Below are 57,671 nucleotides of genomic sequence, written 5' to 3'. Positions count from 1 at the left end.
ACAGGTAACCGGTGAATGAAATACGATTGCTGTTGAAGTTCGGACTTACGGTTGCCGTACATTTGTTCGTGCCCTTCACCATACGGATCGTCACATTGGCGGAGACTGCAACACCTTGTACCATCATACTGAATGTAACATTTCCTTTCTTATCTGTTTTCATTTCTATATTCGAAGCATTCCCGTCGACCGTGATCCCCCCGATTCCGTTCGGACCGGCAGCTGCGGTATTGAAAGCCAACTGGATAGTAGCACGGTCGCCTTTCATGGAAACGAAGTTCGTACTCGGAGTCACATAGACGAATTGTCCACGCTTAAACTCTACGCGTTCGGCTTCCAACACAAAGTCTTTCTCATTCAGCGCTTGTACGCCTTGTTCGAACAAAGCCATCTGTTCTGCAGCCTCGGCGGCTTTTCTTGCTTCTTTCTCGGCTTTTTTGGCAGCCTTATCAGCTGCTTTATCCTGCTGTGCCATCATCGTTCCTGCACTAAAAAGCAGGACAGCCAATAACAATAATACTCTTTTCATATTTCTCATTCTTTTAGTTGAAACCTAATTAATCCATTTTCATATAGTAGACAAACAAGATAGTAAAAAGTTCAATTCAAACTCTTTCTTTTCATGTTTTTAACATGATTCCACAGGAAGAACCAAGCTGTTACGGCTGCGACAAAATCAGAGAAAGGCGCAGCATACCAGACTCCGTCCAATCCCCAAAAGTGCGAGAACAGCAACATCGCCGGTATCAGGAACAACACTTGCCGGCTCAAACTCAAAAACATAGCTTTCCAGGCCACTCCGATACTCTGGAAGAACTGGCTGATCGATATCTGCGAACCTACGACAACAAACACCAGCAAACTGATCCGCAGACCGTTTGCCGTGACATCCAACAAAGCCGGATCGTTCGTAAAGGCACGGGCTATCAGTTCCGGGAATGCCACACTGCAAAAACAACCGATTCCCATGATAATGGTAGAGGTTATGATCACCAGCCGCAATGTTTCCTGAACGCGCTGATATTTCTTTGCCCCGAAGTTAAAACCGACAATCGGCTGCATTCCTTGCGCGATTCCGATAATCAGCATCACCAAGAGCATCCCGACACTGGTGATAATGCCGTTTGCCCCCAACGCCAAATCTCCTCCGTGTCGTTTGAGCGCATAGTTCTGGATCACCACCACCAAACTTCCTGCCAACTGCATGGCAAAAGGCGAAATGCCGATCGTCAGGATATTCCAAACCACATGCTTTTCCAGTTTGAGCGTACCTTTCCGGAAACGGACTATACTGTCTTTCTGGATAAAATGGTTCATCACAAAAAGAGTACAGAGCAACATCGAGATGATCGTCGCAATGGCCGCCCCTTTAATACCCATGTCCAGCCAAAAGATAAATATAGGATCGAGTATCACATTGGTTACCGCTCCGATCAGCATGGTGAACATCGCTTTTTTCGGATATCCCGAAGCACGCATAACTGCATTGAACCCGAAGCTAAGCGAAGTCAGGAGCGTCCCCGGGACTACGATATTCAGATAATCCCTTGCATACGGGATCGTCTGTTCACTTCCTCCGAAAGCGAGCAGCAAATCGTCCATCCAGATCATGCAGGGGACCACCGTAACGAGCGTTATGATGAACGTCAGGGTCAATGCATTTCCCAAAACTTTCTCCGCCATGTCATTTGCCTTTCGTCCCAAATGGATGGACACACGAGTCGCGGCACCTGCCCCGACAAGCATTCCGAACGCCTGGAGGAATAACAGGATAGGGAATGTCAGCGTCAGTCCGGCCATCGCCAGCGGACCGACTCCCTGCCCGATAAAGATACGGTCGACAATATTATAAAGAGCATTCACCATCGTACCGATCACCGCCGGTATCGCATAATGCAACAACAATCGGCCGATCTTCTCATGCTCCAGCCGCCACGTTATTTCGTTTGCCATATTTATACCTTTTAATCTTAAATAAAACTACTGTTCCTTCTGATGAAAATTTATTTTCACCGGCAGGAAAATTTATTTTCACCGGGAGAAAATTTATTTTCATCAGCATGAAAACTTTTTCTCATGTTGATAAAAGAGACAAGTTCCGCTACCGTCCGAAGCTCTTTCCTGCCACCTTCGGGCAAAGCCACGGCCAGCTCATGCGGTCCCTTGCAAGAGATATTCAACTGCCCTTCCTTTACAGACGAAGGACGGTAGCCATTACGCATAAGGGCATTTCCGACCCAATAAGCAGTCAAAGGCTCACCTTCCACACCGACAGGCGACGTGGGGGCTTCCGTATTCAACTTCCCGGTAGCCGGATCGAAAACGATTCCTTCCTTGCTGAAAAAAGATTCGAAGGCCCCGCTCATAATCAAGTCTTCAGGAGTTCCGCAAGCCATCGGGCGCCCTTTCTCCTGCAACCACAGACAATCGCCCATCTGAATAGCTAAATCCAGGTCGTGGGTGGAGAGTAAAATCGCCTTCTCTTGCTCGACAGCCAGGCGATGCAGCAAAACCATCGTCTCGATACGGCTGGTCACATCCAGAAAGGCTGTTGGTTCGTCCAGCAGAATAATCGGGCACTGTTGGGCGAGCGCCTTGGCGATCATAGCCTTCTGACGTTCACCGTCGCTCAGCTCCGAAACATAGTTTTGGGCTTTATGGGCGATTCCGGCAGCTTCGAGCGATTGCTCGATGATAGCACGATCCGCCTTCTTCAACTGTCCGAAAAAGCCAGTATAAGGATGTCTTCCCAACGAAACCAACTCATAGACCGTGATTCCTCCCGCATTCGTTTTTTCCGTCAGTACAACACCTACAGTCAAGGAAAAGTTCGCCTGAGAATAACCGGAGAGCGGTTTTCCCATCAAACGTATCTCCCCGCCGAGCGGAGGCTGGAAACCGCAAAGCGTACGGAGCAGCGTCGATTTGCCGGCACCGTTCAGTCCCAACAAACAGGTCACTTCGCCGGAGACGAGTTGCAGGTTCAAATCGTCATGGACAACTTTCCGCTTGCCGCCTTTCAGCAGGTAACCGATGCCGAGCCCTATTGTTTCTATTGCAGCTATTTTTGTCATACGCCTATCAGTCAAAGTATTGGATATTCTTCCGATTCACAATCACATAAATAATCACCGGAGCGCCAAGCATCGGAGTCACGGCATTCAGCGGCAGAATGTTATGAGTGCCCGGCAGCACCATCAGCAAATTGCAAAGCAACGCCATGCAAGAACCGGTCAGCAGCGTAACGGGAACCAGCATCTTATGATTAGAAGAACCTAACATCAAACGCGCGACATGCGGGACTGCCAGCCCGATAAAGGAGATCGGACCGCAAAAGGCAGTCGTAGTCGCAGTAAGCAGGCCCGTACACAACAGGATCAGGATGCGCGTCCACTTGATCTTGATCCCTAAATTGGCGGCATACATTTCTCCCAAGAGCAATGCATTCAGAGGTTTTATCAAAAGAATGGCCAATAGTAACCCGACACAAGTGAAACCGGCCAAATAGGGCAACTGTTGCAAAGACACTCCGGAGAAGTTTCCCAATCCCCACATCACAAATGCATGAACCTTGTCTGTCGAAGCATAATAATTCAGGACCGAAATCAATGACGAGGCGAGATAGCCGATCATGATACCGATGATCAGCAGCATAACGTTATTCTTCACCTTTGCCGAAAAGTAAATAATCAATCCTAAAATACAAGCCGCGCCACTAAAGGCAGCCAGGATAACCGCCAGATAGCCACTGATCGGCAAATCGGTTACCGTACTCAACGTACCACCGAAATAGAGCATGATAGCGGCAACACCCAGATTGGCCCCGTCACTGATTCCGAGGATAGAAGGACCGGCAAGCGGATTCCTGAACAATGTCTGTAGCAACAATCCGCTAACAGCCAGCGAAGCACCAGCCAACAAAGCCGTCACGGCCTGGGGAAAACGGCTCTGCAGCACAATATTTTGCCACGCAAGCCGCTCAGTCCCTTCTCCCAGCAATATATTCACCACACTTTCTACCGGTATCGAGACGGCACCATAAACCAACCCGCCGGCAAACAGCAACAACAGGAAAACCAACAAAAGCGGATAAAAAATAAAGGCTTGCTTTTTCATGCCTGCAAAGATAATGCTTTTAGAAAAAATTCTTTACCTTAGCCCCATAAACAAATAACGGCTAATATCATATACTATGAGAAGAACCATCATATCATTCATCTTGCTTGTAGGATTCTGCACCGGAATATATCCGATCTATTTCAAACATATAGGCATACGGGAAGGGCTGTCGCAACTTTCCGTCATGGCAATCTACCAGGACAATTTAGGCAGAATGTGGTTCGGGACGGAAGAAGGCATCAGCATATACGACGGCGTCCGGACTACGGTCTACAAACCTTCCGAATATCATCGCGGGGATACTAACCCGACAGGCAATTGGACACGCTCCATCGCCGGCGACAAAGATGGAAATGTTTTCTTCGAATCCGACTATGCTTTGATCCGTTATGACATCCGGACACAGAAATTCTCACGCCTCCGAGAATCCGCCGTACACAGCGTCGCCTCCATCAACGGAACGATATGGGTGGGCATAGCCGACTCCGTCTTCACCTGGAATTCCGATAAAAACAAACTCGATTTCGTCACAAAGCTGGAGAGCCGGTATCAACATGCGACTTGTTTCCGGGAAGATTCCAAAGGCCGGTACTGGATCGGCACTACAGACGGCTTGTTCAGGATGAATGAAGACAAATCGCTCACTTGCCAAATCGTTGGCGAAGACATTTACAGCCTGTTTGAAGATTCCAAACGTAACCTTTGGATATCCATCCGCATGAACGGCTTGTACAAAAGAGACGCACACGGCAATTTCACCCGCTACCGTTATGACCCATCGAATCCCAACAATATTTCAAGCAACCAGGTACGGGATTTTGCGGAAGACAATTTCGGGAACATCTGGATCGGGACCTTCACCGGATTGAATAAATACAATCCGACCAGTAACCGGTTCGAAGTTTATACCCGTACCCCTTTGCCCGGCAGCATGACCCATTCGTCCGTTTTCCCTCTTTACAAAGACAGGCAAGGAACGATCTGGCTGGGGACCTATTATGGCGGGGTTAACTATTTCAACCCGGAGACGGACCTTTTCACGGTCTACGCCTCCAACAACGCCCGAAACGATTGCCTGAACGATCCTTTCGTCGGCAAAATGGTAGAAGACAAAGACAACAACATCTGGATCTGTACCGAAGGCGGCGGATTGAACTTCTTCGACCGGAAAACGAAAAAGTTCACCTACTTCATGGCTGATGAGAACCGCAACTCCATTGCTCACAATAACCTGAAGGCAATCGCCTACAGCCCGGAACGCAACAAACTGTATATCGGAACCCACACCGGAGGGCTCTCAATCTACGACATCAAGAATAAGAAGTTTAAGAATCCCTATTTCGAAGACCCGTCATACGCGGTTATTGCCGGTGACCGGATCAACCACATGAAAATATACAAGAACGTACTGATCTGTACCGGCCCTAAAGGAATCTTCAAAATGGATCTGGAAACGGAAAAGGTCTCATCGTTATTCAAAAGTGGCAAATACTACGGCAATACCTGTTTCTTAGTCGATTCCAAAGGGTATATGTGGCTGTCTTACGGTAAAGGTGTTTGGAGGATTAACATCGAAGACGAAAAGGACCAGATGCTGTTTCCTTCCGGAGAAAACGGACTGGGAAAATTTCCCATATCTCAAATAATCGAGGATAAAAAGGGACGGATCTTTCTCGGGACCCGAGGATCCGGGTTGTTCTGCTATGACGAGAAAAACAAACAGTTCACCGGATACACGACAGAGAACAGCTTTATCGCCAGCGATTATTGTTACGAACTCGCTTTATCCACACAGAACCAACTCGTCATAACCGGCGACAAAGGCATCACCTTCTTCGATCCGGATCAAAACCTGTTCAAGGTTGTGGAGCTTGGAACAGCCCTTCCCCTTACAGACATAAACATCGGTTGCGGGATTCTGGTCTGCAAGAACGGGGAAATATTCGTCGGGAGCAGCAACGGCATGGCAACCTTCTTCGAACAACAGTTGTTCAATTCCTCCAAAGATTATCAACTGTATTTTTCAGACCTGTTTATCAACAACGAGCCCGTTCTTCCGGGCGATCCCAGCAAGGCCTTGACCGCTGCCCTTCCCTATACCCGGAAAATAGAACTGGCCTACAATCAGAATAACCTGATTTTCACCTTTACGTCAAACAACTATGTCAATACGCTGAAAAAGGCGTCTTATGAATACATGCTGGAAGGATTCGACAAGAAATGGATTCCCTGCAAGAACAATAATATCTTCTACACCAACTTGAATCCCGGAAAATACACGCTTATCGTCCGGGAAATTCAATACGATCCGAATCTTGAACAACCGCGTACCATCAAGATGGACATACAGATTCACTCTCCCTGGTATGCTTCCCAATTGGCCTATCTCCTTTACTTCCTCTTGATCGTCAGCATACTGTACAGCATTTACCGTTTCAAGAAATCGCAATACATGTTGCAAACTTCACTGGAAATAGAACGAAAAGAAAAAGAGGCGATCGAGGAACTGAACCAAGCCAAACTACAGTTCTTCTCCAACATCTCTCATGAGTTCAGGACACCGTTGACACTGATCATATCCCAGATCGAACTCTTACTGCAAAGCAGTTCTTTGTCTCCTTCCGTATACAACAAACTGCTGAAAGTGTACAAGAACACCTATCATATGCGGAACCTGATCAGCGAATTGCTGGATTTCCGCAAGTTGGAACAAGGCCACATGAAACTGAAAGTGTACGAACAAGACATCGTCCCGTTCCTGAAGGAGATTTACCTGTCTTTTTACGAATATGCATCCGGCCGTTCCATCACTTACAACTTTACGGCTCCGCAAGAGAAAGTTTTATGCAGTTTCGATCCGAAACAAATGCAAAAGGTTTTCTACAACCTGCTGTCCAATGCGTTCAAATACACCAAACCGAATGCGACCATTGAAATGATTCTGGAAAATAAAGAAAACGAAGTTGTCATTAAGGTTATCGACAACGGCATCGGAATCAACAAAGAAGATATAGACAAGGTGTTCGACCGCTTCTATCAGGCCGAAAACGGCTTTTCGAATATCACCAAGACGCCCAGCACAGGGATCGGGCTTTCTTTGACCAAAAGTATTATCGAATTGCACCACGGAACGATACAAGTGGAAAGCACTCCCGGCTACGGCAGCATTTTCATTGTCTGCCTTCAGAAAGGCAGCACGCATTTTTCCGTGGAAGAACAAGCCCGGAAGCAGCCGGAGCAAACGGAAAGCCTGATTCCCGACACGATCGCCTTTACCGATCATTTGGAAGAATTTTCCGAAACCGAGCAAAAAGAGGTGCTGGTCGAAGGAGACGATTCTCCCCGTACGATCCTGCTGGTCGAAGACAATGAAGAATTGCTCCAGATATTAGCGTCCCTGTTCTCGCCTGCCTACCGCGTACTGTTGGCGCGTAACGGCAAAGAAGGACTGGAAAAGGCACGCGCAGAACGGCCGGACATCATCGTGAGCGATGTCATGATGCCCGAAATGTCAGGTACGGAGATGTGCTTGAAGATAAAAAATGATTTTGACGTATGCCACATTCCGGTCGTCCTGCTGACGGCACTCACTTCCGCCGAGCAAAACATCGAAGGATTGCAACGGGGCGCCGATGACTATATCAACAAACCATTCAACGCAAAGGTACTGGTGGCACGTTGCAATAACCTGGTCCGCAACCGTATTATCCTGCAAAATAAATTCAGCCGGCAGAAAGATTTCGATGCACAATCGCTGGCTAGTAACCCGATCGACCAGAAATTTCTGGACACGGTCAACTCGATCATCGAAAAGAACCTGGATAACATCGACTTCGACATGAATATGATGGCCCGTGAACTGGGACTCAGCCGCAGTTCGTTGTATGCCAAATTCAAGGCACTGACAGGCATGACGCCAAACGACTTCGTCCTCAGCTGCAAACTGAAGCGGGCTGCAACCATGTTGACGGACAATCCCGACCTGCAGATAGCCGACATCTCCGAACGGCTGGGCTTCGGTTCTCCGCGTTATTTCACCCGTTGTTTCAAAGCCCAGTTCGAAATCACACCGGCAGAATACAGGAAAAGGACAGAAAAAAAGACTTCCGCAGACGCCGATTGACGGCTGCGGAAGTCTTCCTTCGACCACTGTTGCTGTGGTCCCGAAACGATTCAATTCATCACTTAAACACCTGAATCATCGGACGGCCGATCCAAACCTGCGGTTGCTTCAGCCCGAAGATATAAGCGATTGTCGAAGCGCAGTCGAACTGCATCATACTTTCCTGAAATTCATATCCTTTCTTGATCCCCTTGCCGGCAATGATGAAGGCCGTCTCCATTTCTTCCATCGTCTTGCCGCCATGTCCCTTTTTGATACCGCCATGATCGGCCGTAACGATAAAGATAGTCTCATCCAGCATACCGGCGTCTTTGACAGCCTGAATGATCTGGCCGATATAGCCGTCAAGTTCTTTCAGCTTTTCATAATAAGCCGGCGTGTCATGGCCTTCAGCATGACCGACATGGTCGGGTTCGTCAAAAACGATATTCACCAATGCCGGGTGGGCACGCTTGATATATTCGACCGCACACTTAGCTGTTGCCGGATTCTGCGGCTTATCCGTGATGTTTACATCGTAGCTCAACGCCAATGTATCGCATACATACCGGATTCCGGCCCATTCGCAGATACAGCCGATTTCGGCTTTCGGGTCGGATTCGCGGAGCAAACTGAATACAGTCGGGAAAATACCATTCTTATTCACCACACGGGAAGGCAGGTCCGGGGTTTGCGATCCCCATTCCGTATAACCGTGAAGCTCCGGTCCCGCTCCCATATACATGGAAGCCCAGTTCACGGCACTGGAAGATGGAAGGACAGAGCGTTTTTTCAACGTATAAGACCCTTCGGCCATGAGTTTCTTCACATTCGGCATCTCGGCCTTCTCCACGCTATAAGCGCCCCAACCGTCCAGGCCGATCAAAACGACATGCTTGGCTTTCCACTTGGCAGCCATCGAAGCATCGGCAAACAACATCAGAAATGCCAACGCAAAAATCAATTTTCCTGTTTTCATACTATTATAATTAAGTACGCAAAGATAGTTTATGTATATGACATTCAGGCACGGATTAAAGGCCTTTCTCAATATCCCGTTTACGTTTTAAGGCTTCCAGATAGTAATAATCGGCATAGTTCAGCGGGACGTCTATTTCCGAATTGTGAGGAATGCTGCCTACGGAATGCATCAGCAGGAAGTTTCCGTTCGTGCCCAAAGCAGCCCGGTAGGCCGGAGAAGAAAGCGAAACCAGGATACTGTCGGCATACGCCTTATAGCCGGCCGCATCCGGCACATCCATCGTACTGATCTCATAAAGGGCGGAAGCGATACAGGAAGCTGCCGAGGCATCGCGCGGTTCGTCGGGAATGTTCGGGGCCGACATATCCCAGTAAGGGATCAAATCATCCGGCATATTCTTCAAATTCTTCATCATATTGAAGGTCTTCAAGGCTTGATCCAGATATTTACGATCTTTCGTCTCACGATAGCAGATCGTATAACCGTAGATGGCCCATGCCTGTCCGCGACTCCAGATAGACTCATCGGCATACCCCTGTGCCGTCTGACGATGGCGCACTTTGCCATCCTTGACACTGTAGTCGATCACATGATAGCAACTGCCGTCCGGACGGAAATGCTCCTGCATGGTACGGTCGGCATGCGACAGTGCTATTTTATAGAAAGAAGAGTCGCCGGACAAACGCGTAGCTTCGAACATCAGTTCCAGGTTCATCATGTTGTCAATGATAACCGGACATTCCCAACCCCGCTCGGACTGCCATCCGCGTTCCACATCCCACGACTGGATGATCCCGGCTGCCGGACGAAAACGGGTAGACAACGACTTGGCTGCCTGCACCATCACATCCTTATAAGAAGGCGTTCCGGCCAACCGCAGTCCGTTTCCGAAACTGCAATTCACAATAAACCCGATATCATGATGCCAGGTCAGATTCTTGGCTTCCTCTATGGCATCCGTATATTTGGCAGCCAACGGCAGCAACGTGCTGTCGCCCGTCAGTTCATACAAATACCAGACCGATCCGGGGAAAAAGCCGCTCCGCCAATCCGCATAACCGCAATAGTAGACAGAGCTGTCCGTCTTAAGTGTCACCGGGTTCAAACATTTTCCACTCGCTTCGATCACATCAATCTCATTCCCTATTTGTGCACGGGCAAAATCGATATTCTCGTCGATAAAACTTTTTCCCTCTGTTTTAGGGGCATCCGCGCAAGAGAGCAGAAAGGCCGAAAAAGCAAACGCAATCCAATTTTTCATCATGTCTTTTCTATTTTATTGTTGTTATTGTATAAGTATAAGAGCCGGAAAGCGACTGCTTATTGGCGTTCAACGATATCCGGAAGAGCTGCCCGCCCCAGACATTCGACAGGCGGGGATCGTCTAACCGAACCGTCTCGACAACCGGCGTAAAGGTACTCTTATCATACGTCATCCGGACTTTCTCGCCGTTCACCTCAACCGTGACTATTCCCGGAACCGAGACATCTACTTTTCCCCAAGTGAGGAAATTGACCTGATTCGGTTTGTCCGCCTTGCTCAAAGAAAACGAATCTTCTATTTTCAGCGAGTTCTTTCCTATCTGGTACGAACGGATCCATTTTTTCACATTCGCCTCAGCCGGATAAGCCGTTGCTATATTAGCAGAGAAACACATCCGTTTCGGATCAAACCGCGCATCCGTAGCCTTATATTCCGAACCGAACCGCTCCGGTACGCCGTTAATCATAGGCAGGTTATGATAGTTGCTCTGCATCGTCCAGATAGAATAGCGTTCGGAGCTGAATGTCTGTCGGGTATACGTCCCGACTCCGGCATCGATAAAGACAGGCGTCGTATTTAAGTAGAGGGAGAAGGTTCCTACATCGTTATGATTATGGCTTTCATTATTATACCCGCCTTTAGCGGCCACGAAAAAGCCGTTCTTGTTGGTCATATAGCAGAACTCGGTTTCGGGATACCAAGAATAGGCGGGGACTTCATAAGCCACATCCGTTCCTGCCATCTCTTTGCTATAGAGTAAAGTCTGGAAAAGACGGAATATGTCTCCCGTCGGAGCAACATCCTTTGCTGAAAGGCTTTTGAGAAAAGCCGCGTAGCCCATCATGACCTGACTTCCGGTCGCTTTCCCATACCGGAAAATAAGATCGGCATCTCCTCCTCCTTTGGCAGAAGCATCAGCAAAATTCACAACCCATCCATTTCCAACATAAGAACGGGCAATATATTCGCCCATATTCTTTATAATCGGCTGGTCGAACACAGAGACAGTGCCACCTGTCCCGTCGTACAACATCTGAAGATAATCATACATCTTCCCTGCAGCATGCCCCCAATAGGAAGGCCCTTCCTCGCAAGCGCCGTCTGCATGCGTATAATTAATGAAATGGTCCACAGAAGTCATCGTCCGGTAGACCGCCTCAGCCAATTTGTCCCGGTCATTTTCGAGCAGGAAGAAACATTGCAGCACATTGAAGTTGCACCACGGATTCCAGTTATTCACCAATCCGCCGGGTTTCAAGTTGAACGCCATCCACCAGAAATGATCTTCATTCATATAAGTATCGAGGATACGGCTCTGCAATTCATGTCGCAGCCTTTTTGAAATCAAAGGATTTACTTTATCAAAAGACGGTTTCAGGTAATAATAGATCCAAGCCAACTGGGAGGCCAGATTTCCAGCCCCCAAATCAATCACATGTTCTTCATAGCTCGGGAAACACCCTCCGACCTTCTGCAGTCCCAAATGGGCGGACAGTGACCAAGTCGTCATTTCGCAACTTGCAAAAACCCCGTTGATAATCTGATCGACGAACCGTCCATTCCCTTCCGCCATCTCAGCCATAAACAAACTGCTCAATGCCGTATTATTCTTATTGAACGGACTTTCCATAATCGTCCGGTTACCACTTCGCCCGAATTCCAGATAATCGGTTGCTTTTACCACTTTCCATTCATAGTCCAGATAAGCCTCCCCTTTCCGGATATATTCCTCTTTATAATTACCCAGGAATGCGTTCCAAGCGGACCGATCGGAATAATTGGGATAAGGGACCCATTTCTGCCCCATTACCAAAGCAGATTTTACTTTCTCGAAATTAGCTTCATTCTGCAACAAATTGCGTTTTTCATACGCATGCAGGTGTGCGACTGTCCAAAGCAACAAGCACACGGTTGTGATAAATCGTTGTGTTTTCATAGGTATTACTTTTCAATATCGCAAAAATAAAAGTTTCCCCCGGTAAAAAAGCGTCCTATTTTTCCAATTCATGTGCACAGATTGTCCAAACACAAAAAAACAAGAAGTTCACCCATAAAAGAAGGCTTTGGTTCCCAGTCTCACAACCTTCCACAAAGCCTTCCGATAAAATTTATGTTGAAACTATAATGCCAAATCAATTAATTAATCCAACCCGTGTTCTGGATTAAATTATCATTTCTTTCACATTCAGTCGTAGGGATCGGCCATACATAAATATGATCACCAGCCCAAGAATACGGATTGACAATCGTACCCCATATTTCTTTAGAACCATTACCAGCCTTGCACCAGTCACCCATCGTCTTCCAACGTATTTCGTCATAGAGATTGACACCTTCCAACGGCAACTCCCAACGGCGTTCGTTGCGGATACGAGTACGCATATTATCTTGGCTACTTACAAAAGTCGGTTTACTCGGATCTGTTGTCTGCAACAATGCTATCCCAGCTCTTTGACGGACCATATTTACCAAATCGACAGCTTCCTGTTTGAAACCTTGTTCATTGATTGCTTCAGCTAACATCAAAACAACATCAGCATAACGGATCAACGGATAATCCGTTGGGCAATATTCGCGATTCGGAGTTTCAGAAGCTCCCTCTGCTACAAATTTACGATACAAATAATAGAAGTAGGTCTGAGAGTCCGTTCTCAAATCAAAAGGTACAGCCTCATCTGATTGAGTGGTCGGCCAACGCAGCGTATACGTATATTCATTTGAACCAATAGCACCTCTATATTCTGAATATGGAGTAATAACAGTCGCTAACAAACGTGGGTCACGGCTTTCATACGCTTTTCGTAAACGGGCTTCATTACCAGAAGGTATATATTTGGATATATCGGCCCCGTTTGCAATTGCCTGTTTAAATCCTATACGTAATTTATCCTTTATTTCATTTGGATACGTTTCCCATTCTCCAACTGTATCACGTAAGAAGAAGGCAACTCTCTCAAGCGGAGTCATTTCGTTATATCCCGGCAAAAAGTCATTCCAATTAAATGGCGTTCCATCAGCACATTCAAATGATTCTACCCAATGAACACTCGGCAAATAACTGTTCCAACAAGAACCGAAAGAGACACGGGAACCTAACCAAAACTCGGTTTTTCCACCGTAACCGTTAACTCCAATATTCTGCTCTGAAAAAATCATTTCATCACAATCTTCATTCGCTTCTTTAAATAATTGTTTGTATTCACCTTGAAACAACGCAAATCCTAATTCTCCGACTTTACGCAACGCTTTTTCTGCATTAGGATAATCTTTCATCCACATATACGTCTGCCCCATCAATGCATAAGCGGCCCCTTTTGTGACACGACCATAGTTAGGATCACCGCCCACATATTTGTTAGGCAAATTGGTACTGTTGACACAATCATTCAGATCGGAAAGTATTACTTCCCATACTTTGTCGACCGTTTCACGTGCATTCGTACATTCACTATCTTCCACCGGTTTCAAATAGACAGGAACCCCTTGAAATACACGATTCAAGCGAAAATAATAATAAGCACGGAGAAATTTGGATTCAGCCATCAGGCGGTCTTTTTTCGCTTCGTCGATCGGAGCACCTGGTAAATTAAAAATGGCATCATTTGCCCGATGGATACCTTCGTATAACTGTTTCCATGTATCAGAGAACAAACTGTTACTGGCTGTAATCGTACCATTCAACAACGCCTGAGGATCACGAGCCTGCCCGGCAAACCCCATTGCATCCTGAGTAAACATTTCATGTGCAACTTTGGCCTCACGCAAAGTTGCGTAAATACCGTTTACGCCCATGTCGCACATCGTTTCGTTGCCCCACATGGTTTCTGACCCGACCTTGTCATAGGGATTTGTATCCAACAAATCAGGTTTACAAGCTGTCATAGCAGAAGCGACAGCCGCAATAACTAATATATTATTAACTATTTTCATGTTTTCTTTGATTAGAATGTTACGTTAATACCTCCCGCAAATTGACGCAATGACGGATAATTGGTTTTAGCTCCCATTTCCGGATCTTGTCCCGGGAAGGAAGTGATAGTAAACAAGTTTTCACCCGATACATAAACTCGTACCCTCTCTGCAAATATTTTAGAAACAATATTTGCCGGCAATGTGTAACCGATTGTCAAGTTTTTCAATTTCATATAAGATCCATTGTACAAATAGAAATTACTTGTCTGACGGCTCTGCTTGTTACTCTCATCAACCAAACGGGGGAAATAAGCATTCAAATTGGTTCTTGGATCACTCGGATTTGTCGGATCATAAAAATAGTGGTCATTAGCAACTCGCTCAGAAACCGCACATCCATTTCTGATGGAGACACTGTTATATGGATCTTCTTCCCAATAGAGTTCGAAGCCACCATTACCAGCCCACAACATACTCAAGTCAAATCCTTTCCAACCGGCACTGATGTTGATACCATATCCAAACTTAGGCATGGCAGAAGAACCTTGGAATGTATAATCGTATGAACTACCGTATATTCCGTCACCATTAACATCTGCATAAATCAAATCTCCGTAATTAATTTTCGTCGGTCCAATGCCATTGTTCGGTTGGAACTGATAACCTGCGTCCATCATTGACTGTAACCATTTCATGTCTTGTTCCGTACGAATCATGCCGTCTTTCGGACCACCATTGATATTAACGGAACCATCACTATTGAAATGAGAACCATTACCTGAATAAGTATTTAATGTATAATATTCCTTGATTGAATGACCTTCAACAATACGTCCGTTATCTTTAGACACCGAAACTTCACCGATATTGGATTGCCATACTTTTTTACCGTCTTTTTCTATCCAACCAGTCTTATATTCGCCCAAATACTTGGTGACTTCATTATGATTGTAAGAAAAATTTGCCGATACGGCATAGTCCAACTCCCCGATTTTATCTTTCCAACCTAACGTCATTTCTACACCACGGTTAGTCACTTCCGCGGTATTCATAGTCGGAGGAGTTTTAATCCCCATTGTTAAGTGCAAGTTGGGAGTTGTCAAGATACCATCCGTCACTTTGTTATAAACATCGATTTCTGCTGTCAAACGATTGTTCAGGAAGCTGGCATCAAGACCAAAATTGGTAACAGTCGTACCTTCCCACTCCAAACGAGTATTACCTATTCGGTTCTGAGCCAACCCTGTCATTTGTTTTCCACCAAAAGAATAATTATAGGTTGCATAAGTAGCTTGGTAACCATAATAATCCTGATATCCGTCTTTGTCAGTAATGCGATTGTTACCGATCTGTCCCCAAGAAGCACGAATTTTCAAGTTACTCAACCAATCGATATTTTTCATAAAATCTTCTTCCGAAATACGCCAAGCAGCAGAGAAAGAGGGGAAAATACCCCATCGTGAGTCAGTATTAAAACGAGAAGAGCCGTCATACCGGAAGTTTGCCTCAAACAAATATTTAGACTTATAAGCATAGTTGAGACGACCAAACACAGAACGCAAAGCTTCGTCTTTTGCCGTACCGGAACTTTTTATCATCTCCGTTGCGCCATCAGGAACATTGATACTCGGATCAATCAATCCCTTCTTTTCCTGTTTGTGTTCATATTGTTTGTAATAATATTCATTATAACCAAGCATCACATTCAAATCGTGATCTCCCTTGAATGTTTTGTCATAACGAAGGATATTTTCCAACGTATATGTCTCTTCTGCATACGATTTCCAAGTCGTACTCATCTGATCGGGAGTCGTAGCAGTCGAACCGATACTACCATCGCTGAACTTATACCGTGCTACAGGAGAAGTATGGGAGTTATATTCATCAAAACGACGACCATAATTAAAATTAAAATCCCAGCTCAAACCTTCCATAAACTTGATCTTCGAATACATAGTCGTATTGAAACGAGAAGAACGGTCCTGACCATCCCTACTTTTCAAATACATCCACATATTGTTAGCTGTAGCACTTTCTTCCGCTGCTTCAGGATATCCTAATTTGCCGTCATACATACCAATCAAACCTGGTGTTGTTTGGCGAATAAAGTTTAACATACCCGTATCGTCAAAGTTTCCCTGATCCTTATCATTCATGATTGCATATGTACGAGTTCCCAATATCAACCATTTTGTCACATTCGCCTCAACATTGGCACGCATAGTGTAACGTTTCACCCCTGTATTTTCAACCAAACCGGGATTATCCATATAACCAGCAGACAACAGAAATGCGACCTTTTCACTGCCTCCGTTGACAGATACGACATGATCTTGAACTAAATTGTTCTGATACATTTCCTCGTTCCAGTTCGTATTCGGATAAGCCAGCCAGTTCGGTACGCCATTTGCAGTCAACCCGTTCGGATCTGCATTAGCAGCTTCCCAGGCACTGATTGTCGATTGAGAGAAGATATCCCTACTGCTATCCCCCGTAATATTATGATTCATCTCATTGATGATACGCATATGTTTCGGATAATCCGAGACAAAATCCAACAAATTAGAGGGTTGAGCTACAGAAAAAGTACCGGAATAGGTCACACGTATTTTTTCCCGATTACCTTTCTTTGTCGTAATCAAAATAACGCCATTGGCAGCACGTGAACCATAGATAGCTGCAGAGGCAGCATCCTTTAATACAGAAATAGATTCAATATCTTGTGGGTTAACAGCATCCATTGAAGCTTCCATTCCATCTACTAAAACCAATGGACTGGCGTTATTTAACGTACCTGTACCACGAACACGAATCGTCGCTCCATCATCGGTCGGATTACCTTTACTTTGCATAACTTGCAAACCGGCAGACAAACCACCCAAAGCAGAAGAAACATTTGTAATAGGACGATTGGCTGCCTGTTCCGAAAAATCGACAGAAGAAACAGCACCTGTTAAATTCACTTTTTTCTGCGTGCCATAACCGACGACTACAACCTCGTCTAATGCCTGAAAATCTTCAACAAGTTTAATTGTAAATGATTTTTGGTTGTTTATCGGAATTTGTTGTTCCTTATATCCGATAAAAGAAACAACTAAAATAGAATTAGGTGCGACTTCCAAAGAAAAATTACCGTCCATATCGGTAATAGTTCCGTTGGTTGTTCCTTTTTCCACCACATTGGCACCAGCAATAGGTCCAAGCTGATCTTCTACTACACCTTTAATAGTGTGTTTATTCTGTTGTAGCTGCGCTACAACAGAATTAGGTTCTGCAGAACCTAACGTATCGATTGAGGGATTAGCGGAAGCCATCCCGATTGATGCTAAGAACATGGAAGTTCCTAAGAACATCGCTCTCGATACATAAAAGCGTTTGAAATCTTTTGTCATAATAACACTAGATTTGATTAGTAATTTTGATTAGTAAATTCGATTTATAATTCATTTTATTATCATTTTTGTGCTTACCTGTTCAATATCACCATAGTTCTTCAAGAACTAAGGCTTACCGGCATTTATTATGATCCGATATTGTCAAGTTATGAATTCGTTTACGATAGCTTTTGAGGTAGTTTATGGTACATTTTGTATTAGATTTGTCTATAATTTCTTACTTTTTTAAGACATCATCAATATAATCATATTGATAAATCTGTTTTTTGTGGTCCACAGTGGCAAATTATAAATATCAACCAACAATGACATCGTTTTTCAGTATCAATATGCATGCGTGCAAATACCCGAACATGAATTCTAAATAAATATGTTGCTCATTAAGCCCCTCTTATATGTTATACAAAATACAATAGGATTTAATGCACTGATATGCAAACATTTAATATATTGCTAAAAACTCGCTGTTGGAAAATTAGTGCATATCAAATGGATAAAATTATACATCCATGCCCATTTTTAACATCTAAATTTGCAGCATTCTGATTGCAGTTCTTGAAGGACTCAGATCAAAATGCACTTAGGTGGAAAACACAATAGAAAAGCACAATGTGACAATTTAGAAAAACGAGAATTATTATCATTTTATTAATTAATCTGGTGTTATTATGACAAAAGATTTTAAACGCTTTTATGTATCGAGAGCGATGTTCCTGGGAGCAACCATGTTCTTGGCATCAATCGGGATCGCTACAGCAAATCCTTCAACCGATGCTTTAGGTTCTGCAGAGCCTAATCCTGTTGTCGCTTCGCCACAACAGAATAAACACGTTATTAAAGGTGTGGTAGAAGATCAGTTTGGACCTATTGCAGGCGCAAATGTGGTGGAAAAAGGGACAACCAATGGAACTATTACCGATATGGACGGTAATTTTTCTCTTGAAGTCGCGCCTAATTCTATTTTAGTTGTTTCTTATATCGGATACAAAGAACAACAAATTCCGGTGAATAACCAGAAAAACATTACTATCAAACTTGCCGAAGACTCTCAAGCATTGGAAGAAGTCGTAGTCGTCGGTTATGGTACGCAGAAAAAAGTCAACCTCTCCGGTTCCGTCACTTCCGTTAATGTCAGTGAAATGGCAGAAAGCCGTCCGTTGACAAATATCTCAACAGCATTGGCCGGTACTGCCCCCGGTGTACAGATCACATCCAGCAACAATATTCCGTCCAATAATGGAGATGCGGATATCAAGGTGCGTGGTCAGGGTACATTGAACAACTCTTCGCCTCTGGTCATTATCGACGGCGTGGAAGGCAGCCTGAACAGTGTCAGCCCGCAAGATGTCGAGACAGTCAGCGTATTGAAGGATGCGGCGTCATCTGCAATCTATGGTTCGCGTGCCGCCAACGGTGTCATCCTGATTACGACCAAATCCGGTAAGTCCGGCAAGATGAAATTGGATTATACGGGTTACGTGTCTTTCCAGACATTGGACAAACCCTATGATGTCATATCCAACTATGCCGATTACATGGAATATCTGAATGAAGGTATGACGAACAGTAATAAGCCGGCCCCCTTCTCTCAGAATGTGATCAATCTATGGCGTGAAAAATCGAAAGATCCGAACGGATTGAACGAATATGGTATGCCTAACTATCTGGCTTACCCGAACAGTGACATTTTTGATGTTTACGAAACGGGAGTTTCCCATCAACATAACCTGTCTGCTTCCGGCGGTACGGAAAAGATTACCTATTATACCTCTTTCAATTATTTGAACAATCCGGGTATCCTTGAAAATTGCGGCTACGAACGCTTCAGTCTTCGTGCGAATATCGATTCTCAAGTCAAAGACTGGTTGAAACTGGGAGTAAACCTAAGTGGATATACCGCAAATACGACCCCTGTAAGTGAAAATATCAATGATATCTATACTTATGGCCTGACCGGCGGAAATCCGGGTATCGCATATTTGGACGATCAAAACCGGTTAGGTATCAATGCAAACGCGGAAGATGATCCTCAAAATGCGGCGAACAATCCTTACAATCGTCTGAGAAATACGACCGGTAATATCCAAATGAATACATTGAAAACCCGTTTGTATGCCATTCTGACACCATTGAAAGGCTTGACGATCCAAGGTTCTTATACTTATGATTATTATGATAAGTTTAAAGAAAGCAAACCTAATTTTGTTCCGCTGTACAACTTCCAGACGAACACTTTGTATACGGACGGAGTAGGCCAAACCAGCATTTATAATTACAATGAAAAGACTTTCAGAAACTTTATGGATGCGACCGCGCGATATGAACGCAACTTTTTTGATGATCGCCTAAGCACGAGCCTCATGGTCGGCGCCAGCCAGGAACAGTATAAACGGCAATATTTCAGTGCGACACGCAAAGACCTTATCGATCCTTCATTGGGCGTGATCGACGGTGCAATCGGCGAATCTTCTTCGACCGGCAATATTACGGAATGGGCCATGCGTTCTTATTTCGGACGTCTGAATTTAGGATGGGACGACAAATACCTGTTTGAAGCGAACTTACGTGCAGATGGTTCTTCGCGTTTTCTGGCTGACAACCGGTGGGGCTATTTCCCGTCTTTTTCTGCTGCATGGCGTATCTCGGAAGAAGAATTCATGAAAAACATCAGTTGGCTGGATAACCTGAAGGTCCGTGCATCATACGGTTCGCTGGGTAACAACACGTTGGGTTCCAACCGCGACAACGATGGCAACTACACCTCGCAATCCTTGTATGCACAAACGAACTATGTCCTGGCTCGTGCCGTGGCAATGGGATTGTCGCAGACAGCTATCGCGAATGCTGCTTTAACATGGGAAACCACTCATATAACAAACGTCGGTCTCGACTATAACGTTTTTGGGAACCGCCTGTCCGGTAGTATCGAATTCTTCAACAAGAAAACAGACGGCATCTTGATCGACCTCCCTGCCCCGATGGTACATGGTAATGCAACCATCCCTAAGCAGAACGCAGCGCAAGTAACCAATAAAGGTCTCGAATTCTCGGCAAACTGGAGCGACAAAGCCGGAAAGGATTTCTCTTACAATGTCGGATTCAACTTTACTTATATCAAAAATAATGTGGATAAGTTCAAAGGAGACGATCCTTCTTACAGTGGTGCAAGGATGTTAAAGGAAGGCCTTCCCATCTGGTCGTTGTATGTTCGCGAAATAGATCGCATTGTTCAGACAGATGAAGATTTGGCTCTGGTACAGTCCATGCTGGACAATCCGGATGTGAAAGGTAAAGTCGTATTCCCATACGGTACTCCGCAAAAGGGCGATATCCTTTACAAGGATTTGAATGGCGACGGTCTGATAAATGATGACGACCGCGTTGTTGTCGGTAATGGTAGTAACCCGACCTTCACCTATGGTATGAACTTAGGATTCAACTGGAAAGGCATCGACTTCTCAGCTCTGCTTCAGGGACAGGCCGGCATCAAAGATGTATATTTGAGCGCTTTGTATAAAACGACAGTCCGCCTGGGTTATCAGTTGAACGCCGATGTTATCGAAGGGCGCTGGTACGAAGGCCGTACGGATGCCAAATATCCTCGCCTGTTGGACTACAGCGATACACGTAATGAACAGTATTCAGATTTCTGGGTAGCAAGCAAAGCTTTTCTGAAAATCCGTAACATCACGTTGGGATATACATTGCCTTCGGCATGGACAAAGGTTGCCTATATGGACAGAGTCAGAATCTACGGTAGTTTGGAAAACTTCTTTACATTCACCAAATGGAAAGGATATGATCCTGAAGTAAGTGGCATTGCATATCCGACAATGCGTCAGGCAGTAATCGGTATCAATGTAACATTCTAAACATGTTTGTTGAATTTATAAACAGAATTACAAGATGAAAAAATATATTATGCCTTTTTTAGCAGCACTTTTAGCATTGACAAGCTGCTACGACTTAGACAGGGCTCCTTACGATCAGTTGAGTTCTTCTACCTTTTGGCAAACAGAAGACCAATGCAAGTCCGGGTTGATGGGAGTCTATGCATCCTTGAAAAACACCGACTTATATGGCAAGATGTTCATGATCGACGTGAATTCGGATGTTGCCGTCGGTTATGACCAGTATGAAGCCCTTCAGTTGGGCACCTGTACGCCACGTACAGGTTTCCTGAACGGCAAATGGCAGAACGGCTACAATGCCGTCCAGCGTGCCAATCTGGCCATCCGCAGTATCGGCGAAGCTCCTATTGCAGAAGATGTAAAGAACAAAATGTTGGGGGAAGCCCGTTTCTTACGTGCATTGATCTATTTCCATCTGATGGATTATTTCGGAGGACTTCCCTTGTATGACGAGACTACAAATCTGGAACAGGATTTCAACAACTTGATGAAACCCAGAAGTTCGGCTGAAGAAACACGGGCATTCATTATCAGCGACCTGGAAAAGGCGCTGAATTCAGGATTGCCAGACAAATGGGACGACGCCAACTATGGCCGTGTAACATTGACCGCAGTCCAGGCTTTGCTCGGCAAGGTGTATCTTTATAACAAGGACTACGAAAAGGCTATTGAAAATCTTGAAAAGTCAACAAACGGACATGAACTGTACAGCAATTTCGCCGATTTGTTCAACCTGACCGGCCATACAAGCTCCGAGATGATTTTCTCCATTATCAATCTGGGCGGTACAGGCAACGACTACGGTATGCCCTTGTGTTTCTATGCCGGGACACGTAATTCTTACGGTAGCTGCTGGAACAATACATTGCCATCCGTCAATCTGGTAGACATGTATGAATACAAAGACGGACGTCCGTTTGACTGGGATGAATTGTTCCCCGGTTATACGACAGACAATCAAGTTCGTGAACGAGTACTCAGATGCACAGTCGATGATGCAGGTGCTGAAATTCTGGACAGACCGGCTGAAGCGGACAAAATATTGGAAATGTGGAACCAGCGCGATCCACGTCTGATGGCTACGGTTATCGCCCCTTATACAACCTATCTGGGTTGGAACCGTAACCAGGAACGACTGATGACGTTCATCTTCGCCAAGAACCCAAAAGGCGATGTTGTGGCAGTAAATGAGAATAACGGCTTCATGCGTAATAACAGAGGGGGTTGGGAAACCTATTTCTGGAGAAAATTCGTTCCGGAAGGAGACTGGAACGGAGCGATTACAAACCGTGCGCATACACCTGTCAACTTTCCGATCATCCGTTTGGCAGATGTCTATCTGCTGTTAGCCGAATGTTACAACGAAACAGGAAACCAGTCGAAAGCCGTCGAATATATCAACAAAGTCCGTACCCGTGCCGGTGTCGCTTTGTTGAACAGCGGCCCTTCTTACCTGGCAGCAAACAGCAAGGATGAAGTGTTCCAGCGTATTTTCCGTGAAAGAGCCTACGAATTGGCAGGTGAAGGCATTCGCGACAGCGATTTGCGCCGTTGGAGATTATCCCATCTTTTATTGAATCGTGAAGAATACGGTATCACCGGCAAACGCCTGTTGACTCGCGTATTCCGTGAAAACCGCGATTATCTGTGGCCGATTCCTGCTACTGAAATCGAAATAAACAACTCTTTAGAACAAAATCCTAACTGGTAATAGTTTTTAAGGTTTTCAAAAGTTACTTTTGTGAAGGGTCCAGGCCCTTCCGAAAGTAACTTTGTTTTTTATATAATCTAATATCATTTTAAGAGTTATGTATATACGCAATCTTATTTTGACAGGCTTGGCCGTTACGGCATCTATAAATGTCTGGTCACAACAGAAAACGAATCATGACAGAAAAAACGTTTTGTTTATCGTTTGCGATGATCTTCGTCCGGAGTTAGGCTGTTACGGTCAAAAACAGATCAAGTCTCCGAATATCGACAGTTGGGCGGCACAAAGCGTATTGTTTAACCGGGCAGAAACAACATTCCGGAACGCGCCCTGGCTAACTGGTCTGAGTTGAGGGCCTATAGCGGAATCCCGGAACAGGGGCCGTTGGATGAGGCGACTGCCAAACTCATGATACACGGCTACTATGCCTCAGTCTCTTTCGTAGACGCACAGATCGTGGAGTTTGTCGATTTGTATCCGACCATGTGCGATGCTGCCGGAATCGAACAACCGGCGCAGTTGGAAGGGACCTGCCTGCTTCCTCTGTTAAAATCACCGGACGCGAAAACAAAACTTTTGAAGAACAGGGGCGCTAATTATAATAGATAGCATTTCGACTTCCTTTCCGTCACTCTCAACCCCTAACACGTAAAAAAGGGGACAAGGATATCGGACAGCATGTGTATGTGTGTGTCAAATATCCCTTTCCCCTTTTCAGTTATCTCTTATTAAAACAGCCCGGCGGCCATTACTTCACCGTCCAGACCACTTTGTCATTTACAGGATTCTTCTTTTGGGTGGAACGGGCTTCTATCGTGTTTTCGCCTTCTTGCAGAGAGACTGCTTTCCATTCGAATGTCGCATATTCATCCGGCTTCTGCCGACCGAGGCTTTTTCCGTTTACGAACAATTCGACTTCGGGTTGGTTGGAGAAGATCATGATATCCGTTACGGCCAGTGAACGATCGCGATGGCGGCGGTTCGCGATGTAAACGAACGGTTCCTCCGTATTCCAGTTTGCCTTATAGAAATAGAACGCATCTTTTTTCACCTTGCGGTCGAAAGTCACCAGACCTTTGTCGTTGATGCCGGGACGATCACCTTCCACACGATGGGCGGCGCCGAAATCAAACAGGTTCCAGATGAAAGAGCCCCAGACGAACGGACGTTCCGCCATTGCTTTCCAGTTGCCGATATGATAATAAGTCTGGTAGTTTTCCGGATGCCACCAACCGGAGGCGATCCCCCGTTTCACAGAGTCCTGTTGGTGGTAGATGCTCGCCCCCGCTCCATATTCGCTGATGGCGATCTTATATTCCGGGTGTGCCTTGTGATTGGCGTCCAGCCATTTTCCCATATCGGACGGTGAACCGCCATACCAACCGAAATACTGGTTCCAGGCAATCACATCGGTTACTTTACTTATCTCATCGTCGTAAGAAAGGAAACTGGCTGAAGTCGTCAGGCGGGTCGGGTCTTCCTTATGGGCCAGTTCGTTCAGTTCCTCTATATATTCGGTCGGGTTGTCACCGATGGTCTTCAACTCGTTGAACAGTCCCCAGAAACAGATCGACGGATGGTTGTAGTGCTGACGGATCAATTCGATCAACTGCTCTTTTCCGTTCTCGCGGAAAGAGGGTTGGTTGATATAGCCCCTATCCTGGTATCCGCCCGGTCCTATCTGCGGTATCTCGGCCCAGGTGACAATACCGTATTTATCCATCAGGTCGTAAAAGTAGGTCGCCTGCGGATAATGAGCCAGACGAACGGCATTAGCTCCCATCTCGGCCATGATGGCGGCATCTTCATCGTGGTGCATTTTATAAAGCGCATTTCCTCTTTCCGCCCGATCCTGGTGGCGGCATACGCCTTTCAGTTTCAGATGTTCGCCATTCAGGAAGAAACCTTCTTCGGCATCCACATGATAATAGCGCAAACCCAACGGCTGCACGATTCGGTCTATCATCTCGCTTTCGGAGAAAAGGGATATCTCGACCTTATACATAAACGGGTCTTTGCGGCCGTTCCACAGATGGGGGTTCCGGATTGTCAGATCCATTCCGGTCGTGGCCCAGTCGCCGGCTTCTACCGTGACATTCATATCTTGCTGTTGGACAAGCTTGTCGCCCTCCCAGACCTTAATGTCCACTTTTACGGGTTGCGCCGTCGCGCTGCCGTTAGAGACAAGCACTTTCGCCCGCACATCGGCCTGTTCTTTCGTTACCTTATTCTGGATCAGATAGACACCGGGAGAAGCATAGTCGGTGAGCGAGATATTGACAGGATCCGTTACGATCAGGTTCACATCCCGGTAGATACCTCCGTAGAAGTTGAAATCGCCGACCAACGGCATGACATCCTGTTGCAAAGCGTTATTGACCTTCACCAAGATCCGGTTGTCGGCATCATATTTCACCTTATCCGTGATCTCGAATACAAACGCGCCATATCCGCCACGGTGCTCACCGATATGGACATCGTTAATGAAAACATTCGTAACCGTATTGACTCCTTCGAAACGCAGGAAGAGGCGTTTGCCTTTCCATTCGGGTTTTACAAACAGCGTTTTGGTATAGTTGCCCATTCCGCGATAGTAATCCTGTTTACCCGAAAGTGCATCACCGCTATTCCAGGTATGGGGCAGGTTCACCCGTTCTTCACTTTTAAACTGTACTTGATGGGAAAAGCGGAACATCCAGTTCTCGTTCAACAGGATTTCCTTACGTGCAGCAAAGACAGAAGTGCTGATAAAAAGGAGCAGCAGACTCAAGATAGTGTGTTTCATGCTTACATATTTCTTTATTTACGGTTCAAAAGTAAGCAATGAAAGGCAAAGAGAAGTGCACTATTTGTCTAATTGGAGGGATAGAATTGTCCAAAACAAAAAAATTATGACTTATGATTTATTTGAAACCCATAAATCATAAGTCATAAGTCATAAATCTCTACATCGCCTGTTCGCCGCCACCGCTATTGCCTTCTCCACCGCTCTTGGTATCATCATTGCTGATGCCACGGCGGACTTTCTTGATCTGACCCTTCATCGTTCCGAAACGATAAGAGAGACTCAAACGGAATTCACGGGCATGACGATAAGTCGTAGAACGATCCACGAATCCTTCGCCTGTCGTAGTCGACTCCATCTTCATCGTCTTCCAGAACGGGTTCTGTGCACCCAAAGTAACGGAGAGTTTCTTTTTCAGGAAATCCTTGCTGACATTCAAACCGGTAAAATAGAAAGGAGACTGTTTGCCCTGCAACTGTACCCACGGGCTGAAATAACCACCATGCAGATTGATACGGAAGTCTTTCGGCAGGTTAAACTGTGCTCCGGCAAAAACTCGGGCAGCCACACCATCCTTCGTCAGACCCAACGCTTTTTTGCTGTTGATATTCGTATAGTCCATTCCGCCGTTCATATAGATACGGAACAGGGGAACCGGATTCCAGCTGCCATACAGGAACAGTCCGACCTGCTGGCGTTTTCCCAGGTTCCCATACGTGCTATAAGAAGCTCCGTTATATTGGGAGAGCGGATCGGATTCCGGGAAGTTGACTATTATCGTATACCTTTCAATCGCATTGTTCACGAACGTATAGCTCACACTTGCATTAATGCTGAACTTCTGTGCGAACTTGCTGAAGTTGAAGTTCACATTGTTACTCTTTTCAGAATCCAGATTCGGATTACCTTGCGAGATACGCTGCGGGTCGATATTGTTCAAATACGGGTTCAGATACCAGATACCCGGACGCTGGATACGCATGTTGTATCCCAAACGCAACTGCGAAGACATATCCAACTGATAGGTCAATGTCGCATTCGGGACAACATCGAAATAATGTGTCTTGAAGTTCTCTTCCGGCGCCTTGGCAAACTCAGCGTTCAAGCTGGTCCCTTCTGCGCGGACCCCTGCTTTGGCTCCTAATTTACCGAACTTGACCAGATATCCCAAATAAGCGGAATAAATGTGCTGGGTATGGCGGAAATCGCTATTACGTTGCGAAATATCCTGCCAGACATTCAATGAATCCATCACCTGTTCCAGTGTATTACTCTTGCTCTGGCGGTTTATATATTTCACGCCGGCTTCCAACGTCTGATCTTTAAACAGAGGTGTCGTATAATCGACCTGCGCCGTATGTTCCGTCGTGGAAGCATCATTGATATTCCAGTTCGGATAACGATAAGCCTGGCTATAATCGCCTACCAGGTCTTCAAGCCGGGAATGTCCTTCATTGTCGTTGGGCGATTGGCTGAAACGATAAGACAACGTCAGCAATTCATCCTTCTTGCTGGTCGAATGCTGGAAATCGACATTGACATCCGTAGAGCCGAATGTTCCTTTCGAATCCGAATAGCGTTTATAAGAATACATCGTTGTCGGCTCTCCGTCTGCCAGTTCGGTCCGATTGACCTTATCGGCAAAGAGCTCGGAGAGGTTGTTCGATTTTCCCCGGAACAGGTTGACACCCACGCTCAATAAGTTCAGCGTATCGATTTCATAGCTCCCTTCCAAATAACCGTATTGGAACGGGCCTTTGTTTTTGCTGCGTCCATGTTCGTTCAACAAGGAAGACGGACGGGTAAAAGTCTGCTCGCCCTGCTGGTATTGCACTTCCTGCTCATCGCGCATCGAATAGGTATCATTCCAAGGGGAATTACGACGGTTATAACCGTAGTTGGCCGTCACGCCGAACTTCCCTGCCTTCATCGAGACATAGCCGCCGCCACCGAAGCTACCCAGTGTGCTGGCATCGGCACGAACCGTTCCCGTATATCCTTGCAGCGCATTCTTGGTTGTAATGATATTGATAATACCTCCCACGCCTTCGGCATCATATTTGGATCCCGGATCGGTAATGACCTCGATATTCTTGATCGAACTGGCCGGCATGCTTTTCAACACATCGGAAGCATTGCTACCACTCAACAAATTGGAAGGTTTGCCATTCATGTAGATTTTATAATTGGACGATCCTTTCAACTGGATCTTGTCTTCGCCGTCTACCGTGACCATCGGGACCTTGCGGAACATTTCCAACGCATTGCTGGTTTTGGCCTCCGGGTCGTCTTCCAGGTTATAAGTCAGCTTATCGACCTCCATCTTGACCAATGGCTTTTGAGCGGTTACGGTCACTTCCTTCAACTGCTGGGTATCGTCGTTCATGAACAATTTGCCAAAATCCAACACTTTCTTGTTTTCTGACAATGTAAAAGTTTTTTGGACAGTAACTTTCCCTAAAGATTCCATTGTCATCACATATTTGCCCGGCTTGTTCATTGTCGACGTGAACTTGCCATCATCATCACAAGCCAACAATTTCACCGGAGTCTGTGGCGCGGAAGCCGACGCGATTCTCAATGTGGCATAAGGTACGGACTCATTGGATAAAGAGTCGACTACTTGTCCTTTAATAGTAAAGGCAGCTGACCCACCTCCGGTTTGCGCAAACACTGACGCAGACACAAATAGTATCAGCATTAAGTAGAGCAGTTTTTCTTTCATTAAATTTGAGAATTTAGAATTATCGATTATACATTCACATAAAATAATTGCAAATGTAATCTTATCTACGAGTCATTCGTAACTTTGCTGTTTAAAGAATTGTAAAAGTTCTATTTTTATGTTCTGTTTTTATGTATTTCACTTATTTTTGTAGATACCAATCATAAAAAAAACAAGCTTATGAGAAAATTATCATTCATTTTCGCCACATTGCTGCTCGCTGCCACGATGCATGCGCAGGAGTTGAAAACCATTAAGTTAAACACTCCCGACAAAAACAGAGGCAGCGCTGTCATGAAAGCATTATCCGACCGCCACTCCGACCGGGAATATGCGGCCAAGGAACTCAGCCTGCAGGACCTGTCGGATTTGTTATGGGCGGCGAACGGGATCAACCGGCCGGATGGAAAACGGACGGCCCCTTCTGCCCTGAACAAACAGGATATCGATATTTATGTAATCATGAAAGAAGGCGCTTACCTGTATGATGCCAAAGCCAACAACCTGCAGCCCGTTGCAAAAGGAGACCACCGGGGTGCTGTTGCCGGTGGCCAGGATTTTGTCAAATCGGCTCCGGCCTGCCTGGTGCTCGTTTCCGACCTTTCGCGTTTCGGCAACGTGGCCGACCATACCAAACTGATGGCGGCTGTCGATGCCGGTATCGTTTGCCAAAACATCAATGTTTTTTGTGCATCCGCCGGCCTGGCGACCGTTCCCCGTGCCTCGATGGATCAAGCTGCTTTAAAACAAATCCTGAAATTAACGGACAACCAACTGCCGATCATGAACAATCCTGTTGGATATCCCCGTAAATAAAAAGCCTCTTATCGTTTAGAAGCCACTATTGATTATCAGCCACCTCAACAAGCTGATAATCAATATTTGTTATTTTCCGTAAATAACCCAATGGATCTGAAAGAATAAAGCATAGGGTTAGGCAGGCTAAAGCTATGGGTTAGGCAGGCTAAAGCATAGCTTTATAATCCGTCTGACGCCCTGATAAATAATTGATCGTTATATTACAGGAAAAGCAGCTTTTTCATATATTTGTACATCCTTAATATTTAAAGACCTAAACACAAAATCAAAAAAAGAATGAAAGCACTTCATTGGCTATTTTATTTAGGGTGCATCTGTACCCTTTTCACGGCTTGCCAAGACAAGGACGAGCCGATAGACACACCCGAAGACAGCGACCGTGAACTCTTTGCCGGAGAAAACCGGACCATTATTTTGCAGCAACAAACCAAAGGATTTCATTCGCCCGAATATGTCTGCAAAATAAAAGCGGAAGACGGCACAGTATTTACCCGGAAAGGACTGCATGTGCGGCTGGACGGCCAATCCATCCTGACGCTCCATACGGGATTGAAAAAAGGCGTCTACCGACTCCTCGCCCTGGAGTTTCCGGATCTTGGCGAGACCTCGTCGGACACGACATGGGTTGAATTCGGACTGGGTTGCCGCATCGACATATCCGCTGCAGGCGACGTGAAGGTTATCGACCATTACAACTCTTCTCTCAATTTCTCCGGAAGCGGGACCCAGGAGGACCCTTATATCATCTCCAGCTACAGCCACCTGAAGACACTCCGGAACATCATCAACGACCAACGGCAGAACGAAACAATCACCACTCACACCTATTTCCGCCAAACAGTCGACATCGACATGGACAGAGCCTCGTGGGACAGCGACCACGACCAGGGCTGGAATCCTATCGGCAACCAGCCGAGCACGCCGTATCGCGGAGTCTATGACGGTGCGGGATATTCCATCAAGAATCTTTGGTGTGTCCGCCCCTATACATCGGGGATCGGGCTGTTCGGTTTTGTGGAACACGCCTGCATCAAAAATGTCAAGATGGTCAATCCGAAGATGGAAGGCATCTATGCCGTAGGCAGCATTGTCGGCGGCAGCATCACGGCGGGCGACCGGGCAGACACGACATTCATCGCTTCTTGTTCGACGTCCCAAGGATATGTCAAAGGCTGCAAGGGCAGCGTGGGCAACGGCGGGCTGATCGGCGTCACAGACATGAAGAGCGTACTGTTGATGGACAACTGCGTCAACGAGAGCACGCCGGTGAGCGGAGACTACGCGGTAGGCGGGCTGTTGGGAGCCGGTTCCTTATATTCCTACACGAACGTCCAGCAAAGCGAAAACCACGCATCAATCAGCTCCAGGCATACTGGGGCGGGCGGCCTGGTCGGTTCCGTAGACTCGCTCTCCGTCCTGGCCTGCACCAACACCGGGAACATCTCCGGATCAAGCGACTACGACCCTTCCGACAAAGCCTCCGGAGGATTCGGCACGGGAGGTATCGCAGGCGGAACGGGTATCTCGTTCATATACGCATCCATCAATAAAGGAGACATAAAAGGGCACACCGGCGTGGGCGGAATCATCGGCAGCACCCGTATCGGTTCGGACGAACTGCTCTTCAACAACGCATTGGTCAAGGGCTGCTCCAACACCGGTGCCATAGAAGGCGAGACGGCCGTAGGCGGCATCTGCGGCGAATCGCAATTCGGTGGTTACCTGGTCTACAACACCGGCCGCATATCTGCCTTTGCTTCCGATGCATACGTAGGAGGCATTGTCGGCAACACCTCTATCGCCGTGACGCACAATGTCCTCAACCAAGGAGCCGTGACAGCGCCGTCCAGCCATTGCGCCGGAGGCATCATCGGCAAAACGACATGGGGAGCCATCTTTGCCTGCCAGAATTATGGCGACTTGAACGTATCGGCACACTATGCAGGCGGAGTTGTCGGCTTGGCAGGCAACTACACCATGATAAACTATTGCAGCAACATGGCGAGAATCCACAATTCAGGCAAAGGCCCGACCGGTGGCATCATCGGCGAGATAGGCGATCCGAGGGAATGGTCTGCTCTGGATATCGTCAGTTGTGTCTTAGGCAGCGTGGAATGCGTGTTGGGTATCGCCGGGCCGATGATAGCCGTATCGGGAGCCGTTTTTAAAGAGGCCGAAGCCGGAGCAGCTCATATCATGAAAGAGATCACGCATGTGTTGCATCTCGGAGAGACGGGGCTCGACTTCGCCCTGATTGCCACCGAGACTTCGATCTGGCTTTACGGATTCTACGAGATGGCAACCGAAAAAGAGCTCGAACTGATGAAAAGCTCCTTGACGGCAAAAACGACAGAAATCACCGACAAAGTGAAGCAAGCCATGAGCGACATACGCAACGGCTACGTCTGGTCGAGCAGCATCATGGCGGACGGGCTGACCACGGATGTCTCCAAGCAGCAATTGCAGCACATGAACCAAGTGTTGGCGTTCTACGAGGCTTCGGATGAAAACAACGCCATCGTCAACTACAACATCAACCATAAGCGCGAGGAACGTTACGAAGAGATTGAAAAGTCAAGAAAACTTCAAGAGATCATACAAAAGAGCATTACGGGAGCCTGCTGCATAGTAGGGGCTGTCATCGGGATTGCGGCCATACCTTTCGATGCCGGGTCTACGGCGGCCTTGGTACTGGCTTCCATAGGAGGGGTCGTCACCTCCATCGGTGGCATAAACGCCATTGTCGAAGGGGCGACAGACTATCAAAACAATGCGGTTGTCGTTTCCCAATGCCTCAACATCGGCGAGATAAAGGTTGACAAGGTCGACAAGGTGGGCGGTATATTGGGACATGCCCAGCAGTTCTGCGAAATCGACGACTGCGTCAACGTCGGCCCGTTCAAAGGCGAGCAATCGCTTACGAACGGCGGTGTGGTCGGGAGAGCCGATTCACGTTCGGTCATCAACAATTGCTTGAACGTCGGCGCGAACTGGTTCGCGGTTGTTCCCAGCCAAGGGAATGTCGTCTCGCTGAAAAACTCCTACTATTACGGCCCGGAAGACTATAAACAGTCGCAAATAGGAAAGATAATTTCACTGGACGAGTTGTGCGACACAGAGTCTTTTCAGGAATGGAGCTTCAGCGGGCCGTACGCAAAATGGTATGTGGAAAACAGCAAGGGGTATTTCCCGATACCCTACCACTCCGAGATGGAAGAGGCTGTGGAAGAATAAGAATAAAACGAATGTAGCACTTAAAAAATCATACAATCAGATGAAAGTGAAAAAAGCATCGATCGTCGGCTTTTTGCTCGCCCTTCTGTTGATGGCCGGCAATAGCTGTAGTGACGACAATCCATACCTGTCGAACGAGAATGGTTCGGTACTGGAAACGACAAAAGATTTCAAGTTGAGTTCGTTTCCTTTGGAACGCCATATATGGGAGATTCCGGAAACGACCACACTGATCACGATACAACTCCGTTCGCATACGGATTTCACGGTAATAGAGTTTGACGCGACCGTGAGCATCAAGGACGAGAAACTCTGGCTGTGCATCCGGATTCCCAAGGACGTCCACATCCCGGACAGCGACTACGACGTGTGGGGTATCCTGGCTGACGGAAAAAAGTTAGGCGCCCGGCTGGTCGCCACGTTTAAGAACGAAATGCTCCATTCCGTCATGTCAACAACCGTCGAGTATGGTTTGGCGGAGGGAGACGGAACAGCCGAAAATCCATATATAATCAACACGGCGGATGATTTCAATACATTTGCGTTCGGACTATACAAAGACTCCCTCACCCACGGAGCCAATCTCTACTTCAAGCAGGGGGCCGATTTCACCGCTCCTCCCCTGAGCGAAGAATACACCGGCCGGAATTATACAGGCTATTCCTTTGCCGGGACATACGACGGAAACGGACATAAAATCATACTCAACTACACGGGTTCCAACTCCGAGAGGGACCAGAACATCGGGTTGTTCAAAGTCCTATGTAACGGAGCGACCATCAAGAACCTGACCATCTATGCCGGCATGAGAGGCATCTTGAAAAACGGAGGCGCGGTAGCCGGCAAAGCAGAAGGGAACGTCATCCTGGAGAACGTGCAGGTAAGCGGCAACTTCAATGATTGCGGAGACAATATCGGCGGATTCATCGGATACTGCCTTCGTAACCTGACCGCGAAGAAATGCAGAATCTATGCGACCGTAAACGGGGCTTCTTCGATCGGCGGACTGGTCGGCTGCTACGAGAACGGCTCCTTAAAGGTGGAGGACTTCACGAACCTGATGCCGGGTGCGGAGACAGGCGTAATCGGCCTCATAGCCTCCGGCAGCAATGTCGGCGGCATCGTAGGAGCGGTGAACAGCGGAAACGTCAATTTCAGCGACATCACGCTCCTCCACTCCATTCCCCAATCAGACATAGATGTCAAAGTCATCTACAGCCAAGGGGGTAATTCGGGTGGATTGGCCGGCAAAATGAATCTTAGCGGAAGCTCCAAAATCACCAACGTGCAAGTGGCGGCGTCGATACGCAGCGCCGGCAACAACGTTGGCGGACTGATAGGCGCTTACACCGCCAACCAAGAGCTGACCTTAAACGACTGCGAGTTCAACTCCTATTTGAGAGGCAACGAAAACGTAGGCGGATTCATCGGAACGGCCTCCGACGGGACCATCAACATAGATGGGACCCAGACCCAGATCGCCAAGACCTACAACGGAGGCTACATGTCTATCGAAGCCAATAGAAACGCAGGCGGGATGATCGGCAACGCAGCGTGTACCGTCAAGGCCAAAGCCCAATGTGTAATCAACACGCAGGTCACAGCCTACATCAGTTCGGCCGGCGGACTGATCGGATATCTCCGCAACAGGACCTTGGAGTTGGAAAATTTCAAGTTCGATGCGAACATGCACGTCTATGGAGCGGATGCCACAGGCGGTATTGTAGGCCAGGCCGAAAATAGCACCATCAAAGGGAACAACAAGGTCACCTTTGGCGGAACCATACCGAAAGCGGACAGTTTCACGAGCCATTTCCCCGGAACGGTTTCGTCGGGCACGCCAAGCGGAGGAGCGTCATCCAACGGGACATCGATGGGCGGGATTGTCGGATATGCCAACAGTTCGTCTGTCACGGGCGTATGTTTTACGGGCTCGGTATTCGGTGGAGAGCGTGTGGGCGGAATTGTCGGACATGCCACCCTCTATGACGGCAACAATAACATCACGAATTGCGTCAACAACGGAAAGACCGTAACGAATAGTTCCAACAGCAACACGGGCGGCATCGTCGGATTGCTCCAGTATAAATACGGCAGCTTCGAATATCTGGTCAATTACGGCAGAATCGAAGGGGCGAAAAACACGGGCGGTATCGTGGGCCATGCTTCGGTGGATGACAAAGGGGAGAAGATGATCTTGAGATACCTCGTCAATACGGGTACAATCACCGGCCAGCACGACGTCGGTGGTTGTGTCGGGTTCATCGACGGAAGCAACTCTAGAGGCAACGAGATCTATGACTCCGCCAACTACGGAAGCGTCAACAACAGCGGGGGCGGCAGCGTAGGCGGTATTCTTGGATATGGCAATATCGCCCATTCCGCCATCTTCTCCTGCGCCAACCACGGAGCCGTAAATGGCGGACCGGGTGGAGATTCCAACGTCGGCGGTATCTGCGGACGATTCGGGTGGCATTCCAGTTCGGATGTGTATAAAAACAATAATACGGAGTTGGCCCACTGCTGCAACCGGGGAACCGTCTCCAGCGACGATTGGAACTCGTATGTCGGCGGAGTCTTGGGAAGACAATCCTTGGGCAGCACCGTCGATGATGATAACTGGATGGTTCACGACTGCTACAACAGCGGAAATGTCCCTACCAATCACGACCGGAATACGGGCGGCATTGTCGGATACGTAGACCATACGTCCGAAGTGAAAAACTGCGTCAATACCGGAAAGGTTGAACACGGCAACGGTGTCGTCGGAACCCGAAAGAGCGCTGCGGTATGGTATCATCACAACCTCTATTTTTTGGAAGGCACCGGTAAAGACTGGAAATGCAGCAAGTTCAAGGAGAAAGACAAAGGCAATCAGTCCACTTATGGCGGATTCAACTTCAATACGATATGGCGCCTTGACCCGACTGTAAACAACGGATATCCTTATTTGCAGAGTTGCCCGTTCCAATTTATCAAACTCTGATTATCATCTTCTGATCTTGATGGCGTTTCAAAACGCCATCAAGATCAATATATATCGATCGGACATTTATACAACCAGGTTTTATGCGGTATGTATTAATAAACAAATTAACTTTAACAAAAATTCAAATTTCCGAATTAAGCATAAATACCGGACTCATTCATCTGTAATACAACCCATTATCAATAACCACAAATATCATAGTTCTAGTGGAACTATGACCACCAAAATTATAAATTTATTTCCGAATAGTTGAAATATGTTGTAAAGATTTAATCTTATTATGCTTTTTAACGGCTTTAGGCTAAATAAATCCGCATACATCGAGCAAGGGTCTTCAGAGCAGGAATAATCTCTACAATATAATAGATTGGGACATAAGATTCTAAAGAAATTCTTCCTTCCTCTGAAGAAATGAGATTACCGCAGTTCCACTAGGACTAAATTCCAGACGAACGGCACAGCATGGATGAGAAAGCGGACATAAAGAGATTCAACAATATTTTCGTTACCCATCGGGACCGGTATATCCGGTTCGCCTATTCGTATACCTACAATCAAGAGGCAGCAGAAGACCTTGTGACGGAAAGCCTGATGTACTATTGGGAGAACCGCCATCGGCTGGAGGATGTCAAAGACATACCTTTATATATATTGGTCACTCTGAAGAACAAATGCCTGGATTACCTTCAGCGAGAACGTACCTGGAATAATATCGCCGAAAATTTACTATCCAACAAAGAATGGGAACTTCAAATGCGTATCTCCAGCCTGGAAGCATGCGAGCCGGAGAGATTACTCGGTGACGAAATCCAGAAACTTGTCCATCAGGCTTTGACCAAACTGCCGGAAAAGTCCCGGCACATTTTTATCATGAGCCGATACGAGGGGAAAAATTACCAAACCATTGCCGAGGAGACAAACCTCTCGGTGAAGAGCGTCGAGTTTCATATCAGCAAAGCACTGAAATTATTACGAAAAGAGTTAAAAGACTATCTTCCCTGCCTGCTATTCATACTGGATTTCTTTTATAAGCCCTAAATATTTTCACGGTCCGCTTTAAAGTGAAAATAAATTTTCATGCAGGAGAAAATAAATTTTCCCATGAGTGAAACTTTATTTTCTTGCTGTACGATGAAAAAAAACACAAAAAAAATCATTCTTCCTTTAGGGTATTTTCCCTTCCGTTCGCCCTTAATAGTAGAAACACGAAAAAATGGAACAAAGACTACTACATAAAATGTTTAACGGAGAGGCCACAGACAACGAGCTGACTCAAATCCGTCAGTGGGTAAACGCCGACAAAGCGAACAGAGACGCATTCTATCATGAACGCGCCTTGTTCGACGCGCTCCAATTAAATACTGTTCAAAGAGAAAATCATACCCGCAAACAGTCCGTGCCGCTTTGGAAGTGGATCGGAAGTGCAGCCGCTGCTGTTATCGCCCTGTTCTTATTATATAACATTCAAATATTCACCCATAAGAACATCCAGCCTGAAATAGCTTTCAACACCATAAAGGTACCTGCCGGACAGCGGGTTGAAGTAACGCTATCGGACGGGACTCACCTTTGGCTGAACGCCCGGTCGGAATTTTCCTATCCGGTTTCATTCAACGGAGACAAAAGGGAGGTTCATCTGAAAGGAGAAGCCTTTTTCGATGTCGCCAAGGACAAAGACAAAAAATTTATAGTCAATGCCGGTCGCTGCGAAGTGGAAGTTTTAGGAACCCAGTTCAATGTGGAGGCCTACAACGAAAATGACTTTTCCACAGCCCTCATCCGAGGCAGCGTAAAAGTCACCGACAAGTCACAGCCAGACGAATCAGTTGTGTTAGAACCAAATAATGCTGTCAGCCTCAACAACGGAAAGCTGACGGTCACTCCCATCACCGACTTCAATCCATATAGTTGGAAAGAGGGGCTTATCACTTTTAAGGATATCAATTTCAAGGATCTGATGAAGAAACTTGAGAAAAACTACGGTATCAGCATAGTCGTCGACAATCATACGCTCGACAATTATGCATGTAGTGGAAAGTTCCGTATATCCGACGGGATTGAACAGGTGTTGAGAGCTTTGCAACAAGACGCCCACTTCACCTTCGAGCGAGAGAGCGGAAGTGAAATTCGTATCCGATAAACAATTAAAATATATATAGCCTATGACAAGGAGATGATCAGAACGATAATGGACAAACTATGTCCTATGTAAAAATGAAGTTTCAATCTAATATCATTTTATTTAACTATCACAAAGATGAAGAAAAGAAAAATTTGTGTATCTCGTGTTTTAAAGATGACATCTCTGTTCTTCCTTTCCTGTGCCATGTGCGCACAAGCAGAAACGGTAAGTTCGCAGAGTATACGCATCACGCTCAACAAAAACAATGTCCGGCTGGAAAACATCTTGAACGACATTGAAAGCCAGACCAATTTATTGTTCATTTACAACAAAGATGTAAATGTGAACAAGAAAGTTTCAGTAAAAGCTGAAAATATCTCTTTGCAGGAAGTACTGCAAAACCTGTTTGACAACAATGTATCCTTCAAGATCGAAGGCTCCTACATCGTCCTCTCGCCGACAGGAACGACAGGCGCCGCGCAACAAACAAAACGCACGGTGAAAGGTGTGGTAGAAGATGCTTTAGGCCCTATCGCCGGAGCTAATGTCGTAGAGAAAGGAACCACTAATGGTACGATTACCGATATGGACGGTAATTTCACCTTAAACGCAGCACCGAACGCCGTACTGGTTATTTCGTATATCGGCTACAAAGAACAGGAAGTGCCGGTAAACAACAAGACAAGCATCCAAGTCAAATTAGTCGAAGACTCACAAGCATTGGATGAAGTGGTCGTTGTCGGTTACGGTGTCCAGAAACGTGCATCCGTAACAGGATCAGTCGCTTCACTTCAGGCAAAAGACATTGCCACTGTCAAAACTCCGAATGTCAGCAACGCGCTGGCAGGTAAGTTGCCGGGTTTGCGTGCCGTACAGAGAAGCGGTGCTCCGGGTGATGACGACGCAAGCATCGATATCCGTGGATTCGGTAGTGCATTGGTTATCGTGGACGGTGTAGAACGTGATTTCAAACAGCTCGATGCCAACGATATCGAATCGATCAGTATCCTGAAAGATGCTTCCGCTGCCGTTTACGGTTTCAAGGGTGCGAACGGTGTTATCCTTGTCACGACCAAAAAAGGAGAAATAAGCAAGCCGAAGATCAATTACAATGGGTATGTCGGTTTCCAAAACGTCACTCGCTATCCGAGATATTTCAATGGATACGAGTATGCGACCTTGTATAACGAAGCACAGCAGAACATTGGAGTTCTTGCTCCCTATTCCGCTGAAGACCTGGAAAACTACAGACAAGGAATTGGAACAACAGACTGGTATAACGAGACAATCAGAAAATCGGCTCCATCCACTTATCACAATTTAAGTGTTTCAGGTGGTGCTGAAAAAGTAAAATACTATTTTTCACTCGGTTTGACGAACCAAGACGGTATTCTTCGTTCCAATGACATCAACTACAGAAAGTATAACGTCCGTTCAAACATCAGTGCAGAAATCGTAAAAGGCCTTACCGTCGACTTACAATTAAGCGGACGATTGGACACCAGAATGACACCGGCTTTGCCTTACAAAAACACCAACTTGTTCGGTGACATCCAGATGGCAAGACCTGTTTTGTCTCTCTATGCCAACGACAATCCTGATTATTGGAACAACCCCGGCGGCGGACATAACCCCGTACAGGTGTCAAACATTGACGAAATCGGGTATAACCGAAGAGACAGAAGAGAATTCAATGGTTCTATCACGTTGAATTGGGATATTCCTTGGGTAAAAGGGTTGTCTGCAAAAGGTCTTTTCTCGTACGACTATAATAACAAATATACACGCGATTGGGTTAAAGAATACAAAGACTATGTATACGACAAAGCAAACGATGTGTACAATGTCGCAGGTAACCATGCAATCTCGGAACTGACAACAAAAGCAGAGAACTATTTCAGACCCAATGGCCAAATTTCTTTGAACTACAAGAATACGTTCGGTAAACATGATATCGGCGTTTTAGGCTTGTGGGAATTCTATAACGACCGTACAGACTGGGTAGAAGCCTATCGTCAATTCACAATCGGAGCTATCGACCAGATTGCTGCCGGCGACAAGACGAACATCAATAATGACGGTTCCGCTAAAGTTTCTGCACATGCAGGTCTCGTCGGACGTATCAACTATGCATACGCCAGCAAGTATTTGGCAGAATTCAGCTTCCGTTATGATGGTTCTTACAAATTCGATCCGGATAAACGTTGGGGATTCTTTCCTGCTGTTTCTTTAGGTTGGAGAATGTCTGAAGAGTCTTTCTTCAAAGAAGCACTGCCTATGATCGACAACTTCAAGCTCAGAGGTTCATACGGAAAGATCGGAGACGAAGGGGATTTCAGCGCTTACCAATATCTGACAGGATACACATATCCTTCGAAAGATTACATTTTAGGTTCGGGAGGTGTTTCGAACGGTGCTGTCGACAGAGGAATGCCTAATACCAACCTGACTTGGTACAAATCGACCACTGCGAATGTCGGATTCGAAGCTTCTGCTTTGTCCGGATTAATCAGTGCTGAATTCGACTACTTCATCCGTAAAAGAGACGGACTGTTGGCCACTCGTATTCTTACGCTTCCTACCACATTCGGTCAATCATTGCCACAAGAGAACTTGAACTCGGACAAAACGCAAGGTTTCGAAATCGTGTTGGGACATCACAACAATGTCGGCGACTTCAGCTATGACGTAAAAGCGAACTTCTCCACTACCCGTAATTATAACCGTTATGTGGAAAGAGCCGCCTCTACCAATATGTACGACAACTGGCGCAACAACAGCAACGACCGTTACAAAGACATCCAATGGGGTAAAGTTTGCATCGGGCAATTCCAGAGCTACGAAGAAATCTTCAACTCTCCTATCCAGGATAACAACGGGAATAAATCATTAATGCCCGGCGACTTGAAGTTCGAAGACTGGAATAACGACGGAATCATCGACAGCAAGGATGACCAACCTATCGGACACGGCAATACGCCTCGTATATACTACGGTTTGAACCTTTCCGGATCATATAAGGGATTTGATTTGACCTTGTTCTTCCAAGGAGCTGCCGGCCACGAAGTCTTCACATCGGGCGACTTCATGTATCCGTTTATCCAACAAGGCCTGGGTAACGGTATCTCATTGTGGCTGGATCGTTGGCACAGAGCAGATCCGTCGGATATGGATAGCGAATGGATTCCCGGATACATGCCGGCATTGCGTCCGACCGGATATGCGGCAAATGCAACCAACAACACTTGGACAATGCACAAAGCCAATTATCTTCGTCTGAAAACAATCGAGCTGGGTTATACATTCCCCAAATCATGGATGTCGAAAATCGGCATTGAAAACCTCCGTATCTATGTGAACAGCTTCAATACATTCACATTTACAAGCAGAGAAGGTCTAATGAAATACATGGACCCGGAAAACAGCAACGGAGCGTTTAAGTATTACCCGCAAATGAAAACGTTTAATTTTGGAGCAAACCTAACATTTTAAAAACAGCTAATCTATGAACACAACAAAAATAAAAAGTATCGGACTCGGATTGCTTTTGTTCGGAAGCAGTGCTTGTTCTAACTACTTGGAAAAAGAAACATTCGACATCATCACTCCAGACAAAGTATGGAGTGATTCCAAACTGATTGATGCGGTTTTAGTCGGAATGTACTACTACGTCCAGATGGAGGATTTCGACTATTGGTATCGTGATCCTTGGCGTTTGCAAAATATCTCCTCCATGGCAGACGATGCGCAGGGATCCTTCCAGAAAGACCCGCTTTTCAACAACGGAAACACGACGTATACATACGAAGATGCTTTGTTCGAACAAAAATTTTCCGATGTATACAAATATATCCGCAACTGCAACGATTTCCTCTATCAGATCGAGGTTTCAAAAATCCTGACTGAAGACAAGAAAAAAGAACTGGCTGCAGAAGTGCGTTTCATTCGTGCCATGCATTATTTCACCTTGGTCAAACGATATGGCGGAGTGCCTCTGATCAAAGAATCGCAAGAATACGATCCTTCTAATTTGGAAGAGTTGAGAGTTCCGCGTAACACGGAAAAAGAGATCTATGACTTCATCGTATCCGAATGTCAGGAGGCTTCTCAAGACCTGCCGGAAACAAGAAGCGCAGAAGGCAAATACCGCGCCGACAAATATACGACATTGTCTCTTTGCTCCCGTGCAGCTCTCTATGCAGGCTCAATTGCCCGCTACGGGACAGTGCAGTTAGACGGTTTGGTCGGTATCCCCTCTTCAGAAGCCGATCGTTATTTCCAAGCTTCCTACGATGCGTCTAAAACGATCATCGAATCAGGCAAGTACTCATTATACAATAAAAAACCGGACGACAAGAGCCAGAACTACTGCGACATGTTCTTGAAAGGCAACGGCGACAACGGCGAATATATTTTCCAGAAGCAGTTCAGTGTTGCCGGCGGTAAAGCGCATAGCTGGGACAAACGTAACGCTCCGTTCTCTTATCGCGGCGGCGGTTGGGGATGCGGTATCGCACCGACATTGGAATTGGTCGAAGCATACGAATATGTAGATGGTTCCGAAGGTACTTTGAAATTGGAAGATCAAAACGGAAAACAATTACGTTTCGACAATCCTTATGACCTGTTTGCCAACAAAGACCCGCGTCTGTACGCTTCAGTTTTCCTGCCCGGTTCTCCTTGTAAAGGTTCGACGGTTGATTGGAAAAGAGGTATCATCGTTTCCGATAATGAAAGATATCAGGCAACAAGCCAGCCGGACGGTGGTAACACTGCCGTAGTCAACGGTGTCACTTACAGCACTTCAGGCAAGGATGGAGGAGCCGATGCCGGTGATGCTTCCAAGACCGGATTCTACCAGAAGAAGTTCTTCGACGAGACTTTGGAGGATATGAACATGAACAAGTCCGAAACTCCTTGGCCTGTCTTCCGTTTGGGAGAAATGTACTTGAACCTGGCTGAAGCCGCAATAGAGTTGAACAAACCGTCCGAAGCGTTGGATGCTGTCAACAAAATTCGCGAACGTGCCGGTATCGCTTTATTGTCAAGCATCAATATGGATAAGGTCCGCCACGAGCGCAGAGTGGAATTAGCATTCGAAAGCCATCGTTTCTGGGATCTGAAACGTTGGAGAGTTGCTCACTTGGATGTAGCACAAGGCGGTTTGAACGGATTCAGAGGCACAGCCTTATATCCTTGGTATGATATCCGCGACGGAAAATATGTGTTCGAAAGAGGGAAAAACTCTCCGAAACAGGTTCGTATCTTCCTCGAAAAGAACTATTACTCGAAAATCAACCAGGATGATATGAATTCGAACCCGAACCTCGTACAGAATCCGGGATATACAAACTAATTATTGTAATAATAGAAAGCGAATATGAAAAAGATAAATGTATTATTGATGGCTATATGCTCACTCTGCTTCACCAGCTGTTTGAGCGATTTAGACAATTATGAATCTCCGAACGGAGGCATCAAAGGACAAATACTGGATGCTACGACAAACGAGCCGATCCCCCTGCCGGTATCAGGTTCGACCGGTGTCATCATCAATATGTTCGAACAGAACACGGATGCGACACAATCCGTCGACTTTTATGCGAAGATGGACGGATCGTTCGAAAACACGAAACTGTTCAATTGCGATTACAAGATCGTGGTCAACGGCCCGTTCGTTTCCACTTGCGAAGACTTTGTCACCGTAAAAGGCCAAACGACTTTCAACGTAACCGCTACTCCGTATGCCCGGATCAGTGCGAGCACACAAGCTTCCGGCAAAACAGTCACGGTCACATACAAAGTTACGCCTACGGATCCTTCTTTCAACGTTTCCGATGTCTACGGATATTGGAATTTTGCACCGGGCGTGGATGACAGCAATGCCAACTATGCAGGCAAACAGAGTGTCAATGAGACAGAAGGAACTATTACTTTTGATTTGGAAAACGATGCTGCTTTCCAAAACAACCTGTACAAGATCAAGGCAAACGGTTACAAAGTATATTTCCGCATCGGGGCTAAAACTCAAGGGAAAATCAATTACAGCACGATCAGTGAAGTAATTGTCAAATAAAATTCCTAAATTCGGCACAGATATTCCAAAAAGACAACAGGGATATCTGTGCTTTTTATTCTTTAGTATCATGAAAAAAAAAATCTTATTACTCACTCTGGCGCTCCTACCATTCGCTGGGAATGCCCAAAACACATTACCGGATTGGGCTTTAGGCGGCTTTGTCAGGCCGGAAAAAGTCAACCCGATCATCACGCCTGATCCTTCCAAACTATTCGACTGTCCTATGCAGGGCAAAAAAATCGGCTGGGAAGAGAGCGATGTGTTCAACCCGGCAGCAACAGTCAAAGACGGTAAAATATATGTTCTTTACCGGGCCGAAGACAATTCAGCGACCGGAATCGGCAAACGTACTTCGCGTATCGGATTGGCTGAGTCCAAAGACGGCATCCGCATGAAACGCCGAAATACTCCCGTCATGTATCCGGACAAAGACAACATGAAGGAATACGAATGGTCGGGAGGTTGCGAAGACCCACGCGTGACAATGACGGAAGACGGCCTGTATGTCATGGCCTACACTTCCTGGAACCGGAAAGTGGCACGTCTCTGCATCGCCACCTCACGCGACCTGGTCAATTGGGAAAAACACGGCCCGGCTTTTGCCAAAGCCTACAACGGACGTTTCAAAGACATCTTCTGCAAGTCCGGTTCTATGGTGACAGAGATCAAAGACGGAAAACAGGTGTTGACGAAAATCGGCGGGAAATACTTCATGTATTGGGGTGAATATGCAGTCTATGCGGCAACCTCCGACGACTTGGTCAACTGGACCCCGATATTGGACGAGAACAACGAACTGGCGACCGTGATCAAACCTCGTCCTCAATACTTCGACAGCGCCTTGACGGAGTGCGGCCCTCCCGCTATCCTGACAGATAAAGGCATCGTCTTGCTTTATAACGGCAAGAACCATACAAACGACAGCAAACGCGACAAGCGTTTCACCGCCGGAGCTTACTGCGCCGGACAAATCCTGACCGACCCGAAAGAACCGATGAAGCTTCTGCAACGCCTGGACGTTCCTTTCTTCCGCCCGATGGCTTCATTCGAAAAGAGCGGACAGTATGTCGACGGGACCGTCTTTATCGAAGGTTTGGTCTTTTTCAAAAACAAATGGTATCTCTATTACGGATGTGCAGATTCCCAGGTCAGTGTAGCCATTTACGATCCGGCAAAGAAAACTCCTGGCGATCAGATCCCGAATTAAAAAGAATAATTTATGAAAAACATTTTTACAGGAATCTTTTTACTTGTGTCAGCCTGCTTCATGCAAGCTCAGACAACTAACTACTACCGCAACCCGGATAGAATCTATCTGGATTCGAAAGACGGACATAACGGAAGTTTCACTTGGCAGATGCATAAGGCTGACGAGACGAAAGACCCGGCAGAAAAAATTTCACAACCGGGCTATCAGACCGGACAATGGATGCCGGCGATCGTGCCCGGTACGGTCTTGAACTCCCTCGTCCACAACAAGGTATATCCGGAACCTTATTTTGGTATGAACAACAAGCTGGACCGGAATATCATCCCGGACCTTGCCAGAGCAGGACGCGAGTTCTACACCTACTGGTTCCGTACGGAATTCGACGTACCGGAAAACTATAAAGACAAAATCGTCTGGCTCCAGGTGGACGGTATCAACTACCGTGCCGAAATATGGGTAAACGGTTATCTGCTTGGCAATATGTCGGGTATGTTCAAACCGGAATATATCAATATCACCGATTTCGCCCGTATCGGCGGGAAGAATGCTTTGGCGATCAAAGTTTATCCGGTCGATATGCCGGGAACCATCAAGCCGAAGCAGTGGGGAGCCGCCGGCGAGTTTCATAATGGCGGAGACGGTAACATCGGACTGAACACAACCATGCTGATGAGTGTGGGCTGGGATTTCACCTTCAACGACGGGATCCGCGACCGTAATACCGGTATCTGGAAAAACATCAGCCTCTATGCTACGGACAAAGCGGTTATCCGCCATCCGTTCATCAAATCCGAACTCTCCAAACCGAACTACGACCTGGCAAAAGAGACAGTCAGCGTAGAGGTGACAAACCCGACACAGCGTGGCGTAAAATGCACGGTCAAAGGAGAAATCATCGGCGAAAACATCACGTTCAGCAAAGACCTGAACCTGTTCAGAGGGGAAACGAAGGAAATTAGTTTTACTCCGGAAGAATTTCCACAACTGACAATCAAGAACCCGCGTCTGTGGTGGCCGATCTTCAAAGGGAACCCGGAACTGTACGAACTGAAACTGACCGTAAGCATAGACGGCAAAGTGTCTGATGAGACAAAGACTCGTTTCGGTATCCGGGAAATCACATCCGGCCAGAACACACCGGACAAATCCCGCCAGTTCTACGTGAACGGCAAGAAACTCTTCATCCGGGGAACCAACTGGATTCCGGAAGGAATGCTCCGTACCTCCGACGAACGTACTTATGCCGAATTGCGCTACACCAAACAATCCGGTATCAACCTGATCCGTATGTGGGGAGGCGGAATTGCCGAATCGGACTATTTCTTCCAGCTCTGCGACGAAATGGGACTCCTCGTATGGCAGGAATTCTGGATGACCGGTGACACCAAACATCCGCAGGATAAAGATTTATATCTGAGTAATGTCGAAGCAACCGTAAAACGTTTGCGTAACCATCCTTCACTGGCCTACTATGTTTCGTCTAACGAAAGCACGGAAATGCCGGGAGCAAAAGACCTGATCATGAAACTGGACGGGACACGCGGTTACCAGATGCAGTCGGAATGTGACGGTGTGCACGACGGCAGCCCCTACAAGCAGGTAAACCCGATGCAGCATTACGAAAATACGGCCTCCGACCGCGGTAGCCGTGTCGATGGTTTCAACCCGGAATACGGATCACCCACTATCCCGACAGTCGAAACACTCCGCGAAGTAATGGACGAAAAAGACCTCTGGCCGATCAATAAGGAGGTATGGGATTATCATGATGGCGGTGGATTCCATCTGATGTCGACCATGTACACGGATCTTACCAACAATTACGGTCCCTCCTCTTCCATCGAAGAGTTTGCCTCCAAAGGTCAGGCAGTCGGAGCCATGAACTCAAAATCAATCTGGGAAGTCTGGAACTATAACAAACTCGGTTATGGAGACCGCTATGCTTCAGGACTTTTGTTCTGGTATCACAACTGTCCCGTAAGCCAGGTTTGTGCCCGTATGTGGGACTACTCGTTGGAACCGACAGCCTCCTTATACCATACCCAGAACGCATTGGAACCGCTTCACGCACAGTTCGATTATTTGAAAAACACGGTTTCCGTTTACAATGACTACTACCAGGCTTTCAAAGACTATAAGGTAGCAGCCGAAGTGTACGATTTGAACAGCAAGAAGGTATGGAGCAAAAGCCAGAAAATCGATATCCCGGAAGACGGCGTCGTAAACGATGTCTTCACAATCGACTTTCCCCAAAACATCACGCAGGTCCATTTCATAAAACTGCGCCTGTTCGACACGAAAGGGAAAGAGGTAGCCAACACATTCTACTGGCGTTCCAACGACAAGTATGAAGGACGCAAGACTCTGACAGGACCGACTTCGTCCGGCTTCGAAGATTTGTCGAAATTGAAACCGGTACAACTGAAGACCAAACATAAACTGGTAAAAAAAGAGAACTGCCAGATGATGGAACTGGAAATCAAAAATCCGTCATCATCCTTGGCTTTCTTTGTTCAACTGCAATATTTAGATGCAGACAACAAGCCGGTAAGACCCAGTTTCTATACCGACAATTTCTTCTCTCTGCTTCCGGGCGAATCTAAAAAAGTAACGATCGAAACAGCACTCGGCAACCTGCCTGCCAACGGCAAGTATGTTGTGAAAGGCTGGAATATAAAACCTCAAATAATTAAATGATGAGAAAGATAAAAATATCCATTATATCATTACTGGCAATCGCATTTTGTTCTCCTCTTTTTTCCCAGGAGAATGAGATTACAATAGATGCATCCAAAAGTTTAGGTGAGATCAACCCGTTTGTCTACGGACAATTCATCGAATACATGGGACGTTGCATAGACGGCGGCATATACGAAGAGAACAGCCCGCTTTCAGATGCAAGGGGATTTCGAACCGATGTGTTGGAAAAAGCGAAAGAGCTGGCTCCGACCCTGCTCCGTTTTCCGGGTGGAACTGTCATAAAGACGTTCCACTGGGAAGACGGGATCGGTCCCAAAGAACAACGGAAAGCCAAAAAGAACCTGATATGGGGCGGCATCAATCCGTACCATTTCGGGACTTGCGAGTTTATTGAATATTGCAGGGAGTTGAACTGCGAACCGGTATTGGTCATCAATATCTCTACCGGCACACCGGACGAAGCGGCCAACTGGGTCGAATATTGCAACGGGACAGAGAACACCTATTATGCCAACCTTAGGCGTTCGCACGGCTACCCGGAACCGTTTAATGTCAAATACTGGGCATTGGGAAATGAAGAAGCGGCCGAACCGGATGCCGGACGGCATCAGAACCCACATAAATATGTGGAAGATGTCTGGCATTTCATCAAGCTGATGAAACTGACCGACCCTTCGATCAAACTGATCGCCAACGGTGAAAGCGGCAACAAGGAATGGACGAAAACCGCATTAAAAGGATTGGATGGCGCCATCGATTACATCTCCTATCATGCCTATGTGGGGACAAACGGTCCCAGCCCCTATTCCATTTTCCAAAAAATACAAGGTCAGGACACATGGATGAGGGAGTTTGCCGAGATGGTCAAGGCAACCGTGCCGGACACGGTGCAGAACTGGAAGAAATGGTACCGCTTCCCGCATCGTACAGCTCCGGTCAAAATTGCATTGGACGAATGGGGAATTTGGGAACAACAGGAACCGCCGTACGGGACTACTAACACGTATGAATGGAGACATGGCCTCGCTACCGCTTGTTTCTTAAATGCAATCTTGCACAATGCAGAACATATAGGGATGGCAAACTGGGCGCAAATGGTCAATATCCTGGCTCCGATCATGACCAATAGCCAGACTTCGGTAAAACAAACGGTGTTCTTCCCTTTGAAAGAATATCGTAAACAGTCTTTGAAAGAGAGCGTACAAGCCAAGGCCCAATCTCCAATCATAGAAAAAGGGCTACAGTCCATCAATGTTTCGGCCACGGTAGACAGGGATAAAAAACTGATGACAGTGAATATCGTCAATATAAATCCCCAAGCTCTAAAGACAAAACTTCGATTCTCCGGATGCAAAATCGGTAAATTATTAAATACAACAGTCATGACAGCCACATCTTTAGATGCAAAAAACAAGCTGGATAGTCCGGATAAGAATGTTGTACAAACAAAATATACCGACATCAATAAAAAAACAGAAGAAATCAAATTGCAAGGAGAAAGTATCACGATTTGCAAATTTGAGTTATCTGATATTTAAAAGGCAATCCATCTTACACATGCAGATTACATAGGATAAGATTCTTTCTATGTATATACTAAGAATATTAACATTTGGTCAATTCTAAAAGTATGAACTATTTTTATTTGTTACTCTCTTTCCTTTTAGGATCCGTTGTTTCTGTTTCGGGACAGGAAAGAATAGCTGTCTGTAATCTGCGGTGTGAATATTTGGAAGATCCGGTTGCGATAGAGAATGGGAAGCCTTTGTTGAGTTGGCAATTGCAATCCTCAGGGCAGGTAAAAAGCCAAACGGCCTACCGTATTCTCGTGGCAAGTTCTCCTTCCTTGCTGGCTGATGGGAAAGCGGATTTCTGGGATTCCGGAAAAATAGCCTCTTCCCGTTCCAGCCAGGTAGGATATGAGGGAAAAACGCTTGATTCCAGGCAAACGCTTTACTGGAAAGCGATGGCTTGGGATGAAAAGGGAGAGGCTTCGCCTTGGAGCGAAACAGGGAGATGGACGATGGGGTTGTTGAAACCGTCCGACTGGAAAGCCCGGTGGATCGGCAACAGGGAGGAGTCCTATCCGGATTCGACGTTGACCACTCCGGCTCCTTATTTCCGTAAAACATTCCGGATAACCAAGCCGGTCAAGCAGGCGAAAGTCTACATATGCGGGCTGGGTTTTTATGAGATGTACCTGAATGGCAAAAAGGTAGGCGACCAGGTATTGGCTCCTGCCGTTACCAATTTCGACCGCCGCCCGCTCAAAAAGATGTTGTATTTCTTTGACGACCAATCTACCCAAAGGGTTCTCTACAACACGTTCGATGTCACGCCTTTGATACAAAAGGCGGAGAATACGGTCGGGGTTTTGTTGGGAAACGGCTGGTATAACCAGCGTGACCGGACGGTGGAAGGCTGTATGTGGTACGACACGCCCCGGCTGTTATGCCAGTTGGAGATAGAGTATGCCGATGGATCGACGGAGCTGATCGCTACGGATGATAGCTGGAAGACAACGACCGGCCCTTTACTGCATGACGCCATATTCACAGGTGAAAAATATGATGCCCGGCTGGAGTTGGACGGTTGGAACCGGAACGGGTACAAGGATTCTACCTGGAAGAAAGCCCTTCTGGTTAGAGCGCCGGAGGGCAGTTTGCATGCCCAACTTGCCCCTCATGAGAAAATAACCCGGACATTACAGCCGGTAAGCTGCGAACAGAAGAACGATTCCACTTATTGGTACGCATTTCCGGAAATGATTTCCGGCTGGGCACATATAAAGGTGCAAGGTAATGCCGGTGACCGGATCAAACTTCGTTTTATCGGCGAGGAAAAGAATGATTTCGGCCAGATAGACCTCTATACATTGCGGGGTGGCGATGTGGAACAATGGGAACCGCGTTTCACCTGGCACACGTTCCGCTATGTCGAAGTCATATCCCAACAGGTCAAGATGAACAAGGAAAGTCTGATTGCGAAAGTCGTGCATACCGATCCGCAACCTGCCGGTAGTTTCAGCTGTTCGAACGAATTGTTTAACAAGATCAACGAGGTCTACCTGCGGACACAGAAGAACAACTTCCACGGCAGTATCAGCAGTGACTGCCCGCACCGGGAGCGGTTGGCCTATACCGGAGACGCGCAGGTGGTTGTGGAAAGTTCCATCTTATCTTTCGATATGGCCCAGTTTTACCGGAAATGGTTTGACGATATGGAGGATGCCCGGAATCGGAAAAGCGGCTATGTTCCGCATACGGCTCCCTTCGGTGGCGGAGGCGGCGGTCCGGCATGGGGTTCAGCCTATGTGATCATGCCTTGGGCCTACTATTGTTATTATGGCGATACGGTTTTGTTGAACCGCCATTATGAGGGTATGAAACAATGGGTTGCTTATCTGGGAACGAGAACCGACGCCCGCGGAATTGTTGTCCGGGAAGAACCGGATGGCTGGTGCCTGGGAGATTGGTGTGCACCGGGAAAAAGGAATATGGAACTTCCCGAACCTCTGGTCAATACGGCTTATTACTATCATTCGGCAGACTTGATGTCGAAGGTGGCAGCCGTCTTAGGGAAGGAGGAAGACAGGCTACACTTTGACCGGCTGTGCACACGGATCAGACAGGATTTCAATACGGTCTTTTTCAACCCGTCGACCCATCATTATTGGGAAGGACGACAAGGTGCGGATGTGTTCCCGTTAGCTTTCGGAATGGTGCCGGAAGGTGAAAAGAAAGCCGTGTTCGACGCTTTGCTCGCTCATCTGGACAGCATAGGAAATCATTTCGACACTGGTATCATGGCAACACCTCTGCTTCTGAAAGTATTAAGCGATAACGGACGTGCCGACATCGCTTTCCGGTTGATGAACCAGCGCGAGATACCGGGGTTCGGGTATGTGATGGACGACCGGTATTCTTGTTTGTGGGAACGGTGGGAAGGAAAGGCTTCCTGTTGCCATCCGATGTTCGGCAGCGTAGTGGCCTGGTTTTACCGGACACTTGCCGGGATCTGTTATGATGAAGCGGAGCCGGGCATGAAACACACCACCATCGCTCCTCAACCGGTAGGCGGCCTCACTTATTGCAGCGGATCGTATCAATCCTTGTACGGCCTTGTCCGCTCAGACTGGCGGATAGAAGCGGATTCGTTCGAATTGACAGTCGAGATACCTGTCAACACGACTGCTACAGTCATTCTGCCGGACGGCAAGAAATACAGGAATGTCGGATCAGGCCTCCATCGGTTCGCAACCAAACATGTTGCTCATACAGCCATACAGGAAAACAGATGATATCCGAATCACAACTACCCAAACGCCTTGCTTGACAAAATTCGGATCAAATACAAGAATAACCAAAAATGTTTCCGTATTTTTGCCGAAAATTTATAACTATGCCGATATTTTTTGTTGTCCTCTTCAGTATCTATCTTGCAGGGAACTTTTATATATTCAAGAGAGGAGCTGAGGCCTTGGTTGCCCAGCCTTTCGGAGTCAAGATTCTATTAGCAGCACTGTTCTGGTGCGGAGCTTTGTCGTTTATCGGTAGTTTTTGGATTCAAAACACCAAATTGCCGATTACTTTGGCTCATACGACACACGAAATAGGAACCGGTTGGTTGGTTTTCACACTCTATATGGTATTGTGTCTGGCCGTATTCGACTTGTTCCGACTTTTCAACTTCTCATGTAAATATGAATTTTACATATCCTTATTTTTGACACTCAGCCTATTAAGCTACGGATACTACAACTACCAACATCCGAAGACAGAAGTTTTCAACATAGTTATCAACAAGCCGGCGGTTCATTATGAACAACCGTTGAAAGTCGTTTCCGTCAGTGATATACATTTAGGATACGGGACAGACAAAGAAGAACTCAAACAATATGTCGAGATGATCAACGCACAGAAACCGGATCTGATCCTGATAGGCGGCGACCTGATCGACAGCAGTGTAGTCCCTCTTTATGAAGAAAAGATGATGGAAGAGCTGGCTGAACTAAAAGCACCTTTAGGAATCTATATGGTTCCGGGAAATCATGAATACATCAGCGGCATACGGAAAAGCATGCAATTCATAAACGAAACACCGATACGCCTATTGAGGGACGAAGTGGTGACACTACCGGGTGGCATACAAATAGTCGGTCGGGACGACCGCAGTAATAAATCCAGGTTATCTTTGCAAGAGTTGATGAAAAACATTGATCCGGCAAAACCTGTTATTCTTCTGGACCATCAACCGTACGACTTGCCGGATACGGAAAGTGCGGGTATCGACCTTCAGTTCAGCGGGCATACGCATCGCGGACAGGTATGGCCGATCAGTCTCGTCACCGACCGCCTGTTCGATCAAAGTTATGGTTACCGCAAGTGGGGAAACAGCCACATATATGTTTCCTCAGGACTGTCGCTTTGGGGACCGCCTTTCAGGATCGGGACCGACAGCGAGCTTGTCGTATTCAACATTCTCTGTAAATAGTTTGCAGGCATGAAGGTTTTTATTCAATCGATAGTAGCACAGATATTACTGAATCCTTATATCTTCTGGCGAGGGTATCAGGCAATCCCCCCCAAAAAGAGCTGGCGGATTCCCTATATTTTGTTTTTTATCCTTGAATTATCCCTCTTCTTCTTCGGTTTTACATTTCGTAATGTGTTGCCGGATTCTGTCATGATTGCCATTCAATATATTTGCAACACCTGGTATATCGCATCTATTTACATCACGCTTTCCTTGTTGGCTCTGGAAGTGCTCCGGCTCGGCAACCGTTTCTTCCATTGGTTTCCAGGTTGGATGACGAGACACTGGAAACAGACAAAACTCATTCTGTTCTTTTTGATTCCGGCAGCTGTCACCGGCCTGATGTTTCATGCTTACCATGCCGTCGCCTATCCGGTTGTCAAAGATGTGTATGTCACCCTCCCCAAAGGAAGCAGCGACCGGGACAGCATGACGATTGTCATGATGAGCGATCTTCATATCGGGGAAGTGATCGGCAAAGAACTGGTACAGCGATACGTGAAGATGAGCAACGAACAACATCCCGACATGGTCGTTCTGGTAGGTGATATCATGGATTACGAATCCCGTTTTGCTGAAAAAGCCCGTATCGAAGAGGATTTGAAACAACTGAAAGCCCCGTTAGGCGTATATGTGGTCTATGGCAACCATGAGTATCGCGCCAACCGCATAGCCAAATACCGCTGGTTGAAGAAAACAGGGGCGACGCTTCTGATCGATTCCGTCGCACGCCCGGACTCTTCATTCTATCTGATCGGCCGGGATGACTATATCAACAAGAAAAGAAAGCCGTTACATGCACTGATGGCAGGCATAGACACGACTAAACCGGTCATCGTGCTGGACCACCAACCTTGGTCGTTTGCCGAAATGACAATGAACGGTGTGGATCTCGGACTTCACGGGCATACCCATAACGGACAACTATGGCCTTACCCCCTTTTAATGAAACTGATCTATGAATGTCCGTACGGCTACCATAAAAAAGGGCCGACCCAGTTTTATGTATCTTCCGGCATTGGGATAGCCGGACCTCCTTACCGGGTCGGCACTGTATCAGAAATGGTTGTGCTGCATATCAAATTTGCGGCTCTTCCGTTTTCCCAGGAGCGGTAAGCGTTTGCTTATAGAGCTCCGGATCACCCAAGACTTCCAACGCCTTATCCAAAACCTCATCATCCTTCAGGCTGTTTATCAACTCGCCTTTCTGGAAATAATAGCGTTTCATGATCTCGGAAGTCAGCAGTTTCTTGATCTGCTCCTTGTTGCGGTCGAAGTCGCGTTCCAAGTCCGGAGTCAGTTTGGCTTCCAAAGAGTTGAAAATGGTGGAGTCATTGTCCATGTAACCTTCAAACTTAGCCACCTCCTTCAGGTTCTTCAACAGCTTTTCGCTCTGCCGGTCGTAAGTGAAATTCTTTTCTTTGGCATACTGCTTGAAAGCCTCGAAATCCTCGTCTGTCACCTCGAAGTCTTCGGGCGAAGCAATTTTCTTGTGTTTCTGGGACCAGTTTGCGACAAAGTCTGTCAAGACAAAATCAGTCACCAGATAGAACATCATAGTCGGCGTTTCCGGTTCTTCTATTTTAAAGTCGGGAGTAATGCCACCTCCATCCCGGACGGGACGTCCTTTGGATGTATAGAAGACAGATGTCAGGCTGTCCGGAATGGCCCCGACACTTCCGTCGGCTTTCCGGTGCGAATAGTCCATCTGCTGGATGCAACGTCCGCTGGGAATGTAATATTTGCTCATCGTCACCTTCACGCTTCCGTTGTAAGGAAGTTCACGGGGAGACTGCACAAGCCCCTTGCCGAAAGAACGCTGCCCGATCAAGACGGCGCGGTCCATATCCTGCAAAGAACCTGACACGATCTCGGCTGCAGAAGCAGAACCTCCGTTAATGAGGACGGCCATCGGCATCACCGTATCGAGCGGTTCGCTTGGTGTACGGTAGGTACGATCCCACTGGCTGATTTTCCCTTTTGTCGAAACCACTTCTTTCCCTTTCGGGACGAACATACCGACAATTTGCGTGGCGCTTTCCAACAAACCGCCTCCATTGTTACGCAAGTCCAAAACCAACGATTTGATATGATGGTTATTTTTCAAGTCTTCGAACGCATTTTTTACTTCCTGAGCACTCTTGTCCGTAAAACCTTTCAAATAGATATAGCCTACGCCATCGCCACGCACGCCATAGTAGGTAACCTGGTTTTCCAAAATCTGCTTACGCACCAGTTCCACCTCACGCGGTTTCTTGTCATACGGACTCTGTATCTTCAATACCATCTTCGTATTGGGAACACCTTTTAGCAGGGCACTCACCTCATCCGAAGATTTGTCGGTCACATCCACCGTGTCGATCGCCAGAATGCGGTCGCCTGCTTTCAAGCCGGCCAAAGCAGCCGGCATCCCTTCAAACGGTTCGATAACATAGACACCACCTTCTTTCCGTTCGCGGATATAAGAGCCGATACCGCCATATTCGCCGGTCGTCATGAATTTCAGTTTATCCATTTCCTGCTCCGGGTAGTATTCGGTATAAGGGTCCAAGCCGCCTAACATGGCGTCGATACCTCGGCGCACCGTTTTCTCGACATCGACCGAATCCACGTAAAACATTTCCACCTCTTTTACCAGAGCGTTAAAGATATCCAGGTTTTTACTGACCTCGAAACGGTTGTCTTTCTGTGCCTGTCCGGGGGTCACACCTCCCAACAGGAGCAGCAAACTGAAAAGAGCTATTATTTTCTCTCGTTGTTTATACATAGAATATTTAGTTAATTAACGACGTAAATGTATATAATAAACGCTTGTCAGACCAATATACTATTTACTTTTAACTTTATTTGTTCCCATTTATCATCCGGAATCTGTGCTCCGATTACATCGATTATGTAGCCGGCCAAAAGCGAGCCGATACGGGCGGACTGTTCCAATGTGGCGCCGACCGACTGTCCGTAAAGGAATCCGGCAGCAAAATGATCACCGGCTCCCGTCGTATCGACCGGCTTGCCGCCTTCAGCCGGGACAGTGAAAACTTGTCCCTTGCTTCCCACCAGGGCGCCTTCTTTTCCTAAAGTGACCAAAGATATCTCCACTTGCTCGGAAAGGACTTTGACCGCTTCGTGCGCTTCCAACCCGGTATAGGTTTCCGCTTCGCTTTCGTTTGAGAAAAGAATATCGACATACTTAGGGATAATATCGTCCAACAGGCCACGGAATGCCTTCACGATATTGAAATTGGAAAGATCGAGAGCGACCTTCAGCCCTAACTTCTTCGCTTTCTGCATAGTAGTACGTACCAGTTCTTCGTTCACCAACAGGTAGCCTTCTATATAAATACATTGGTAAGCGGAAAGCATCTCTTCCGTAATTTCATCCGGTGTGATCGTCGGAGCCGGTCCGAGAAACGTACCCATCGTACGCTCGCCATCCGGTGAAATCAAGACCGTACAGCTTCCGGAAATGCCGTCTGTCTTGGCAAAATAAGGAGAGACGTTCGCTTTTCTCAAGGCTTCTTCATAATATTCGCCTACGGAATCAGAGCCAATCTTACCTATAAATCCCGTATTTGCTCCCAATATTGCCATCGCACGCATGGTGTTACATACCGAACCACCCGGTGCTTGACTGCGTTCAAGTCCTTCCTGCGACTTGCGGATTTTAATCATCTGTTCCTGGTCGATCATATCCATTGTGCCCTTCTGCATCCCTACTTCTGCCAGAACATCATCGCTTTTAAGCCTTAGCAGTACGTCTACCAAAGCATTTCCTAATCCAATCGTATTCATTTTTTCTATTTTTTTTCGCAAAGATATTGCATATTTCAAAAAGAACCTCTACTTTTGCAGTGCAAATTCAGAAAGGGTCATAATTGATACCGGACTGGAAAAACAAATTCTTCCTTAGCTCAGTTGGTTAGAGCATCTGACTGTTAATCAGAGGGTCCTTGGTTCAAGTCCAAGAGGAAGAGCGAAAAAGACATCGGGACAGACTGAAAAAGACATATTCTTCCTTAGCTCAGTTGGTTAGAGCATCTGACTGTTAATCAGAGGGTCCTTGGTTCAAGTCCAAGA

31 protein-coding genes and 2 tRNA genes (2 of these 33 cut by a window edge) are annotated in these 57,671 nt (G+C 46.7%); 20 read left to right on the top strand and 13 right to left on the bottom strand.

The window, feature by feature from the left end; genetic code table 11:
• From BQ9893_RS10975 to BQ9893_RS10960, 4 genes are all read right to left on the bottom strand, one after another.
• A protein-coding gene (locus BQ9893_RS10975; protein ID WP_075966059.1) for a DUF4251 domain-containing protein crosses the window boundary here: on the bottom strand, positions 1-529 show its 5' portion. 44 nt of this gene lie to the left of the window's left edge; 529 of the gene's 573 nt are visible here — the first part of the coding sequence; its start codon is at positions 527-529; its stop codon lies beyond the left edge, outside the window.
• A gap of 71 nt (positions 530-600) precedes the next feature.
• The gene (locus tag BQ9893_RS10970) at positions 601-1,953 is read right to left on the bottom strand and encodes an MATE family efflux transporter (protein WP_075966058.1); all 1,353 of its coding nucleotides are present in this window, start codon (positions 1,951-1,953) and stop codon (positions 601-603) included.
• A 56-nt stretch (positions 1,954-2,009) separates the two neighbouring features.
• Entirely contained in the window at positions 2,010-3,074 is a 1,065-nt protein-coding gene (locus BQ9893_RS10965) for an ABC transporter ATP-binding protein (protein WP_075966057.1), read from the bottom strand.
• A 7-nt stretch (positions 3,075-3,081) separates the two neighbouring features.
• Positions 3,082-4,116 carry an iron ABC transporter permease gene (locus tag BQ9893_RS10960; RefSeq protein ID WP_075966056.1) on the bottom strand — a complete coding sequence of 345 codons (1,035 nt, stop codon included), beginning with the start codon at positions 4,114-4,116 and terminating at the stop codon, positions 3,082-3,084.
• 76 nt (positions 4,117-4,192) lie between these two features.
• Between BQ9893_RS10960 and BQ9893_RS10955 the strand changes: the two genes are divergently transcribed.
• Positions 4,193-8,242, top strand: a complete 4,050-nt coding sequence (locus tag BQ9893_RS10955; protein ID WP_075966055.1) for a hybrid sensor histidine kinase/response regulator transcription factor — start codon at positions 4,193-4,195, stop codon at positions 8,240-8,242.
• Positions 8,243-8,300: 58 nt separating this feature from the next.
• On the opposite strand, the gene BQ9893_RS10950 is transcribed toward BQ9893_RS10955, so the two are convergent.
• The 5 genes from BQ9893_RS10950 to BQ9893_RS10930 all read right to left on the bottom strand — a co-directional run bounded on the left by BQ9893_RS10950 (position 8,301) and on the right by BQ9893_RS10930 (position 17,771).
• Complete coding sequence (locus BQ9893_RS10950) at positions 8,301-9,200, bottom strand: alkaline phosphatase family protein (RefSeq protein ID WP_075966054.1); 900 nt, start codon at positions 9,198-9,200, stop codon at positions 8,301-8,303.
• A gap of 55 nt (positions 9,201-9,255) precedes the next feature.
• A complete protein-coding gene (locus BQ9893_RS10945) occupies positions 9,256-10,467 on the bottom strand; it encodes a glycoside hydrolase family 88 protein (protein ID WP_081415430.1) in 1,212 nt (403 codons plus the stop codon).
• A gap of 7 nt (positions 10,468-10,474) precedes the next feature.
• Entirely contained in the window at positions 10,475-12,403 is a 1,929-nt protein-coding gene (locus tag BQ9893_RS10940; protein WP_075966053.1) for a heparinase II/III family protein, read from the bottom strand.
• Between the two features lie 200 nt (positions 12,404-12,603).
• Complete coding sequence (locus BQ9893_RS10935) at positions 12,604-14,397, bottom strand: RagB/SusD family nutrient uptake outer membrane protein (protein ID WP_075966052.1); 1,794 nt, start codon at positions 14,395-14,397, stop codon at positions 12,604-12,606.
• Positions 14,398-14,408: 11 nt separating this feature from the next.
• Positions 14,409-17,771: a SusC/RagA family TonB-linked outer membrane protein gene (locus BQ9893_RS10930; RefSeq protein WP_075966051.1), complete on the bottom strand. Its 3,363-nt coding sequence runs from the start codon at positions 17,769-17,771 to the stop codon at positions 14,409-14,411.
• Between the two features lie 671 nt (positions 17,772-18,442).
• Here BQ9893_RS10930 and BQ9893_RS10925 point away from each other — a divergent pair.
• The 3 genes from BQ9893_RS10925 (at position 18,443) to BQ9893_RS22125 (ending at position 24,005) form a co-directional block, all read left to right on the top strand.
• Positions 18,443-21,646 (top strand): SusC/RagA family TonB-linked outer membrane protein, encoded by a 3,204-nt coding sequence (locus tag BQ9893_RS10925; protein WP_075966050.1) that lies wholly within the window; start codon positions 18,443-18,445, stop codon positions 21,644-21,646.
• Positions 21,647-21,680: 34 nt separating this feature from the next.
• Positions 21,681-23,396 carry a RagB/SusD family nutrient uptake outer membrane protein gene (locus tag BQ9893_RS10920; RefSeq protein ID WP_075966049.1) on the top strand — a complete coding sequence of 572 codons (1,716 nt, stop codon included), beginning with the start codon at positions 21,681-21,683 and terminating at the stop codon, positions 23,394-23,396.
• Positions 23,397-23,744: 348 nt separating this feature from the next.
• Positions 23,745-24,005, top strand: coding sequence for a hypothetical protein (locus BQ9893_RS22125; RefSeq protein ID WP_075966047.1), 261 nt, complete (start codon positions 23,745-23,747; stop codon positions 24,003-24,005).
• 139 nt (positions 24,006-24,144) lie between these two features.
• Here the strand turns inward: BQ9893_RS22125 and lacZ4 are convergent, their stop codons facing one another.
• A complete protein-coding gene (gene lacZ4 / locus BQ9893_RS10905) occupies positions 24,145-26,181 on the bottom strand; it encodes a beta-glucuronidase LacZ4 (protein WP_075966046.1) in 2,037 nt (678 codons plus the stop codon).
• A gap of 160 nt (positions 26,182-26,341) precedes the next feature.
• Positions 26,342-28,906: a TonB-dependent receptor gene (locus tag BQ9893_RS10900; protein ID WP_075966045.1), complete on the bottom strand. Its 2,565-nt coding sequence runs from the start codon at positions 28,904-28,906 to the stop codon at positions 26,342-26,344.
• A 180-nt stretch (positions 28,907-29,086) separates the two neighbouring features.
• Here BQ9893_RS10900 and BQ9893_RS10895 point away from each other — a divergent pair, with 180 nt between their 5' ends.
• The 14 genes from BQ9893_RS10895 to BQ9893_RS10825 all read left to right on the top strand — a co-directional run bounded on the left by BQ9893_RS10895 (position 29,087) and on the right by BQ9893_RS10825 (position 54,710).
• Positions 29,087-29,722, top strand: a complete 636-nt coding sequence (locus BQ9893_RS10895; RefSeq protein ID WP_075966044.1) for a SagB/ThcOx family dehydrogenase — start codon at positions 29,087-29,089, stop codon at positions 29,720-29,722.
• A gap of 279 nt (positions 29,723-30,001) precedes the next feature.
• Positions 30,002-32,959 carry a hypothetical protein gene (locus BQ9893_RS10890; protein WP_075966043.1) on the top strand — a complete coding sequence of 986 codons (2,958 nt, stop codon included), beginning with the start codon at positions 30,002-30,004 and terminating at the stop codon, positions 32,957-32,959.
• A 40-nt stretch (positions 32,960-32,999) separates the two neighbouring features.
• Positions 33,000-35,945, top strand: coding sequence for a GLUG motif-containing protein (locus tag BQ9893_RS10885; protein WP_075966042.1), 2,946 nt, complete (start codon positions 33,000-33,002; stop codon positions 35,943-35,945).
• A gap of 465 nt (positions 35,946-36,410) precedes the next feature.
• Complete coding sequence (locus tag BQ9893_RS10880; protein WP_075966041.1) at positions 36,411-36,986, top strand: RNA polymerase sigma-70 factor; 576 nt, start codon at positions 36,411-36,413, stop codon at positions 36,984-36,986.
• 175 nt (positions 36,987-37,161) lie between these two features.
• Positions 37,162-38,088, top strand: a complete 927-nt coding sequence (locus BQ9893_RS10875) for a FecR family protein (protein ID WP_075966040.1) — start codon at positions 37,162-37,164, stop codon at positions 38,086-38,088.
• A 117-nt stretch (positions 38,089-38,205) separates the two neighbouring features.
• Positions 38,206-41,562, top strand: a complete 3,357-nt coding sequence (locus tag BQ9893_RS10870; protein ID WP_075966039.1) for a TonB-dependent receptor — start codon at positions 38,206-38,208, stop codon at positions 41,560-41,562.
• A 13-nt stretch (positions 41,563-41,575) separates the two neighbouring features.
• A complete protein-coding gene (locus BQ9893_RS10865) occupies positions 41,576-43,426 on the top strand; it encodes a RagB/SusD family nutrient uptake outer membrane protein (RefSeq protein WP_075966038.1) in 1,851 nt (616 codons plus the stop codon).
• A 24-nt stretch (positions 43,427-43,450) separates the two neighbouring features.
• Positions 43,451-44,146 (top strand): DUF3823 domain-containing protein, encoded by a 696-nt coding sequence (locus BQ9893_RS10860; protein WP_244155112.1) that lies wholly within the window; start codon positions 43,451-43,453, stop codon positions 44,144-44,146.
• Between the two features lie 70 nt (positions 44,147-44,216).
• Positions 44,217-45,356, top strand: a complete 1,140-nt coding sequence (locus tag BQ9893_RS10855) for a glycoside hydrolase family 130 protein (protein ID WP_075966036.1) — start codon at positions 44,217-44,219, stop codon at positions 45,354-45,356.
• A 12-nt stretch (positions 45,357-45,368) separates the two neighbouring features.
• Positions 45,369-48,056, top strand: coding sequence for a glycoside hydrolase family 2 protein (locus BQ9893_RS10850; protein WP_075966035.1), 2,688 nt, complete (start codon positions 45,369-45,371; stop codon positions 48,054-48,056).
• On the top strand, positions 48,056-49,597 hold the full coding sequence (locus tag BQ9893_RS10845) for an alpha-L-arabinofuranosidase C-terminal domain-containing protein (RefSeq protein WP_075966034.1): 1,542 nt from the start codon (positions 48,056-48,058) through the stop codon (positions 49,595-49,597). Before BQ9893_RS10850 ends, BQ9893_RS10845 begins: the two co-directional genes overlap by 1 nt.
• A gap of 92 nt (positions 49,598-49,689) precedes the next feature.
• Positions 49,690-52,359, top strand: coding sequence for a family 78 glycoside hydrolase catalytic domain (locus BQ9893_RS10840; RefSeq protein WP_244155111.1), 2,670 nt, complete (start codon positions 49,690-49,692; stop codon positions 52,357-52,359).
• Positions 52,360-52,460: 101 nt separating this feature from the next.
• Positions 52,461-53,552 carry a metallophosphoesterase gene (locus BQ9893_RS10830; protein WP_075966032.1) on the top strand — a complete coding sequence of 364 codons (1,092 nt, stop codon included), beginning with the start codon at positions 52,461-52,463 and terminating at the stop codon, positions 53,550-53,552.
• Between the two features lie 9 nt (positions 53,553-53,561).
• Positions 53,562-54,710, top strand: coding sequence for a metallophosphoesterase (locus BQ9893_RS10825; protein WP_075966031.1), 1,149 nt, complete (start codon positions 53,562-53,564; stop codon positions 54,708-54,710).
• Here the strand turns inward: BQ9893_RS10825 and BQ9893_RS10820 are convergent.
• Entirely contained in the window at positions 54,673-56,361 is a 1,689-nt protein-coding gene (locus BQ9893_RS10820) for a S41 family peptidase (RefSeq protein ID WP_075966030.1), read from the bottom strand. The genes BQ9893_RS10825 and BQ9893_RS10820 overlap by 38 nt on opposite strands.
• A gap of 47 nt (positions 56,362-56,408) precedes the next feature.
• Positions 56,409-57,386: an adenosine kinase gene (locus BQ9893_RS10815; protein ID WP_075966029.1), complete on the bottom strand. Its 978-nt coding sequence runs from the start codon at positions 57,384-57,386 to the stop codon at positions 56,409-56,411.
• 108 nt (positions 57,387-57,494) lie between these two features.
• On the opposite strand from BQ9893_RS10815, the gene BQ9893_RS10810 reads away from it, so the two are divergent.
• Positions 57,495-57,568, top strand: a tRNA-Asn gene (locus tag BQ9893_RS10810).
• Between the two features lie 36 nt (positions 57,569-57,604).
• A tRNA-Asn gene (locus BQ9893_RS10805) sits at positions 57,605-57,671 on the top strand (it continues 7 nt past the right edge of the window).

The organism is Parabacteroides massiliensis (assembly GCF_900155425.1).
Lineage (GTDB): Bacteria > Bacteroidota > Bacteroidia > Bacteroidales > Tannerellaceae > Parabacteroides > Parabacteroides massiliensis.
The sequence above is the reverse complement of the archived record's forward strand: the minus strand, read 5'-3'. Positions and strand labels throughout refer to the sequence as shown.

Excerpts from the sequence above, each read along its gene's own strand:
- BQ9893_RS10970 (WP_075966058.1), bottom strand. The coding sequence starts at position 1,953 with ATGGCAAACGAAATAACGTGGCGGCTGGAGCATGAGAAGATCGGCCGA.
- BQ9893_RS10965 (WP_075966057.1), bottom strand. The coding sequence starts at position 3,074 with ATGACAAAAATAGCTGCAATAGAAACAATAGGGCTCGGCATCGGTTAC.
- BQ9893_RS10960 (WP_075966056.1), bottom strand. The coding sequence starts at position 4,116 with ATGAAAAAGCAAGCCTTTATTTTTTATCCGCTTTTGTTGGTTTTCCTG.
- BQ9893_RS10955 (WP_075966055.1), top strand. The coding sequence starts at position 4,193 with ATGAGAAGAACCATCATATCATTCATCTTGCTTGTAGGATTCTGCACC.
- BQ9893_RS10950 (WP_075966054.1), bottom strand. The coding sequence starts at position 9,200 with ATGAAAACAGGAAAATTGATTTTTGCGTTGGCATTTCTGATGTTGTTT.
- BQ9893_RS10945 (WP_081415430.1), bottom strand. The coding sequence starts at position 10,467 with ATGATGAAAAATTGGATTGCGTTTGCTTTTTCGGCCTTTCTGCTCTCT.
- BQ9893_RS10940 (WP_075966053.1), bottom strand. The coding sequence starts at position 12,403 with ATGAAAACACAACGATTTATCACAACCGTGTGCTTGTTGCTTTGGACA.
- BQ9893_RS10935 (WP_075966052.1), bottom strand. The coding sequence starts at position 14,397 with ATGAAAATAGTTAATAATATATTAGTTATTGCGGCTGTCGCTTCTGCT.
- BQ9893_RS10930 (WP_075966051.1), bottom strand. The coding sequence starts at position 17,771 with ATGACAAAAGATTTCAAACGCTTTTATGTATCGAGAGCGATGTTCTTA.
- BQ9893_RS10925 (WP_075966050.1), top strand. The coding sequence starts at position 18,443 with ATGACAAAAGATTTTAAACGCTTTTATGTATCGAGAGCGATGTTCCTG.
- BQ9893_RS10920 (WP_075966049.1), top strand. The coding sequence starts at position 21,681 with ATGAAAAAATATATTATGCCTTTTTTAGCAGCACTTTTAGCATTGACA.
- lacZ4 (WP_075966046.1), bottom strand. The coding sequence starts at position 26,181 with ATGAAACACACTATCTTGAGTCTGCTGCTCCTTTTTATCAGCACTTCT.
- BQ9893_RS10900 (WP_075966045.1), bottom strand. The coding sequence starts at position 28,906 with ATGAAAGAAAAACTGCTCTACTTAATGCTGATACTATTTGTGTCTGCG.
- BQ9893_RS10895 (WP_075966044.1), top strand. The coding sequence starts at position 29,087 with ATGAGAAAATTATCATTCATTTTCGCCACATTGCTGCTCGCTGCCACG.
- BQ9893_RS10890 (WP_075966043.1), top strand. The coding sequence starts at position 30,002 with ATGAAAGCACTTCATTGGCTATTTTATTTAGGGTGCATCTGTACCCTT.
- BQ9893_RS10885 (WP_075966042.1), top strand. The coding sequence starts at position 33,000 with ATGAAAGTGAAAAAAGCATCGATCGTCGGCTTTTTGCTCGCCCTTCTG.
- BQ9893_RS10880 (WP_075966041.1), top strand. The coding sequence starts at position 36,411 with ATGGATGAGAAAGCGGACATAAAGAGATTCAACAATATTTTCGTTACC.
- BQ9893_RS10875 (WP_075966040.1), top strand. The coding sequence starts at position 37,162 with ATGGAACAAAGACTACTACATAAAATGTTTAACGGAGAGGCCACAGAC.
- BQ9893_RS10870 (WP_075966039.1), top strand. The coding sequence starts at position 38,206 with ATGAAGAAAAGAAAAATTTGTGTATCTCGTGTTTTAAAGATGACATCT.
- BQ9893_RS10865 (WP_075966038.1), top strand. The coding sequence starts at position 41,576 with ATGAACACAACAAAAATAAAAAGTATCGGACTCGGATTGCTTTTGTTC.
- BQ9893_RS10860 (WP_244155112.1), top strand. The coding sequence starts at position 43,451 with ATGAAAAAGATAAATGTATTATTGATGGCTATATGCTCACTCTGCTTC.
- BQ9893_RS10855 (WP_075966036.1), top strand. The coding sequence starts at position 44,217 with ATGAAAAAAAAAATCTTATTACTCACTCTGGCGCTCCTACCATTCGCT.
- BQ9893_RS10850 (WP_075966035.1), top strand. The coding sequence starts at position 45,369 with ATGAAAAACATTTTTACAGGAATCTTTTTACTTGTGTCAGCCTGCTTC.
- BQ9893_RS10845 (WP_075966034.1), top strand. The coding sequence starts at position 48,056 with ATGAGAAAGATAAAAATATCCATTATATCATTACTGGCAATCGCATTT.
- BQ9893_RS10840 (WP_244155111.1), top strand. The coding sequence starts at position 49,690 with ATGAACTATTTTTATTTGTTACTCTCTTTCCTTTTAGGATCCGTTGTT.
- BQ9893_RS10830 (WP_075966032.1), top strand. The coding sequence starts at position 52,461 with ATGCCGATATTTTTTGTTGTCCTCTTCAGTATCTATCTTGCAGGGAAC.
- BQ9893_RS10825 (WP_075966031.1), top strand. The coding sequence starts at position 53,562 with ATGAAGGTTTTTATTCAATCGATAGTAGCACAGATATTACTGAATCCT.
- BQ9893_RS10820 (WP_075966030.1), bottom strand. The coding sequence starts at position 56,361 with ATGTATAAACAACGAGAGAAAATAATAGCTCTTTTCAGTTTGCTGCTC.
- BQ9893_RS10815 (WP_075966029.1), bottom strand. The coding sequence starts at position 57,386 with ATGAATACGATTGGATTAGGAAATGCTTTGGTAGACGTACTGCTAAGG.